At 68.1% G+C, this 55,263-nt stretch carries 55 protein-coding genes (2 of these 55 running past the window's edge); 25 read left to right on the top strand and 30 right to left on the bottom strand.

Annotated elements, in window-relative coordinates; all coding sequences use genetic code 11:
- Positions 1-951, bottom strand: partial view of a p-hydroxyphenylacetate 3-hydroxylase oxygenase component gene (locus tag PcP3B5_RS21030; protein ID WP_009621689.1) — the 5' portion only. It extends 219 nt beyond the left edge of the window; only the first 951 of its 1,170 coding nucleotides appear in the window; the start codon lies at positions 949-951; its stop codon lies beyond the left edge, outside the window.
- 301 nt (positions 952-1,252) lie between these two features.
- Between PcP3B5_RS21030 and PcP3B5_RS21035 the strand changes: the two genes are divergently transcribed.
- Entirely contained in the window at positions 1,253-2,482 is a 1,230-nt protein-coding gene (locus PcP3B5_RS21035; RefSeq protein ID WP_061562315.1) for an MFS transporter, read from the top strand.
- A gap of 1 nt (position 2,483) precedes the next feature.
- Here PcP3B5_RS21035 and PcP3B5_RS21040 read toward each other — a convergent pair whose 3' ends face one another.
- The 3 genes from PcP3B5_RS21040 to hpaR all read right to left on the bottom strand — a co-directional run bounded on the left by PcP3B5_RS21040 (position 2,484) and on the right by hpaR (position 5,471).
- Positions 2,484-3,689: a Bcr/CflA family multidrug efflux MFS transporter gene (locus PcP3B5_RS21040; RefSeq protein WP_061562316.1), complete on the bottom strand. Its 1,206-nt coding sequence runs from the start codon at positions 3,687-3,689 to the stop codon at positions 2,484-2,486.
- A 408-nt stretch (positions 3,690-4,097) separates the two neighbouring features.
- Entirely contained in the window at positions 4,098-5,012 is a 915-nt protein-coding gene (gene hpaA, locus PcP3B5_RS21045; protein ID WP_009621686.1) for a 4-hydroxyphenylacetate catabolism regulatory protein HpaA, read from the bottom strand.
- A 36-nt stretch (positions 5,013-5,048) separates the two neighbouring features.
- Positions 5,049-5,471 (bottom strand): homoprotocatechuate degradation operon regulator HpaR, encoded by a 423-nt coding sequence (hpaR, locus tag PcP3B5_RS21050; RefSeq protein ID WP_043270783.1) that lies wholly within the window; start codon positions 5,469-5,471, stop codon positions 5,049-5,051.
- Positions 5,472-5,746: 275 nt separating this feature from the next.
- Between hpaR and PcP3B5_RS21055 the strand changes: the two genes are divergently transcribed.
- The 20 genes from PcP3B5_RS21055 (at position 5,747) to PcP3B5_RS21150 (ending at position 23,969) form a co-directional block, all read left to right on the top strand.
- On the top strand, positions 5,747-6,412 hold the full coding sequence (locus tag PcP3B5_RS21055) for a fumarylacetoacetate hydrolase family protein (RefSeq protein WP_061562317.1): 666 nt from the start codon (positions 5,747-5,749) through the stop codon (positions 6,410-6,412).
- 1 nt (position 6,413) lies between these two features.
- The gene (locus tag PcP3B5_RS21060; protein WP_061562318.1) at positions 6,414-7,184 is read left to right on the top strand and encodes a fumarylacetoacetate hydrolase family protein; all 771 of its coding nucleotides are present in this window, start codon (positions 6,414-6,416) and stop codon (positions 7,182-7,184) included.
- A gap of 19 nt (positions 7,185-7,203) precedes the next feature.
- Positions 7,204-8,664, top strand: a complete 1,461-nt coding sequence (hpaE, locus tag PcP3B5_RS21065; RefSeq protein ID WP_009621678.1) for a 5-carboxymethyl-2-hydroxymuconate semialdehyde dehydrogenase — start codon at positions 7,204-7,206, stop codon at positions 8,662-8,664.
- 112 nt (positions 8,665-8,776) lie between these two features.
- Positions 8,777-9,700 carry a 3,4-dihydroxyphenylacetate 2,3-dioxygenase gene (gene hpaD / locus PcP3B5_RS21070; protein WP_043270787.1) on the top strand — a complete coding sequence of 308 codons (924 nt, stop codon included), beginning with the start codon at positions 8,777-8,779 and terminating at the stop codon, positions 9,698-9,700.
- Between the two features lie 10 nt (positions 9,701-9,710).
- A complete protein-coding gene (locus PcP3B5_RS21075) occupies positions 9,711-10,103 on the top strand; it encodes a 5-carboxymethyl-2-hydroxymuconate Delta-isomerase (protein ID WP_009621675.1) in 393 nt (130 codons plus the stop codon).
- A gap of 43 nt (positions 10,104-10,146) precedes the next feature.
- Positions 10,147-11,466 (top strand): MFS transporter, encoded by a 1,320-nt coding sequence (locus PcP3B5_RS21080; protein ID WP_061562319.1) that lies wholly within the window; start codon positions 10,147-10,149, stop codon positions 11,464-11,466.
- A 12-nt stretch (positions 11,467-11,478) separates the two neighbouring features.
- A complete protein-coding gene (gene hpaH, locus PcP3B5_RS21085) occupies positions 11,479-12,282 on the top strand; it encodes a 2-oxo-hept-4-ene-1,7-dioate hydratase (RefSeq protein WP_043314765.1) in 804 nt (267 codons plus the stop codon).
- Positions 12,283-12,512: 230 nt separating this feature from the next.
- Complete coding sequence (gene hpaI / locus PcP3B5_RS21090; RefSeq protein WP_043270793.1) at positions 12,513-13,319, top strand: 4-hydroxy-2-oxoheptanedioate aldolase; 807 nt, start codon at positions 12,513-12,515, stop codon at positions 13,317-13,319.
- 141 nt (positions 13,320-13,460) lie between these two features.
- Complete coding sequence (locus tag PcP3B5_RS21095; RefSeq protein ID WP_043314767.1) at positions 13,461-13,901, top strand: GlcG/HbpS family heme-binding protein; 441 nt, start codon at positions 13,461-13,463, stop codon at positions 13,899-13,901.
- Positions 13,902-14,031: 130 nt separating this feature from the next.
- A complete protein-coding gene (locus PcP3B5_RS21100) occupies positions 14,032-15,330 on the top strand; it encodes an NAD(P)/FAD-dependent oxidoreductase (RefSeq protein WP_009621664.1) in 1,299 nt (432 codons plus the stop codon).
- Between the two features lie 34 nt (positions 15,331-15,364).
- The gene (locus PcP3B5_RS21105; protein WP_043314768.1) at positions 15,365-15,730 is read left to right on the top strand and encodes a cupin domain-containing protein; all 366 of its coding nucleotides are present in this window, start codon (positions 15,365-15,367) and stop codon (positions 15,728-15,730) included.
- Positions 15,731-15,980: 250 nt separating this feature from the next.
- A complete protein-coding gene (locus tag PcP3B5_RS21110; protein ID WP_043314769.1) occupies positions 15,981-16,649 on the top strand; it encodes a helix-turn-helix transcriptional regulator in 669 nt (222 codons plus the stop codon).
- Positions 16,650-16,707: 58 nt separating this feature from the next.
- Positions 16,708-17,523: a molybdenum cofactor biosynthesis F family protein gene (locus PcP3B5_RS21115; protein WP_043314770.1), complete on the top strand. Its 816-nt coding sequence runs from the start codon at positions 16,708-16,710 to the stop codon at positions 17,521-17,523.
- A complete protein-coding gene (locus PcP3B5_RS21120; RefSeq protein WP_043314771.1) occupies positions 17,520-18,314 on the top strand; it encodes an SDR family NAD(P)-dependent oxidoreductase in 795 nt (264 codons plus the stop codon). Before PcP3B5_RS21115 ends, PcP3B5_RS21120 begins: the two co-directional genes overlap by 4 nt.
- Complete coding sequence (locus PcP3B5_RS21125; protein WP_043314773.1) at positions 18,311-19,078, top strand: SDR family oxidoreductase; 768 nt, start codon at positions 18,311-18,313, stop codon at positions 19,076-19,078. Before PcP3B5_RS21120 ends, PcP3B5_RS21125 begins: the two co-directional genes overlap by 4 nt.
- Positions 19,079-19,222: 144 nt before the next feature.
- The gene (locus PcP3B5_RS21130) at positions 19,223-20,209 is read left to right on the top strand and encodes a response regulator transcription factor (protein ID WP_061562320.1); all 987 of its coding nucleotides are present in this window, start codon (positions 19,223-19,225) and stop codon (positions 20,207-20,209) included.
- 104 nt (positions 20,210-20,313) lie between these two features.
- Entirely contained in the window at positions 20,314-21,183 is an 870-nt protein-coding gene (locus tag PcP3B5_RS21135) for a transporter (RefSeq protein WP_043314775.1), read from the top strand.
- 10 nt (positions 21,184-21,193) lie between these two features.
- Positions 21,194-22,348: an MFS transporter gene (locus PcP3B5_RS21140; protein WP_043314776.1), complete on the top strand. Its 1,155-nt coding sequence runs from the start codon at positions 21,194-21,196 to the stop codon at positions 22,346-22,348.
- A 32-nt stretch (positions 22,349-22,380) separates the two neighbouring features.
- Positions 22,381-23,493 carry a class II histone deacetylase gene (locus tag PcP3B5_RS21145; RefSeq protein WP_043314778.1) on the top strand — a complete coding sequence of 371 codons (1,113 nt, stop codon included), beginning with the start codon at positions 22,381-22,383 and terminating at the stop codon, positions 23,491-23,493.
- Positions 23,494-23,630: 137 nt separating this feature from the next.
- Positions 23,631-23,969, top strand: coding sequence for a hypothetical protein (locus tag PcP3B5_RS21150; RefSeq protein WP_009621654.1), 339 nt, complete (start codon positions 23,631-23,633; stop codon positions 23,967-23,969).
- A gap of 1 nt (position 23,970) precedes the next feature.
- Here the strand turns inward: PcP3B5_RS21150 and feaR are convergent, their stop codons facing one another.
- The 3 genes from feaR to PcP3B5_RS21165 all read right to left on the bottom strand — a co-directional run bounded on the left by feaR (position 23,971) and on the right by PcP3B5_RS21165 (position 27,112).
- Positions 23,971-24,912: a transcriptional regulator FeaR gene (gene feaR / locus PcP3B5_RS21155; RefSeq protein ID WP_043314779.1), complete on the bottom strand. Its 942-nt coding sequence runs from the start codon at positions 24,910-24,912 to the stop codon at positions 23,971-23,973.
- 141 nt (positions 24,913-25,053) lie between these two features.
- Positions 25,054-25,632 carry a DUF3156 family protein gene (locus tag PcP3B5_RS21160; protein ID WP_043314780.1) on the bottom strand — a complete coding sequence of 193 codons (579 nt, stop codon included), beginning with the start codon at positions 25,630-25,632 and terminating at the stop codon, positions 25,054-25,056.
- Positions 25,613-27,112 carry an APC family permease gene (locus PcP3B5_RS21165; protein WP_043314781.1) on the bottom strand — a complete coding sequence of 500 codons (1,500 nt, stop codon included), beginning with the start codon at positions 27,110-27,112 and terminating at the stop codon, positions 25,613-25,615. The genes PcP3B5_RS21160 and PcP3B5_RS21165 overlap by 20 nt, the downstream gene beginning before the upstream one ends.
- Before the next feature lie 241 nt (positions 27,113-27,353).
- Here PcP3B5_RS21165 and PcP3B5_RS21170 point away from each other — a divergent pair, with 241 nt between their 5' ends.
- Positions 27,354-28,850, top strand: coding sequence for an aldehyde dehydrogenase family protein (locus PcP3B5_RS21170; protein ID WP_061562321.1), 1,497 nt, complete (start codon positions 27,354-27,356; stop codon positions 28,848-28,850).
- A gap of 368 nt (positions 28,851-29,218) precedes the next feature.
- On the opposite strand, the gene PcP3B5_RS21175 is transcribed toward PcP3B5_RS21170, so the two are convergent.
- Genes PcP3B5_RS21175 through PcP3B5_RS21185 form a run of 3 tightly spaced genes read right to left on the bottom strand, consistent with a single transcriptional unit; the run spans position 29,219 to position 32,118 of the window.
- Complete coding sequence (locus PcP3B5_RS21175; RefSeq protein ID WP_061562322.1) at positions 29,219-30,541, bottom strand: TRAP transporter large permease; 1,323 nt, start codon at positions 30,539-30,541, stop codon at positions 29,219-29,221.
- The gene (locus tag PcP3B5_RS21180; protein ID WP_061562323.1) at positions 30,538-31,074 is read right to left on the bottom strand and encodes a TRAP transporter small permease; all 537 of its coding nucleotides are present in this window, start codon (positions 31,072-31,074) and stop codon (positions 30,538-30,540) included. The genes PcP3B5_RS21175 and PcP3B5_RS21180 overlap by 4 nt, the downstream gene beginning before the upstream one ends.
- A 12-nt stretch (positions 31,075-31,086) precedes the next feature.
- Positions 31,087-32,118: a TRAP transporter substrate-binding protein gene (locus PcP3B5_RS21185; protein WP_061562324.1), complete on the bottom strand. Its 1,032-nt coding sequence runs from the start codon at positions 32,116-32,118 to the stop codon at positions 31,087-31,089.
- 361 nt (positions 32,119-32,479) lie between these two features.
- On the opposite strand from PcP3B5_RS21185, the gene PcP3B5_RS21190 reads away from it, so the two are divergent.
- Positions 32,480-33,739: an OprD family porin gene (locus PcP3B5_RS21190; RefSeq protein ID WP_061562325.1), complete on the top strand. Its 1,260-nt coding sequence runs from the start codon at positions 32,480-32,482 to the stop codon at positions 33,737-33,739.
- A 3-nt stretch (positions 33,740-33,742) separates the two neighbouring features.
- Here the strand turns inward: PcP3B5_RS21190 and PcP3B5_RS21195 are convergent, their stop codons facing one another.
- From PcP3B5_RS21195 to PcP3B5_RS21255, 13 genes are all read right to left on the bottom strand, one after another.
- Positions 33,743-34,564 carry a hypothetical protein gene (locus tag PcP3B5_RS21195; protein WP_043270824.1) on the bottom strand — a complete coding sequence of 274 codons (822 nt, stop codon included), beginning with the start codon at positions 34,562-34,564 and terminating at the stop codon, positions 33,743-33,745.
- A 124-nt stretch (positions 34,565-34,688) separates the two neighbouring features.
- Entirely contained in the window at positions 34,689-35,825 is a 1,137-nt protein-coding gene (gene flhB, locus PcP3B5_RS21200; RefSeq protein WP_061562326.1) for a flagellar biosynthesis protein FlhB, read from the bottom strand.
- The gene (gene fliR / locus PcP3B5_RS21205) at positions 35,825-36,601 is read right to left on the bottom strand and encodes a flagellar biosynthetic protein FliR (protein ID WP_061562327.1); all 777 of its coding nucleotides are present in this window, start codon (positions 36,599-36,601) and stop codon (positions 35,825-35,827) included. The genes flhB and fliR overlap by 1 nt, the downstream gene beginning before the upstream one ends.
- Complete coding sequence (fliQ, locus tag PcP3B5_RS21210) at positions 36,601-36,870, bottom strand: flagellar biosynthesis protein FliQ (protein ID WP_009621633.1); 270 nt, start codon at positions 36,868-36,870, stop codon at positions 36,601-36,603. The genes fliR and fliQ overlap by 1 nt, the downstream gene beginning before the upstream one ends.
- A 19-nt stretch (positions 36,871-36,889) precedes the next feature.
- A complete protein-coding gene (gene fliP / locus PcP3B5_RS21215; RefSeq protein WP_061562328.1) occupies positions 36,890-37,669 on the bottom strand; it encodes a flagellar type III secretion system pore protein FliP in 780 nt (259 codons plus the stop codon).
- On the bottom strand, positions 37,666-38,151 hold the full coding sequence (gene fliO / locus PcP3B5_RS21220) for a flagellar biosynthetic protein FliO (RefSeq protein WP_082816384.1): 486 nt from the start codon (positions 38,149-38,151) through the stop codon (positions 37,666-37,668). Before fliO ends, fliP begins: the two co-directional genes overlap by 4 nt.
- Positions 38,151-38,618 (bottom strand): flagellar motor switch protein FliN, encoded by a 468-nt coding sequence (fliN, locus tag PcP3B5_RS21225; protein ID WP_009621630.1) that lies wholly within the window; start codon positions 38,616-38,618, stop codon positions 38,151-38,153. The genes fliO and fliN overlap by 1 nt, the downstream gene beginning before the upstream one ends.
- Positions 38,619-38,643: 25 nt before the next feature.
- Positions 38,644-39,615: a flagellar motor switch protein FliM gene (gene fliM / locus PcP3B5_RS21230; protein ID WP_009621629.1), complete on the bottom strand. Its 972-nt coding sequence runs from the start codon at positions 39,613-39,615 to the stop codon at positions 38,644-38,646.
- Between the two features lie 10 nt (positions 39,616-39,625).
- Positions 39,626-40,138 carry a flagellar basal body-associated protein FliL gene (gene fliL, locus PcP3B5_RS21235; RefSeq protein WP_009621628.1) on the bottom strand — a complete coding sequence of 171 codons (513 nt, stop codon included), beginning with the start codon at positions 40,136-40,138 and terminating at the stop codon, positions 39,626-39,628.
- A gap of 284 nt (positions 40,139-40,422) precedes the next feature.
- The gene (locus PcP3B5_RS21240) at positions 40,423-41,700 is read right to left on the bottom strand and encodes a flagellar hook-length control protein FliK (protein WP_061562329.1); all 1,278 of its coding nucleotides are present in this window, start codon (positions 41,698-41,700) and stop codon (positions 40,423-40,425) included.
- Positions 41,701-41,773: 73 nt separating this feature from the next.
- The gene (locus tag PcP3B5_RS21245; protein WP_009621625.1) at positions 41,774-42,124 is read right to left on the bottom strand and encodes an Hpt domain-containing protein; all 351 of its coding nucleotides are present in this window, start codon (positions 42,122-42,124) and stop codon (positions 41,774-41,776) included.
- A gap of 53 nt (positions 42,125-42,177) precedes the next feature.
- Positions 42,178-43,878 carry an ATP-binding SpoIIE family protein phosphatase gene (locus PcP3B5_RS21250; RefSeq protein ID WP_082816385.1) on the bottom strand — a complete coding sequence of 567 codons (1,701 nt, stop codon included), beginning with the start codon at positions 43,876-43,878 and terminating at the stop codon, positions 42,178-42,180.
- Between the two features lie 12 nt (positions 43,879-43,890).
- Positions 43,891-44,196, bottom strand: a complete 306-nt coding sequence (locus tag PcP3B5_RS21255; protein WP_009621621.1) for an STAS domain-containing protein — start codon at positions 44,194-44,196, stop codon at positions 43,891-43,893.
- A gap of 214 nt (positions 44,197-44,410) precedes the next feature.
- Between PcP3B5_RS21255 and PcP3B5_RS21260 the strand changes: the two genes are divergently transcribed.
- A complete protein-coding gene (locus PcP3B5_RS21260) occupies positions 44,411-45,124 on the top strand; it encodes a TorF family putative porin (protein ID WP_061562330.1) in 714 nt (237 codons plus the stop codon).
- Between the two features lie 348 nt (positions 45,125-45,472).
- Here the strand turns inward: PcP3B5_RS21260 and PcP3B5_RS21265 are convergent, their stop codons facing one another.
- Complete coding sequence (locus tag PcP3B5_RS21265) at positions 45,473-46,471, bottom strand: AraC family transcriptional regulator (protein WP_061562331.1); 999 nt, start codon at positions 46,469-46,471, stop codon at positions 45,473-45,475.
- A gap of 129 nt (positions 46,472-46,600) precedes the next feature.
- On the opposite strand from PcP3B5_RS21265, the gene PcP3B5_RS21270 reads away from it, so the two are divergent.
- The gene (locus PcP3B5_RS21270; RefSeq protein WP_061562332.1) at positions 46,601-46,918 is read left to right on the top strand and encodes an Mpo1-like protein; all 318 of its coding nucleotides are present in this window, start codon (positions 46,601-46,603) and stop codon (positions 46,916-46,918) included.
- Positions 46,919-47,011: 93 nt separating this feature from the next.
- Here the strand turns inward: PcP3B5_RS21270 and PcP3B5_RS31580 are convergent, their stop codons facing one another.
- The 6 genes from PcP3B5_RS31580 to PcP3B5_RS21285 all read right to left on the bottom strand — a co-directional run.
- Positions 47,012-47,239 carry an Imm32 family immunity protein gene (locus tag PcP3B5_RS31580; RefSeq protein ID WP_134163402.1) on the bottom strand — a complete coding sequence of 76 codons (228 nt, stop codon included), beginning with the start codon at positions 47,237-47,239 and terminating at the stop codon, positions 47,012-47,014.
- A 218-nt stretch (positions 47,240-47,457) separates the two neighbouring features.
- Positions 47,458-47,853: a hypothetical protein gene (locus PcP3B5_RS31585; protein ID WP_145923933.1), complete on the bottom strand. Its 396-nt coding sequence runs from the start codon at positions 47,851-47,853 to the stop codon at positions 47,458-47,460.
- A gap of 917 nt (positions 47,854-48,770) precedes the next feature.
- Positions 48,771-48,953 carry a hypothetical protein gene (locus tag PcP3B5_RS31595; protein ID WP_134163399.1) on the bottom strand — a complete coding sequence of 61 codons (183 nt, stop codon included), beginning with the start codon at positions 48,951-48,953 and terminating at the stop codon, positions 48,771-48,773.
- Positions 48,954-49,178: 225 nt separating this feature from the next.
- The gene (locus PcP3B5_RS21275) at positions 49,179-51,848 is read right to left on the bottom strand and encodes an RHS repeat-associated core domain-containing protein (protein ID WP_082816386.1); all 2,670 of its coding nucleotides are present in this window, start codon (positions 51,846-51,848) and stop codon (positions 49,179-49,181) included.
- A 14-nt stretch (positions 51,849-51,862) separates the two neighbouring features.
- Positions 51,863-53,326: a DUF6531 domain-containing protein gene (locus PcP3B5_RS21280; RefSeq protein WP_061562333.1), complete on the bottom strand. Its 1,464-nt coding sequence runs from the start codon at positions 53,324-53,326 to the stop codon at positions 51,863-51,865.
- Positions 53,327-53,525: 199 nt separating this feature from the next.
- Positions 53,526-55,263: the 3' portion of a DEAD/DEAH box helicase gene (locus tag PcP3B5_RS21285; protein WP_145923934.1), read on the bottom strand. 2,594 nt of this gene lie beyond the right edge of the window; the window shows 1,738 of its 4,332 coding nt (coding positions 2,595-4,332); its start codon lies off the right edge, out of view; the stop codon is at positions 53,526-53,528.

A 55,263-nucleotide genomic window follows, 5' to 3' on the forward strand; every position in this document is an offset into this window, starting at 1 on the left:
CCAGAAGGCCAGGGTCTCGCGGCTGGGGTATTCGTGGCGCTCGCCGTGCTCGGCGTGGTCCTGCCAGGTCTTCTCGAGGAAGGCGCGGGCGGCGGCCACCTGGTGGGTGGACTCGGCCAGGCGCATCAGCGCCGGGGTGGCGGTGCCGACGCTGGCGCCGGTGTAGGCGCGCACGCGGTTGCGCGTCTTCTCCTTGAAGGCTTCCAGCATGCGCTCGGCGATGCCCAGGCCGATGGAGGCGAAGCCGCTGGCGAAGTACGGGCGGTACGGGGTGTAGAAGATCTTGCTGTAGGGGTACAGGCCGAAGCCGGCGGAGCGGCCTTCCATCATGTCCTTGGCCGCCTGGATGCGGTGGTTCGGCACGAAGGCGTCCTTCACCACCAGGGTCTTGGTGCCGCTGCCCTTCATGCCGGCGGCGTACCAGTCGTCGCGGATCTCGTAGTCGCTGCGCGGCAGCACGGCGAAGCAGTAGACCTGCTCGCCCTCGGCGTTCTGCCGGCGGCAGCCGAGGATGGCCCATTCGGCATGGTCGCTGCCGCTGCTCCAGCCCATCTCGCCGTTGAACAGGATGCCGCCCTCGACCTCCTGGATGCGCCCGAACGGCGCGATGCTGCTGCTGGCGGTGGCATCGGGGTTCTCGCCCCAGACCTCGTCCTGCAGTTGCTTGGAGAACATCGCCAACTGGTGGCTGTGGGTGCACAGCAGGCTGAAGGCCCAGGCGGTGCTGGCGCAGGCGCCGGCCAGGGCGACCACGCAGTCGGCGAACTCGGGCAGGGAGATTTCCATGCCGCCATAGCACTTGGGCTGGAAGGCGCGGTGCATGCCGATGCCCTTGAGCAGGGCGATGTTCTCGGCGGGCGCGGTGCGCGCCTGTTCGGCCTTGGCGGCGTTGGCGGCAATGGCGGGCAGGACGGATTTCAGGTCTTCGAGCAGGGGGTTTGGCTTTTTCATCTTGGCGGCCCTTGATTGTTATTGGAGGCGCGCCGCCGTCGCGAAGTGCTTGGCGACGGGCGGCAGGGCTCTCGTGGCGAGAGTGGCAGGGCCGATTATGGGAGCCGCCCAGCGGCGTCTTGAATGCAACTTCCGCGGACTCGATTGCACTTTTCATGGGATTTCCCGGCCCCTGGAACCAGCGAAACCGGCGCCGGGCCAGGCGCCGCGCGGCTTTCGTTAACATCTGAACGTTCTGACGGAATTTTTCCGTTATCATGACGCCCTTCCCTCATCCGCCCTCCGCCCGAGCGAGCCGCCGATGTCCGCTTCCCGTTCCTGGCCGAACAGCCTGCGCGCGCTGCGCCACCGCAACTTCCGCCTGTACTTCGCCGGCCATGCGGTCTCCACCCTGGGCACCTGGGTCCAGCAGGTGGCGCTGGCCTGGCTGGTCTACCGGCTGACCGGCTCGGCGGCGCTGCTGGGCATCACCAGTTGCGTGGCGCTGCTGCCGCAGTTGTTCATCGGCCCCCTGGCCGGGGCCTGGATCGACCACCACGACAAGCGCCGCCTGCTGCTCGCCAGCCAGAGCCTGATGGCCCTGCAGGCCGCGGCCCTGGCCGGGCTGACCGCCGGCGGGCTGATCACCCCGGCGCTGATCGTCGGCATGTCGGCGCTGCTCGGCGTGCTCAGCGCCTTCGACACGCCGCTGCGGCAGTCGCTGCTCAGCCGCTTCGTCGACGACCGCGCCGACCTGCCCAACGCCCTGGCGCTGAACGCCTCGCTGTTCACCTGCTCGCGCTTCGTCGGCCCGCCGCTGGCCGGGCTGCTGCTGGGGCTGACCAGCGAAAGCCTGTGCTTCGCCCTCAACGCCCTGTCCTACCTGGCGCTGGTGGCCGGCCTGCTGCGGGTGCGCCTGGCGCCGGGGGTGCGCGCCAGCGGCAGCATGGGCAGCGTGTTCCGCGAGGGCCTGGACTACGCCCTGCGCACCCCGAGCGTGCGCCGGCTGATGCTCGGCGTGTTGCTGGTCAACCTCACCGCCTCCAGCTACGCGGCGCTGCTGCCGGTGTTCGCCCGCGACGTCTTCACCGGCGATGCGCGCACCCTCGGCTGGCTGTGGGGCGCGGCCGGCTTCGGCTCGCTGCTGTCGAGCCTGTTCCTGGCCCAGCACCAGGACCCGGCGCGGCTGCCGCGGATAATCCTGCTCTCCGCCCTGGCCAGCGCCGGCGCGCTGCTGGCGTTCGCCCTCAGCCGCGATCTGCCGCTGTCGCTGGCGGCCATGGCGGTGCTGGGTTTCGGCGTCACGGTGAACAACGTCGGCACCAACATCGTCATCCAGAGCAGCGCGCCGGAAGCGCTGCGCGGCCGCGTGGTGTCGATCTACACCGCCACCCGCTTCGGCTTCGACGCCATCGGCGGCCTGCTCGCCGGGCTGCTGGCGGCGCGCTACGGCGGGCCCTGGGCAATGGCCGCGGCCGGCGCCCTGCTGCTGGCCTACTGCGCCTGGCAGGGCCTGCGCCGCACGGCGCGGACGGAACAGCAGCCGGCCTAGCTCAGGCCGCTTCCGCCAAGGGTTGCGGAGCGTGCCGGCGGGCCAGGAGGAAGGCCAGCAGGCAGCCGATGCCGGCGCCGCCGACCACCAGGCACATCGGCCAGGGGCTGCCATCGGAAAGCGCGCCGACCAGCGCGCTGCACGCCGTGCCCAGGGCGAACTGCCCGGTCACCGCCAGCCCGGCGGCGGCCCCGGCCTCGCGCGGGAACAGCGCCAGCAGGCTGGCCACGCAGTTGGCGCCGAGCAGGCCGGTGACGCTGACGTAGAGCAGCACGCCCAGCACCAGCGCCGGCAACCCGCCCCAGCCGGTGAAGCCGCAGACCAATAGGAGCGTCCCCGCCAACGCGGCCATGGCAGCGCCGCAGGCGAGCATCCGCTGCGGCCCGAGCCGCCCCACCAGGCGCGCATTGAGGCTGGTGGCCAGGATGATGCCGGCGATGTTCAGGCTGAACAGCCAGGCATAGGCCTGCGGGGACACGCCGAAATGCTCGATGTAGACGAAGGGCGAAGCGGTGATGAAGGCGAACATGCCGCCGAACGACAAGCCCATGCACAGCATGTAGCCCAGCGCCCTGGACTGCAGGAGGATGCGCCCGTAGGCGCGGAACACCTGCGCCACCGACTGCCCGCGATGCGCCGCCGGCAGGCTCTCGGGAATCCGCCACAGCACCGTGAGCAGGCACAGCACGGCGAAGGCGAAGAGCACGGCGAACACCGCGCGCCAGCCGGCGGCCTGGGCCAGCAGGCTGCCCAGCAGCGGCGCCACCAGGGTGGCGAGCATGGTCACCAGGTGCATCAGCGAAAGCACCCGCGCCGACTGCTGCAGGGGGAACAGGTCGCGCACTATGGCCCGCGCCAGCACCGAGGCCGCCGCCCCGCCCAGGGCCTGGAAGAAACGCCAGGCGATCAGCGCCGAAGCCGTGCCGGCGAACAGGCAGCCGAGGGTGGCCAGCAGGTACAGGCAGATGCCGCCCAGCAGCAGGCGCCGGCGGCCGAAGCGGTCCGACAGCGGCCCGTAGAACAGCATGCCCAGGCACAGGCCGGCGAGGAACAGGCTGATGGTCAACTGCACCTCGGCGGCGCCGGCGGCCAGATCGGCGGCGATCAGCGGCAGGCTGGGGAGGTAGGTGTCGATGGACAGGGGCGCGAAGGCGACCAGCGCGGCCAGGGGCAGGATCAGGCGCTGGGGGTGGGCTGGGGTGGCCATGGGAGGGTCCGGGTGGGGGCGGAGCATAAAGTTAACAAGTTAACCAAAAGACCGGAAGCCACGGGTTTCTGTCGGGGCAACGGGATGCTTTTCGTAGGAGCGAGCTTGCTCGCGAACGGGGTTCGTCGGTGGCTATGGGGGTTGGGTTTGAGAGCGCCCTCTCCCTAACCCTCTCCCTGAAGGGAGAGGGGACCGTTGGGCAGACGCTGCTGCTCTGGAGTCAGCCGGCTAGCACTGGGATCGCCGGCTGACTCCAGGCCTCCTCTCGGCACGGACAAGCCCCCTCTCCCTTCAGGGAGAGGGCTGGGGAGAGGGTTACGGACTTCGATTACGCTCCGTTGCCGAACCTGACACCGCTGTTCGCGAGCAAGCTCGCTCCTACGAAAAGCCAGCAGCAGCAGCACCCACCTACCGCCAGGCTTCTTCCTTGTCACCCGCCCTACGCTGCCGGTACTCCCCCGGCGCCATCCCGGCGTTGCGGGCGAAGAAGCGGCTGAAGTAGGCCGGGTCCTTGAACCCCAGCTGGTAGCAGATCTCGTTCACCGAGCTGCCGCTGAACAGCAGCAGGCGCCGCGCCTCCTGCATCAGCCGTTCGTGGACCAGGCGCTTGGACGGCAGCCCGGCGACGCGCCGGCAGATGTCGTTCAGCCGCGCCTCGGTCACGCCGATGCGTTCGGCGTAGGCCGTCAGCGGCCAGTGCTCGGGGTAGTGCTGCTCGATCAGCTGGTTGAAGCGCTGGAACAGGCGCAGGTCCTCGCGGCGCATGGGCTGCGCCTTGAGCGAACGCGCCGACAGGCGCAGCAGGCTGACGAAGATCAGCCGCACCAGGTCGGCCAGGGCCAGCTCGCGGCCGGGGCGCTCGCCACGGAATTCCTCGCGCAGCAGCTCGAACAGACCATCCACCCGTGCCACCTCGCCGGCGAAGGTCTCGTCCAGCTGGTCGAAGGCCACGCACACCGGGCCGATGTCCGGCCCGGCGGCCAGGCCCTGCTCCGGCGCCAGCAGCGGCCAGAGCAGTTGCTGGCGCACGGTCAGCACGTGGCCGTCGGCGTCGTTCTCGGTGACGAAGGCGTGGGGGATGGTCGGCGGGGTGAGGAAGAACAGCGGGCCCTGGCGGTGGTAGAGCTGCTCGTCGAGGTACACGCGCACCGAGCCGCTTTTGACGTAGTGCACCTGGAAGAAGCGGTCGTGGCGGTGCACCGGCATGTTGCGGCCGAAGAAGTCGGCCAGCTTGCCCAGCTCCTCGTAGTGCACCTCGGAATCGCTGTAGCGCAGGTCGTAGACTTGGCCGATGTCGATGTTGGGGATGGGGGCGCGGGCCATGGCGTTACCTACCTGTATGCCGGCAGGAGCGCGGAATCAGGGCTTGATCTTCTTCAGCTCGTCCAGCAGCCCCAGCAGTTGCTGCAGCTTGTCCTCGCCGAACTGTTCGAGGATACGCCGGTAGTTGTTCTCCATGTCGCCGCTCATGGCCACGAAGCACTGCTGGCCCTTTTCGCTCAGGCACACCAGCACGCGGCGCTGGTCGTGCTCGGACTTCCAGCGGCGCACCAGGCCGTCGCGCTCCATGCGCGCCAGCACGCCGGTCATGCTCGGCTTGAGGATGCAGGCCTGCTGCGCCAGCTGGTAGATCTCCATCTCGCCCTGCTGGCGGAGGATGCGCACGATGCGCCATTGCTGCTCGGTCAGGTCGTGCTGGTTGAGCGAGGGGCGGAAGAAAGCCATGGCGGCCTCGCGGGCCTGCAGCAGGGTGAGGGTCAGGGACGGACGCGGCGTGGACATGTAGATGGGCTACTCGACTGAAAATAGGAAAGATTTTAACCAGCATAGCCCCTGCATAGGCAAACCCTGCGACGACCCGAGCGACGCCCTGGCAGCGTGGGTCAAGGCCATGGCAGCGCCGGACAATCCCGGCGCCGGCACGCCTGCTCCAATGCCCGTAGCGAAACCAGGCCCCGATGGACGAGGCTTGACCATAGTTAACATATTAACTATAACGCTAACATGTTAACGATACCCGGGTATCCACGGCCCGGGTGAAGCAGGAGAACGAAGCCATGCGTCGCGCTATCAGCGAAGCCGCAACGGGCACCCTGTTCGGCGTCGCGCTGAACTACCAGGGCCTGTTGCACAGCCGGCTGGAGGAATTCCAGCAGCCGCCCTACCAGAAGCCGCCGGTCAAGCCGGTGCTGTTCATCAAGACGCCGAACACCCGTAACGGCGACGGCCAGGCGGTGGTCTTCCCCGCCGGCATCGAGCGCCTGCAGCCGGGCCCGGCCCTGGGCGTGGTGCTCGGCCGCGACGCCAGCCGCGTCAGCGAGGACGAGGCCATGGCCTACGTGGCCGGCTACGTCATCGTCAACGAATTCAGCCTGCCGGAAGACAGCTACTACCGCCCGGCGGTCAAGGCCAAGTGCCGCGACGGCTTCTGCCCGCTGGGCAGCGAAGTGGTCGACCGCGACGAGATCGCCGACCCGCACGCCCTGCCGCTGCGCCTGCTGGTCAACGGTGAAGTGCGCCAGCAGAACAGCACCGCCAACCTGGTGCGCAGCATTCCCAAACTGATCGCCGAGATCAGCGAGTTCATGACCCTGCACGCCGGCGACGTGCTCATCACCGGCACCCCCGAGGGCCGCGTCGACGTGCAGCCGGGCGACGAAGTGGTGGTGGAGATCGAAGGTCTCGGCCGCCTGGTCAATCACGTCGTGGCGGAGGAAGCCTGAGATGAAACACGCACGCATCCGCTACCGGGGCGAAGTCCACGCAGTGACCGTGGAAGCCGACAACGCCGTGCGCCTGGCCGATGGCCGCCTGCTCGGCGAGCACGAGGTGCAGTGGCTGCCGCCGGCCGAAGGGAGCATGTTCGCCCTCGGCCTGAACTACGCCGACCACGCCGCCGAACTGGCCTTCAAGGCGCCCACCGAGCCGCTGGCGTTCATCAAGTCCAAAGGCACCTACACCGGCCACAACCAGGTCACCTGGCGCCCGGACGACGTCGCCTACATGCACTACGAGTGCGAGCTGGTGGCGGTGATCGGCAAGCCGGCGCGCAACGTCAGGCGCGAGGACGCCCTCGCCTACCTGGCCGGCTACACCGTCTGCAACGACTACGCCATCCGCGACTACCTGGAGAACTACTACCGCCCCAACCTGCGGGTGAAGAACCGCGACGCCACCACCCCGGTCGGCCCGTGGATAGTCGACGCCGCCGACGTGGCCGATCCGTCGAAGCTGAAGCTGCGCACCTGGGTCAACGGCGAGCTGAAGCAGGAAGGCACCACCGCGGACATGATCTTCGACATCCCCTACCTGATCGAATACTTCTCCAGCTTCATGACCCTGCAGCCGGGCGACATGATCGCCACCGGCACGCCGGAAGGCCTGGCCGACGTGGTGCCGGGCGATGAAGTGGTGGTGGAAGTGGAAGGCGTCGGCCGCCTGGTCAACCGCATCGTCAGCGAGGCCGAGTTCTTCGCGAACCGCGCCCGTCCCTAATCGAGATAGAGATACAAGCATGATCAAGCACTGGATCAACGGCCGCGAGGTCGAGAGCAAAGAAGTCTTCCAGACCATCAACCCGGCCACCACCGAGGTGATAGCCGAAGTCGCCAGCGGCGGCGCCGAGGAAATCGCCATGGCCGTGGCCGCGGCCAAGGAAGCCTTCCCGAAATGGGCCAACACCCCGGCCAGGGAACGCGCCAAGCTGATGCGCAAGCTGGGCGAGCTGATCGATGCGAACGTGCCCAACCTCGCCGAGCTGGAAACCCTCGACACCGGCCTGCCGATCCACCAGACGCGCAACGTGCTGATCCCCCGCGCCTCGCACAACTTCGAGTTCTTCGCCGAGGTCTGCACGCGCATGGACGGCCACAGCTACCCGGTGGACGACCAGATGCTCAACTACACCCTGTACCAGCCGGTGGGAGTGTGCGGCCTGGTCTCGCCGTGGAACGTGCCGTTCATGACCGCCACCTGGAAGACCGCGCCCTGCCTGGCCCTGGGCAACACCGCGGTGCTGAAGATGAGCGAGCTGTCGCCCTTGACCGCCAACGAGCTGGGCCGCCTGGCCCTGGAAGCCGGCATCCCGCCGGGCGTGCTCAACGTGGTGCAGGGCTATGGCGCCACCGCCGGCGACGCCCTGGTGCGCCACCCCGACGTGCGCGCCATCTCCTTCACCGGCGGCACCGCCACCGGCCGGAAGATCATGCAGACCGCCGGCCTGAAGAAGTACTCCATGGAGCTGGGCGGCAAGTCGCCGGTGCTGATCTTCGACGACGCCGACCTGGACCGCGCCCTGGACGCCGCGCTCTTCACCATCTTCTCGCTGAACGGCGAGCGCTGCACCGCCGGCAGCCGTATCTTCATCCAGGAGAGCGTGTACGAGCGTTTCGTCGAAGAGTTCGCCGCCCGCGCCAAGCGCCTGATCGTCGGCGACCCGCAGGATGCGAAGACCCAGGTCGGCTCGATGATCACCCAGCAGCACTACGACAAGGTCACCGGCTACATCCGTATCGGCATGGAAGAAGGCGCGCGCCTGGTCGCCGGCGGCCTGGAACGCCCGGCCAACCTGCCGGCGCACCTGGCCCGCGGGCAGTTCGTGCAGCCCACGGTGTTCGCCGACGTGGACAACCGCATGCGCATCGCCCAGGAAGAAATCTTCGGCCCGGTGGTCTGCCTGCTGAAGTTCAAGGACGAGGCCGAGGCCCTGCGCCTGGCCAACGACACCGAATACGGCCTGGCCTCCTACATCTGGACCCAGGACATCGGCAAGGCCCACCGCCTGGCGCGCGGCATCGAGGCCGGCATGGTATTCATCAACAGCCAGAACGTGCGCGACCTGCGCCAGCCGTTCGGCGGGGTGAAGGGCTCGGGCACCGGCCGCGAGGGCGGCGAGTACAGCTTCGAGGTGTTCGCCGAGATCAAGAACGTGTGCATTTCCATGGGCAGCCACCACATCCCCCGCTGGGGCGTGTAAAAAGGCGGCCCGATGAGAGCGGCCGCCCAGGCCGCCTGCATCGCCGGCGTGCAGCCACAATCACAAGAATCCGGGCGCCCCAGCGCAGGCGCCCCGCACCAGGAGAACCACCATGGGCAAACTCGCTCTGGCTGCCAAGATCACCCACGTTCCCTCGCTGTACCTCTCCGAACTGCCCGGCCCGCGCCAGGGTTGCCGCCAGGCGGCGATCGACGGCCACAAGGAGATCGGCCGCCGCTGCCGTGAGCTGGGGGTGGACACCATCGTGGTGTTCGACACCCACTGGCTGGTCAACGCCGGCTACCACATCAACTGCGCGCCGCACTTCCAGGGACTGTACACCAGCAACGAGCTGCCGCACTTCATCGCCAACATGGAGTACGAGTTCCCCGGCAACCCCGAGCTGGGGCGCATCCTCGCCGAGGGCTGCAACGCCATGGGCGTGGACGTGCTGGCCCACGACGCCACCACCCTCGGCCCGGAGTACGGCACCCTGGTGCCGATGCGCTACATGAACGCCGACCAGCACTTCAAGGTGGTCTCGGTCTCGGCGCTGTGCACCGTGCACTACCTCAACGACAGCGCGCGCCTGGGCTGGGCCATGCGCAAGGCGGTGGAAGAGCACTACGACGGCACCGTGGCCTTCCTCGCCAGCGGCTCGCTGACCCACCGCTTCGCCCAGAACGGCCAGGCCCCGGAATTCGCCGACAAGGTCTGGAGCCCCTTCCTGGAAACCCTTGACCACGAGGTGGTGCGGATGTGGCAGCGCGGCGACTGGCAGGCCTTCTGCGGCATGCTCCCGGAGTACGCGGCCAAGGGCCACGGCGAAGGCTTCATGCACGACACCGCCATGCTCCTCGGCGCGCTGGGCTGGTCGGACTACGACGGCAAGGCCGAGGTGGTCACGCCCTACTTCGGCTCCTCCGGCACCGGGCAGATCAACGCCCTGTTCCCGGTCACCCCGCAGGACGGTTCGGCGATCCCCGCCGCCCAGGCCTCCAACCCCGCCGGCAACCCGTCCGCCAGCCGCCTCTGAGGAGCCCGCCATGCCGCACTTCATCGCCGAGTACACGCACAACATCGAAACCGAGGCCGACCTGCCCGGCCTGTTCGAGAAGGTCCACGCCTGCCTCGGCGCGAGCGGGGTGTTCCCGCTCGGCGGCATCCGCAGCCGCGCCGTGCGCCTGGACACCTGGCGCATGGCCGACGGCGCGCACGACTACGCCTTCGTCCACATGAGCCTGAAGGTGGGCGCCGGGCGCGACCTGGCCACCCGCAGGCAGGTCGCCGACGCACTGTTCGAGGTGATCAAGGCGCACTTCGCCGACCTCCAGGCGCGCCGGTTGCTGGCGTTGTCCTTCGAGATGAGCGAGCTGAACGCCGAGCTCAACTACAAGCAGAACAACGTCCACGCCTTCCTCAACGGCCAGGCGGGCTGAAGCCCGCCGCGCCCCCGGCCACTCGCAGAACAAAGACAAGACCATGAGCACCGCCACCCTGCCCTCCGCCGCACAGCCCTCCGCCGCCCTGCCCGCCGGCAGCGACGCCACCCACGCCCGCGTGGTCTGGCGCCTGATGCCGCTGCTGCTGATCTGCTACGTCTTCGCCCACCTGGACCGCATCAACATCGGCTTCGCCAAGCTGCAGATGAGCGCCGACCTGCACTTCAGCGACACCGTCTACGGCCTGGGCGCCGGGCTGTTCTTCGTCGCCTACGCGCTGTTCGGCGTACCCAGCAACCTGATGCTGGAGCGCGTCGGCCCGCGCCGCTGGATCGCCTTCCTGATGGTCACCTGGGGCCTGCTGTCCACCGCCATGCTGCTGGTGCAGAGCGCGGCCGGCTTCTACAGCCTGCGCCTGCTGCTGGGGGTGGCCGAGGCCGGCTTCTTCCCCGGCATACTGGTGTACATCAACCGCTGGTTCCCGGCGCGCCGCCGCGCCGGCGTCACCGCGCTGTTCGCCATCGCCGTGCCCATGGCCGGGGTGATCGGCGGGCCGCTGTCCGGCGGCATCCTCGAGGGCTTCCACGACTTCCTCGGGCTGCGCGGCTGGCAGTGGATGTTCCTCGCCGAGGGCCTGCCGGTGGTGCTGCTCGGCCTGCTGGTCTGGCGCCGCCTGCCGGAGAGCTTCGAACGCGTTGCCTGGCTCAGCGACGAGCAGAAGGCCGGCCTGCGCGCGGAGATGCAGGGCGAGGAACGACGCAAGCAGATCACCTCCCTCGCCGGCATCTTCCACGATCGCCAGGTCTGGCTGCTGGTGGCCATCTACTTCGCGGTGATGCTGGCGGTGAACACCCTGGCGTTCTGGATGCCCAGCCTGATCCACGGCGCCGGCATCGGCTCCGACGGCCGCGTCGGCCTGCTCAGCGCCCTGCCGTACCTCGCCGGCTGCGTGTTCATGATCGCCCTGGGGCGCTCCTCCGACCGCCGCCGCGAACGCCGCTGGCACCTCGCCGTGCCGCTGCTGCTGGCCGCCGCCGGCCTGGCCCTGACCGGCCTCGCGCCGAGCAGCGCCTGGCTGGTGCTGGCCGGGCTGGTGCTCGCCGGCATGGGCGCCAGCGCCGCGCTGCCGATGTTCTGGCAACTGCCGCCGGCCTTCCTCGCCGACCGCGCCCAGGCCGCCGGCATCGCCCTGATCAGCTCCTTCGGCAGCATCGCCGCCTTCGCCGCGCCCTACTTCATCGGCTGGATGCGCGACACCACCCACAGCTCCAGCCTGGCCCTGTACCTGCTGGCCATCCTCATCGCCCTCGGCGCCGCCCTGGTCCTGCGCACCCCGGCCGCCGTGGTCAACCCCCGCTAAAGAGATATCGCCATGCTCGACTCCAGCCTCATCCAGGAAGCCGCCGCCCGCCTCGACGCCGCCGAGCGTTCGCGCCAGCAGGTGCGGCAGTTCTCCCTCGACTACCCGGACATCGCCATCGAGGACGCCTACGCCATCCAGCGCGCCTGGGTGCAGAAAAAGATCGCCGATGGCCGCGTGCTGAAAGGCCACAAGATCGGCCTGACCTCCCGCGCCATGCAGGTCTCGTCGAACATCACCGAGCCGGACTACGGCGCCCTGCTCGACGACATGTTCTTCGACGAAGGCAGCGACATCCCCTTCGAGCGCTTCATCGTGCCGCGGGTGGAAGTGGAGCTGGCGTTCATCCTCGGCAAGCCGCTGAAGGGCCCGAACGTCACCCTGTTCGACGTGCTGGAGGCCACCGAGTGGGTGATCCCGGCGCTGGAGATCATCGACGCGCGCATCCAGCAGGTGGACCCGCAGACCAAGGTCACGCGCAAGGTCTTCGACACCATCTCCGACAACGCCGCCAACGCCGGCGTGGTCATGGGCGGCCGCGCGGTGCGCCCGACCGAGATCGACCTGCGCCGCGTGCCGGCGATCCTCTACCGCAACGGCGTGATCGAGGAATCCGGCGTTTCCGCCGCGGTGCTCAACCACCCAGCCAAGGGCGTGGCCTGGCTGGCCAACAAGCTGGCCCCCTACGACGTCACCCTGGAACCCGGCCAGGTAATCCTCGGCGGCTCCTTCACCCGCCCGGTGGCGGCGGCGCCCGGCGATACCTTCCACGTCGATTACGATCAGCTCGGCAGCATCTCTTGCCGGTTTGGATGAGTTTGAGCTGGAAGCCTGAAGCTGGAAGTCAGAGCGGCTCCGGCTTCTAGCTTCTAGCTTCTAGCTTCTAGCTTCTAGCTTCTAGCTTCTAGCTTCTAGCTTCTAGCTTCTAGCTTCTAGCTTCTAGCTTCTAGCTTCTAGCTTCTAGCTTCTAGCTTCTAGCTTCTAGCTTCTAGCTTCCAGCTTCCAGCTTCCAGCTTCCAGCTTCAGCCTTCCACCAAGGACCTCCCATGCCCCCCCCCTTCAATACCTTCAAACAACGCCTGCAATCCGGCGAAGCCCAGATCGGCCTCTGGCTCGGCCTGGCCGATCCCTACTGCGCCGAGCTGGCGGCCAACGCCGGCTTCGACTGGCTGCTGATCGACGGCGAGCACGCGCCCAACGACCTGCGCAGCCTGCTCGGCCAGCTGCAGGCGGTGGCGCCCTACCCGGTGCAGCCGATCATCCGCCCGGTGCTCGGCGACACGGCGCTGATCAAGCAACTGCTCGACATAGGCGCGCAGACGCTGCTGGTGCCCATGGTGGATTCCGCCGAGCAGGCCCGTGAGCTGGTGCGCGCCATGCGCTACCCGCCGTTCGGCGTGCGCGGCGTGGGCAGCGCCCTGGCCCGCGCCTCGCGCTGGAACAGCATCCCCGGCTACCTCGACGAAGCCGACGCGCAGATGTGCCTGCTGGTGCAGGTGGAAAACCTCGAAGGCCTGGCCAACCTCGACGCCATCGCCGCGGTGGACGGCGTCGACGGCGTGTTCATCGGCCCGGCCGACCTCAGCGCGGCCATGGGCCAGCGCGGCAACCCCGGGCACCCGGAAGTGCAGGCCGCCATCGAAGACGCCATCGCCCGCATCCAGCGCGCCGGCAAGGCCGCCGGCATCCTCAGCGCCGACGAGAAGCTGGCGCGGCGCTACCTGGAGCTGGGCGCGAAGTTCGTCGCCGTGGGCGTGGACACCAGCCTGCTGATGCGCTCGCTGCGCGAGCTGGCCGGCAAGTTCAAGGGCGGCGCCCAGCCCCAGGCCCCGTCCGCCCCCTCGGTGTACTGAAGCCCCCGCCGCCCGCCAGGCCCGCGCGGGAAGGCGCGGCTGGCGGGCGGCGCCCAGGCAAGGATTTTCCTGGCCCTTGCAAAGCCCCGCCCCCTTTCGGTCATGATCCGCCCCGCCACCTTCCCACTCGGAGTCCCCTCGATGACCGCACTCGTCCGCCAGCAGGCACACCTCACCCTGAACCTCGCCCAGCAGGCGCTGCAGGCCGCGCTCGCGCGCGCCGAGGAACTGGGCCTGCGGCTCAGCATCGCGCTGGTCGACGCCAGCGGCCTGCCGGTGCTCACCGCGCACATGGATGGCGCCGCGCAGCCGTGCCGCGAAATCGCCCTGAAGAAAGCCGGCACCGCCGCCGCCTTCGACAAACCCACCGGCGACTGGCAGGCCTACCTGGAACAGAGCGCGCCCACCGTGCGCCAGGGCCTGCCGCTGCAGACCGGGCTGGTGCTGTTCGGCGGCGGCGAGCCGCTGCGCCTGGGCGAGGTGGTCATAGGCGCGGTCGGCGTCTCCGGCGCCTCCGAGGCGCAGGACATGCTCTGCGCCCGCGCCGCCGTCGAGCGCGTGGAGCAACTGCTGGCCGGCTGAGCCGCCGCTGTCAGTCCCGGACAAGTGGCCGGGCAGCCAGGGTCAAGACAGGAATGGGCGCCGCGGCCCCTAATAGGGCCATCCGCGCGGCAGCGGCCGCGCCCTTTTCCCTCGGTTCCAGGCTGCAGTCATGATCAACATCGAGACCCCCACCTACTACACCGCGACCAAGAAATACGACCTGTCCTTCCCCTCCCTGGAGGCGGACCTGGAGGCCGACGTCGTCGTGATCGGCGGCGGCTTCTCCGGCATCAACACCGCCCTGGAGCTGGCCGAGAAGGGCATCGCCAACATCGTCGTGCTGGAGGCGCGCTACCTCGGCTTCGGCGGCACCGGGCGCAACGGCGGGCAGATCATGGCCGGCATCGGCCACGACCTGGAGAAGATCAGGAAGGACGTCGGCGAGGACGGCCTGCGGCAGATCTTCGAGATCAGCGACCTGGGCGCCGACATCATCAAGGGCCGCATCCAGAAGTACGGCATCGACGCCGACTTCTGCCACGGCTACGGCTACATGGGCTTCAACGCCCGCCAGGCGAAGACCCTGCGGGCCTGGGAGAAGGAGTTCAAGTCGCTGAACTCCACCCATGAGATCCGCTACCTGGACGGCTCCGAGGTGCGCCAGATCATCGGCTCCGACGCCTACTCCAGCGCCCTGCTGCACATGGGCGGCGGCCACGTGCACTCGCTCAACCTGCTGCTCGGCGAGGCCAAGGCCCTGGCCAGCCACGGGGTGAAGATCTTCGAATACAGCCCGGCGCTGGACGTGACCTACGGCGAGCGCATCACCGTGCGCACCGCCAAGGGCTCGGTGAAGGCCGGCAAGCTGCTCTGGGCCTGCGACAGCTTCCTCAACAAGCTGGAGCCGGAGCTGCACAAGAGCACCATCAACACCTACGCCTTCCAGATGATGACCGAGCCGCTGTCGGACGAGCTCATCCAGCGCATCAGCCCGATCCGCGGCGCCTACAGCGACATCCGCCCGGTCATCGACTACTACCGCGTGACCCGCGAGAACCGCCTGCTGTTCGGCGCCGCCACGCCCTTCATCGAGCACATCCCGCGCGACCTCAAGGCCTGGAACCGGGCGCTGATGCTGAAGATCTTCCCCTACCTGGAGAACGTGAAGATCGACCTCGCCTGGGGCGGCCCTATGGCCTGCAGCCCCAACCTGTTCCCGCAGATCGGCGCCCTGCCCGGCCGCCCCAACGCCTTCTTCGTGCAGGGCTACTCCGGCTTCGGCGTCACCCCCAGCCACATCATCTGCAAGGTGCTGGCCGAGGGCATGAGCGAAGGCTCGGCGCGCTACGACCTGATCAGCTCGGTGCGGCGCATCCGCGTCCACGGCAAGGACCAGTTCCGCCCGCTGCTGCTCAGCGCCGGCAAGACCTGGCACCAGGTGTCCGGCTACTGGTCCGGGCGCCGCTGAACCCTCTTTCCTTCACTTGCACAGGAGCAAGCACATGGCACTCACCCCCATCAAGCAAGGCATCACCCTCGACCAACTGGACGCCTGGGGCACCGTGGCCGACCTCGGCTCGGAAATCCTCGAAGGCGAGGTCCGCGCCTTCGGCAAGATGACCGCCGGCGCCCCCACCGACCCGGTCAGCGCCGCCTACTTCGGCACCACCGGCGGCAAGTTCCGCATGACCTATCCCTTCAACGAACAGGCCATTGTGGTCAGCGGCGAGGTGCGGCTGACCGACGAGGCCACCGGGCAGAGCCAGTTGTACAAGACCGGGGACAGCTGGTTCGTGACCAAGGGCACGCAGGTGCTTTGGGAGGTGTTGGGGGAGGGGTTCGTGAAGCATTACTACGCGGTGGTTTGAGGGCTGGTTCGGGAGCCTGAAGAGCCCCTCTCCCCAGCCCTCGGCTGCGCGCCCCGCCCTGAAGGGAGAGGGAGCTAGCCCGTGCCGAGAGGAGGCCTGGTTTCAGCCGGAAGCATTTGGCGTTGCCGGCTGACGCCAGAACATCCAACCCTGCCCAACGGTCCCCTCTCCCTTCAGGGAGAGGGTTAGGGAGAGGGAAAAACAAGCTACCCTCAGGCACCTCACCCCACCCCCACGCAGGACCCAGCCCATGCCCACCCCCGAACAGATCGGCCAACGCTGCCTGCACAGCTTCCACCAGTTGGTCCCCGCCACCCGCGCCGCCTTCTACCGCATCGACGCCGACCTGCAGGCCTGCGACTTCCAACTGCTCGGCATGGGCCGGCAGATGCACGCCGACTACCTCGACCACTACCACCGCCTCGACCCACTGCGCCCCGGCGCCTGCCTGGCCACCGGCCTGCCGGTGGTGCCGCTGGCGGTGGGCATGGCGCAGCAGCCCGGCGACCAGCGCGAGCGCTACCACGGCTTCCTGCGCCGGAACGGGGTGATCGACGTGGTGGAAGTCATCGCCGCCGACCGCGGCCGCCCCCTGGCCGGGCTTTCGCTGCTACGGCGCGTTGGCGAAGCGCCCTTCTCCAGCGACGAACTCGACCGCCTGCGGGCCTTGCAGGGGCTGCTGGAGCTGGCCGCCCAGGCCCTGTCCCGCAGCCACGACGCCCTCGCCCAGCTCACCCCGCGCGAACGCGAGATCGCCCTGCTGCTGCGCGACGGCGCCAGCAACAAGGACCTGGCGCGCCAGCTCGGCCTGGGCCTGGCCACGGTGAAGACGCACCTCATCCACCTGTTCCGCAAGGCCGGCGTGGCCAGCCGCACCGAGCTACTGGTGCGGCTGTTCCTGGATCAACCATCCGGTTGATGTTCCCCGCGCGCCCCGCCGCGCAGCATGGGGTCTCCATCAACACAGGAGTCCCCCCATGACCGCTTCTTCCGACTGGATCACCGTCGGCGCCCTCGCCGAGGGTTTCGCCCCCGAGGCCTTCATCCTGCCGCGCCTGGCCGACCTCGCCGGGCAGCGCCTGGAGCTGCACTTCGCCAACGGCTGGCGCATCGAGCACCGGTTCGACGCCGAGACCACCCGCTGGCGCGCCGCCGACGGCCACTCCGCGGGCGAGGCGGCCTACCGCGCCACCTCGGTGCGCCCCGGCATCGTCCTGGTCGACTTCATCAAGCGCGAGGATGGCCAGGCCTGGTCGGTCAGCCTGGTGCTGGACCGCCACAGCCAGTCCTTCACCGCCGTGCTGGGCCAGTTGCCCGACGCCGCCGAGACCGGCGAAGGCCTCTACGCCCGCGCCCTGGCCGGCAAGGAACTGACCGGCGTGCAAGTGCAGATCCTCCACGGCAGCCTCGACCGCCCCTGGCAGCAAGGCGCCTGCCCGCACACGCCGAGCAGCGAACTGGTGGGCCTGCGCAACCGCTACCGCTACAGCCCCACCGAGGTCTACGAGCACATCTACCTGAACGACGGCTTCTACACCTGGCAGTGCCTGGCCGGCGTCGAGGCCGGGCTGTGCGACACCGACCGCTGCCACTACTACAAGGTCGCCGAGCAGCTGTACCTGTTCGTCTGGCGCGAGAAGATCGTCCCCACCCTCGGCCTGGTGATGATCGACCTGCAGCAGCACCGCAGCGACGGCAAGATCTTCGGCTACGCCGGCAGCGGCTTCGACGACCTGTCCAACTTCCCGGTCGCCTCCTACTGCGACGAACTCAACCGCACGGTGTACCCGTGAGCGGCCGCGTCGTCGTCATCACCGGCGCCGGCACCGGCATAGGCGCTGCCTGCGCGCGGCGCTTCGCCGAAGCGGGCGACAAGGTGGTGCTGATCGGCCGCCGCCGCGAGGCCCTGGAGCAGGTCGCCGCCCGGTGCGGCGGCCTGGTGCTGGCCGGCGACGCCGCCGACGGCGAAACCTGGCAGGGCTTCGTGCAGCGCATCGAAGCGGCCTTCGGCGGCATCGACGTGCTGGTCGCCTGCGCCGGCGGCCACGGCCTGGGCGCGGCCGGCGAGACCAGCGACCAGGCCTGGCGCGACGCCCTGCGCGGCAACCTCGACAGCGCCTTCGCCAGCGCCCGCGCCTGCCTGCCATCGCTGCTGGAACGGCGCGGCAACATGGTGCTGGTGGGCTCCATCGCTTCCCTGGTGGCCGGGCCCGGCGTGTGCGGCTACACCGTCGCCAAGCACGCGCTGCTCGGGCTGATGCGCTCCCTGGCGCGTGACTACGGCCCGCGTGGCGTGCGCGTCAACGCCCTGTGCCCCGGCTGGGTGCGCACGCCCATGGCCGACGCCGAGATGCAGCCGCTGATGCAGCACCATGGCGAAAGCCTGGACGCCGCCTACGCGCGGGTCACCGCCGAGGTGCCGCTGCGCCGCCCGGCCACGGCGGACGAGATCGCCGGGCTGTGCCAGTTCCTCGCCAGCGAGGCGGCGGCCATCGTCACCGGCGCCTGCCTGGTGGCCGACGGCGGCGCCAGCGTGGTGGACCTGCCCACCCTCGCCTTCGAACGCATGGAGAACCAGCCATGACGCGCTTCGACTTCAGCGGCCGGCGCGTGCTGGTCACCGGCGCGGCCCAGGGCATCGGCCACCGCATCGCCGAGGGCTTCGCCACAGCCGGCGCCTCGCTGCTGCTGCTCGACCGCCAGGAGCAGGCCGTCGCAGCCCTGGCCAGCGAACTGCGCAGCCAGGGCCACGAGGCACGGGCGCTGGCGGTGGACCTGGCCGATCCACCGGCCATCGCCACCGCCCTCGCCGGGCTCGATGGCCTGGACGTGCTGGTGCACAACGCCGCCTACTTCCCGCTGACCGACTTCGCCGCCATCACCCCGCAGCTGCTGCAGCGCACCCTGGCGGTGAACCTGGGCGCGCTGTTCTGGCTGACCCAGGCCGCCCTGCCGCTGTTCGCCGCGCGCGGCGGCGGCTGCGTGCTGGCCACCTCCTCGGTCACCGGCAACCGGGTGGCCTACCCGGGGCTGAGCCACTACGCGGCGTCCAAGGCCGGGGTCAACGGCTTCATCCGCAATGCCGCGCTGGAACTGGCGCCACGCAACATCCGCGTCAACGGCGTGGAGCCGGGGATGATCCACACCCCGGCCATGGCCAACCTGGGCGACGCAGCACTGGAAGCGCGCATCGCCGCCGGCATCCCCCTGGGCCGCCTCGGCCAGCCGGCGGACATCGCCAACGCCATGCTCTTCCTCGCCTCCGACGCCGCCGCCTACATCACCGGCCAGACACTGGTGGTGGACGGCGGCGCCACCCTGCCGGAAAGCAGTGCCGCGCTGGCCTGAACCACCCGCCCATCCTGCATCTGCAGGATGGTGCGCGCGCGCCGCGATGCGGATACTCAGCCCCAGGCCCTGCCCTGTCGTCCCGACACCCGGCCGCTCACTGATGACTGACAACAACAACTAAAGTCGCAGCAGGGGAACCCCATGAGCAGCACCCTCGACCTGTCCTTCGGCGCCCAGCGCTTCAGCGAATTCAACGCCCTGGTCCTGGACCTCCAGCGCCTGGCCCAGGAATGCGCGCTGCCCGGCTTCCACGCCGCCGCCATGGGCCGCCTGCAGCAGTTGCTGGACTTCGACATGGCCTGGTGGGGCCGCGCGGCCCTGGTCGACGGCCTGCCGCTGGAGCACAGCAGCCACCTCTACCGGCTGCCGGACAGCTACCTGGAGGACTGGCAGGCGATCCGCCACCAGGACATCACCGTCAAGCGCGTCTACGCCACGCCCGGCCACTCGGTGCGCATCGACACCCACGCCGCCGACTGCACCCCCGGCCTGCGCTGGCTGGCCGAGCGCCACGGCTTCGGCGAATTCCTCTGCATCATCCACATCGACCCGCGCACCCAGCTCAGCCTGCACCTGAGCCTGTACCGCCGCGCCGGCGCGCGCCCCTTCGACGCCAGCGAGCGCTTCCTGGTGGACCAGATGATGCCGCACCTGGTGGCCGCCGAAGGGGCCAACCAGATCCGCGCCCTGGTGGCTCTGCGCGAGCGCCTGGACGCGCCCAACCCGCTGGCCCTGGCGGTGTGCGACCGGCATGGCCTGCTGCACTGTGCCGAGCGCGGCTTCGTCGAGTTGCTGCTGCGCGAATGGCCGCGCTGGACCGGCCCGCGCCTGCCGGCAGAGGTCGACCCGGCCGCCGGCTACAGCGGCCAGCACCTGCAACTGCAGGCCACCGCCGTGCACGACCTGCTGCTGCTCAGCGCCCGCCTGTGCCCGGCCATGGCCCGCCTGAGCACCCGCGAGGCCGAGGTGGCGCAGCGCTTCGGCCTGGGCAGCACCTACAAGGAAATCGCCCGCGACCTGGGCCTGGCGCCGAACACCGTGCGCCACCACATCCGCAGCATCTACAGCAAGCTCGGCGTCAACGGCAAGGCCGGCATCGCCCAGCTGCTGCACCACCCGCCCGGCTGATAGCCGGCCGCATTTCCCCAACGCCTCCACATCCCGACGCCGCGCCCGCGCGCGGCGCCAGGGGAGGCTTTCGCCCGCCTCACCGACAGAAGAAGAAAACCACCATGAAGCTGCACCGAAGCCTTTCGCTCTGCGCCCTTGGCGCGCTGTACCTCGGCCCGGCCCAGGCCGCCGACCTCAACGCCCGCGACTTCTTTTCCGCCCCCGTGGGCACCAGCCTGGGGGTGACCTACCTGCCGCTGACGCGCTCCGACGACTACCACGGCGCGGCGGACAGCAGCGGCAAGGCCGACCTCAAGGTGAACGCCCTGGCCTACCGCCAGCTGTGGTTCAGCGACATCTGCGGGCGCCTGTGCACGCCGCAGTTCATCGTGCCCTACGCCGACATCGAGGCGCGCGGCCCCGGCGCCGCCGAACGCAGCCGCGAACGCGGGGTGGGCGACCCACAGGTGGGCGGCACGCTGCTCTTCATCGACGAGCCGCAGACGCGCACCTACAGCGGCCTGCTGGCCCTGGTCAGCCTGCCCCTGGGCGAATACCACGCCAAGGACCCGGGCGTGTCGCCCGGCGCCAACCGCTGGGCGCTGCACCTGAACTACAACTACACCCGCGGCGTGGGCGAGAACTGGGTGCTGGAGGCCAACCTGGAAGCCCAGCTCTACGGCAACAACGACGACTACCTCGGCGCCACCCTCGAACAGAAGCCGCTGTACCGCCTGCAGGCCTTCGCCTCCTACGACTTCACCCCCGCCACCTACGCCGCGCTGCGCCTGATCGCCGCCGACGGCGGCGCCCTGCGCCTGGGCGGCCACGACATAGACGACAGCCACCAGCGCTACACCCAGGCCGGTTTCGAGGTCGGCCACTGGCTGGACAAGCGCAACCAGGTGCTGCTCGGCCTCACCCGCAATGTCTCCACCGCCAACGCGTATGCCCAGGACAACCTGCTGCTGCGCTTCGTCCATGCCTTCTGAGGTCGCCGCCATGACTGTTCCGCGCATTCCCTCGCCGGCCCTGCTGGCGGCCGTGGTGCTGTTCGCCGCCATCACCCCCGCGGTGCTGCTCACCGCCCCGGCCATCGCCAGCCAACTGGCCGCGCAACTGCACCTGGAGCCGGCGCGCATCGGCGACCTGTTCGCCGTCGAACTGGGCGCCATGAGCCTGGCCACCCTGCCCTCGCTGTTCTGGCTCAGGCGCGTGGACTGGCGCCTGGCCGGGCTGCTGGCGGCGCTGGGCTTCATCCTCGCCAACCTGGCCTCGGCGAACGCCGGCGGCTACCAGGCGCTGCTCGTGCTGCGCGCCCTCAGCGCCTTCTGCGGCGGCTCGCTGATGATCCTCTGCCTGTCCTGCGCCGCCGGCATGCCCAACCCCAGCCGCGCCTACGGCATCTGGGTGCTGGGCCAACTGGTGCTCGGCGCCGTCGGCCTGGCCGTGCTGCCGCGCCTGTACCAGGCCTACGGCCTGGGCGCCGGCTACCTGTCCCTGGCCGCGCTGATGCTGCTGGCGCTGCCGCTGGTGCGCGCCCTGCCGAGCGGCGCCATGACCGCCGCCGGCCCGCGCAGGACCGTCGAGGCGCCGCGCTGGAAGATCGCCGCCGCCATCCTCGGCCTGCTGGGTTTCTACGTCGCCCTGAGCGCGGTCTGGACCTTCGTCGGCGCCATCGGCGAGCGCGCCGGGCTGGCCGCCACCCTGGGCGGCGAGGTGCTGGCCGTGGCCACCCTGGCCGGCATCGCCGGCGCCACCTGCGCCAGCCTGGCGGGCGAGCGCTGGCGCCGCGAGGGCCAGCTGGCCGCCGGCTTCGCGCTGATGGCCCTGGCCATCCTCCTGCTGCTCGGCGCTCCGGGCCTGGCGCGCTTCGCCCTGGCCGCGCTGCTGTTCAAGTTCACCTGGACCTATGCCCTGCCCTTCATCCTCGCCTGCCTCGCCGAGCTGGACGCCAGCGGCCGGCTGATGAGCCTGAGCAACCTGGTGATAGGCGCCGGCCTGGCCCTGGGCCCGGCCCTCGGCGGGCGGCTGATCGGCGCCGACGGCGGCTTCCACGGCCTGCTGCTGGGCGCCGCCGCGCTCACCGCGCTGTCCCTGCCCCTGATCCTCGGCAGCCGCCCGCGCGCGGCGGCCGCCACTGCGCAACCCCTGTGAATCCCTGTGAATCCCCGTGAATGGAGCCTTCCATGACCCGACGCACCGCGTTCTTCTTCGATGAACTGAGCCTCTGGCACAGCGCCAGCCAGCATGCCCTGTTCCTGCCCGTGGGCGGCTGGGTGCAGCCGCCGGCCGGCGGCGGCCATGCCGAGTCGCCGGAAAGCAAACGGCGCCTGAAGAACCTGATGGACGTTTCCGGCCTCACCCGCCAGCTGGACCTGCGCAGCGCCGAGCCGGCCAGCGAGCAGGACCTGCTGCGCGTCCACCCGGAGCACTACCTGCAGCGCTTCAAGGCCCTGAGCGACGCCGGCGGCGGCGAGCTGGGCGACCACGCGCCCATCGGCCCGGGCAGCTACGAGATCGCCCGGCTCTCCGCCGGCCTGGCCATGGCCGCGGTGGACTGCGTGCTGCGCGGCGAGGCGGACAACGCCTACTCGCTGTCGCGCCCGCCGGGCCACCACTGCCTGGCCGACCAGGCCATGGGCTTCTGCATGCTGGCCAACATCCCCATCGCCATCGAGGCGGCCAGGGCGCGGCACGGCATCGAGCGGGTGGCGGTGGTGGACTGGGACGTGCACCACGGCAACGGCACCCAGGCCATCTACGAGGAGCGCGGCGACGTGCTGAGCGTCTCGCTGCACCAGGAGAACTGCTTCCCGCCCGGCTACGGCGGCGTCGCCGATCGCGGCCGCGGCGCCGGCCTGGGCGCCAACCTGAACGTCCCGCTGCCCGCCGGCAGCGGCCACGACGCCTACCTGCAGGCGCTGGACGAAATCGTCCTGCCGGCCCTGCGGCGCTTCCGCCCGCAACTGATCATCGTCGCCTGCGGCTACGACGCCAACGCCGTGGACCCGCTGGCGCGCATGCTGCTGCACAGCGGCTCGTTCCGCGCCATGACCGCGCGCCTGCGCGAAGCCACCGAGCAGCTCTGCGACGGGCGCCTGGTGCTGGTCCACGAGGGCGGCTACGCCGAAGCCTACGTACCCTTCTGCGGCCTGGCGGTGCTGGAGGAACTGAGCGGTATCCGCACCGCGGTGGAAGACCCGCTGCTGGAATTCCTCGGCCTGCAGCAACCGGGCAGCGAGGTGGCGGCCTTCCTCCACCAGCGCGTGCGGGACCTGGCGCGGCAACTGGCGGCCTGAGCCATCGGCGGCCGGCGCACCCGCGGCGGCCGCCGATCCGTTTGTCCAGGCGTGGAAGAAAGCCCGGCGAACCCGTGGTCCAATCCAGGAGAAGGCCGGGCATCCGTGCCGGCCGACGAAGAACTGGAGGCCACGCCATGAGCACCCTGACCATCGAAGGTTGGTACAAGCCCGACCCCGACGCCAAGTCCATGCCCATCGAGGACATCCACTTCTACCTCAGCGGCACCGACCGCCGGCACCTGGAAGACGCCGAGGAGGAACTGCAGCGCACCCACGAGCGCGAGGCCTGGGTGGACGTCGACATGAGCACCCTGGAACTGGACCTGCCCGAGGGCTACGGCCCGCTGTCCGACTGCCGGATGCGCGTCTACCTGGACCAGGAGGAACGCGGCCACTTCCACCTGGTGGGCCACCGCGCCAGCGACGGCAGCCTGATCTACAGCAACGCCGTGCTCATCGACCAGCTGCTCTGACTCAGGCCACGCTCAGGGCGCTGGCGCGGTAGTCCTTGGGCGAGCGCTCGAAGTGCTTCTTGAAGGCGCGGCTGAAGTGCGCCGAGTCGGTGAAGCCCCATTTGTAGGCGATGGTGGTGATCGACTCGCCGCGCAGGATGGGGTTGGCCAGGTCGTCGGCGCTGCGCTGCAGGCGCGCGCGCTGGATGTAGCGGCAGACGCTGTCGCCCTGTTCCTCGAACAGGCGGTACAGGTGGCGCACCGAGATGTTCAGGCGCTGCGCCAGACCCTGGGGGTTCAGGCCCGGCTGGGTGAGGGATTCGTCGATGACCTTCTGCACGTAGCTGCGCAGGTTGCCGCCCTGCAGCGCCTCGCTGCCGGGCGTCTCGCCGTGGCTGCCGAGGGCCGTGGGCAGGAGCGCGATGAAGGCGTTCTCCAGGGCCTCGCGTTCGGCGCCGGCGGGGTTCGAGCCGGACTCGCGGCACAGCTGGTCCACCAGCAGGTGCAACATGCGCCCGCTGGCGCAGGCGGCGGAGACCTTGCCGAACTTGCTGCGCCCGGGCAGCACCTTGTCCAGCGCCGCGCGCGGCAGGTGCAGGGAGGCGTGCTCGATGAGGCCGAAGGGGGTGATCTCGCAGCTGCCCACCGAATCCATCAGCAGCAGCTCGCCGGGGGCCAGTTGGATGTCCACGCCGTTCTGGCTGACCTGGGAGAAGCCGCTGCGCTGGCTGATCAGGAAGCAGTGGCGGTCGTCGTCCTGGTCCGCATTGAGGCGCTTGCGGGCGATCAGCCCGGCATTGGTGCGCAGGTGCGCCATGGTCAGGCCGGAGTGCGATTGCGCGTGGATCTCGCCGATGAACAGCGAACGACTGAAGGCCAGCTGCGTCTCGAACTGACCGCAGATGGAGCGCAGCGCCGCGCTCCAGCCTTCCAGCCCGACCTGGGCGGCATGATGGGCTTGCATACGCACCTCCGTGGGGTGGCGTTGTTGTTGTCGCGAAACAGTTAACATGTTATCGAAATGCCCGCAACGAATTTCTGACAGCCGTTTCCTATGCAGCTGGCATGCCAGGGGACGTGGATAACCTGTAAACGAACGCCGCGCTCAGAGCTCGCCGAGCAGGCGCCCCAGGTGGAACAGCGCGCGCAGCAGGTGGTCGCGCTGTTCGCGCTCCAGGCGCAGGTAGCGGCGGAAGCTGGGCAGGCGGTTGACCACCTCGCTGGCGGCCATATGTTCCAGGCGGATGCGCCAGCGCCCGGCGCCGAACTCCAGTTCCAGGCGCTTGAAGTCCAGCGGCGGCAGCGCCCGTTGCAGGTGCTCGTCGGCCGCCAGGCGCTCGGCCAGGCGCGTGCCCAGCGCCGGGTCGCCGGCACGCTGGCGGCATTCCACGCCCTGGCGCCGCAGCACACCCTGGTGGCGCAGTTCGAAGCGCGCCTCGCCGGAGTATGCCGCCGGCCCTTCGACGACGAACTCGGTGAGCACCAGGTGCATGAGGAACTGCGCCTGGGGCCGCTCGCGCAGCTCGAACACCAACCCGCCGTCCACCGTGCTGAAGCGCCCGGCGCCGGGCTCCAGCGCTTCGAAGGCCAGGCCGCCGAGGTTGCGCCGGGCCTGCTCCAGGGTCACCCCCGGGCGGTAGCCCGAGGGCGGCCGGCGCAGCCAGTCAGACAGCCTTGGAAGCATGGCCGTAGAACTCGCTGGAATGGATGCCGGGTTCGGCGCGGAACTCCTTCTCCAGCACCTCTTCCACCGGCACCGGGCGGAACGGGTTGACCTTCTGCACCAGCAGGGTCCAGACCAGCGCGTAGGCGGCGGTGAGGCCGAGCATCACGGCGAAGGGCACGTAGATGTCGGCGGGGTTCATTCCCGGCGGGGTGATGTACCACATGCCGATGAGGATGCCGACGCTGGAGACGATCTGCGGCAGCGGGAACAGCGGCGAGCGGTAGGCCCGCGGCAGGTCCGGGCGGCGGATGCGCAGCAGCACCACGGAGAGGGTCACCAGCAGGTAGGCGGTGCTCCAGGCGCAGACCGCGGCCAGCACCAGGTTCATGATGTGGTCGGTGTTGCCGCGCAGCCACAGGGCGTGCAGGCAGGGGATCAGCACCGCCACCAGGATGCACAGCACCGGCGTCTTGAAGCGCGGCTGCAGGTAGGCGAAGCACTTGGGCAGCGCGCCATCCACGGCCATGCCGTACATGATGCGCGGCACGCCGGCCATCAGGGTGTTGATGGTGGCTGCGCCGGCGAACAGGAAGCCCACGCCCAGCCACAGCGGGCCGACCTGGCCCATCACCTGCTCGGCGAAGCGCGGGATGGCCATGGGCGTGTCCAGCAGGTGCACGCCGGCGGCCGGGTCGAGCAGCACGTTCTCCACCTGGCGCTTCATCGCCGCGCCGTAGATGAACATGCACGAGGCCACGCCGAACAGGCCCAGGGCCATGGCCCGCGGCATCACCTTGGCGGAGTTGCGCAAATCCGGCGCCAGCGGGGTGACGAACTCGCAGCCGACGAACATGAACATGGCCATGCCCACCAGCGAGAGGATGGTCTGCAGGTCGGTGCCCACCAGCGAGGCGCCGAACCAGCCGTCCAGCTGTACCGCCGGGGCGGCCAGCAGGCCGAGCACGCCGAACACCATCAGGGTGCTCCACATGCCGAAGGTCAGCACCACCTCGGCGCGGCCGAAGGCGTTGACGCCGAACACGTTGAGGATGCCGAACACCACCACGAAGCCCACGCCTAGCAGCCAGGAGCCGCCGGCGGACTCGGCCAGGGTGTTGAGGTGCTCGAAGTTCACCAGCGCCATCACCCCGGAAAGGATGGTCTCGGCGGTGCCGGCGAAGACGTGGACGATCAGGTAGGCGGCGATGGTCCCGGTGATGGCGAAGAAGCGCCCCATGCCGCAGGAGATGTAGTCGTACACCGAGCCGCTGGTGGGCAGGATCGAGGCCGCCTCGGCGAAGGTGGTGGACTGCGCCAGCATCATCAGCACGGCGATCACCATGGCCGCGGCGAAGGCGCTGCCGCCGATGCCGAAGCCCATGGTGGCGGTGAGGATGACCGGGCTGGCCATGATCAGGCCGATGGTGCTGGCCAGGGCGGTGGGAAAACCGACAGTGCCGCGCTTGAGGTGCGCGTCGAGCTGCTGCTGGATGGACATGGTGGTGGGCCTCTAAGCAGATGTTCTGGTTTGTTGTGGCTTAGGCAGGGGCGGCACGATGGGGCCTGGCCGACACTCTGCGCCCGGCGCCTGCTGGCGTCTTGCCCAGGCTTGCCGGCGGACTTGTCCATGGCTGCCAGGCGGGCAGCCGCGGTCATGCCCGCCTGGCAGGCTCGGACAAGCCGCCGGCGCGCGCCGCGGCTAGCCTGGGCCATCGACCATCGCAGCCCAGGAGTTGCCCATGTCCAGCCCGCTGATCCCGATCCTCCCGGAGGTGCAGGCCTATCTCGCCCGCGCCCACGCCTCCTTCATCGACGGCGAACAGCGCACGCCGCGCGGCGACGCCCGCCGCACCCTGCGCAACCCCGCCGACGACAGCCCCCTGGCCGAAGTGCGCCTGGCCGACCTGGAGCAGGTGGACGCCTGCGTGCAGTCGGCCCACCGCGCCTTCCGCTCCGGCATCTGGAGCGGCCTGGCGCCGAGCGAGCGGGAGCGCCTGCTGCTGCGCTTTGCCGAACTGGTGGAGCGCCACACCGAGGAACTGGCGCAGCTGGAAAGCCTGGAGCAGGGCAAGTCGATCCACATCGCCCGGGCCATCGAGGTCGGCGCCGCCCTCGGCTACATGCGCTACATGGCCGGCTGGGCCACCAAGATCGAGGGGCAGACGCTGGACGTGTCCATCCCGATGCCGGCCGGCGCGCGCTTTTCCGCCTACACCCGGCGCGAACCGGTGGGCGTGGTGGCCGGCATAGTGCCGTGGAACTTCCCGCTGATGATCGCCCTGTGGAAGGTCATGCCGGCCCTGGCCTGCGGCTGCGCCATCGTCATCAAGCCGGCCGACGAGACGCCGCTGACCGCACTGCGGGTGGCCGAGCTGGCCATCGAGGCGGGCATCCCCGCCGGCGTCTTCAACGTCCTGCTCGGCGGCGCCGAGGCCGGCGCGGCGCTGGTGGCGCACCCGCTGCTGAACAAGGTGTCCTTCACCGGCTCCACCGCGGTGGGCAAGCTGGTGGGCGGCGCGGCCCTGCAGAACATGACGCGCTTCACCCTCGAACTGGGCGGCAAGAACCCCATGCTGGTGCTGCCCGACGCCGACCTGGACAAGGCCATCGCCGGCGCCATCGGCGGCGGCCTGCTGAACCAGGGCCAGGTCTGCGCGGCGGCCTCGCGGCTGTTCGTCCACGCCAGCCGCCACGCCGAGTTCGTCGAGCGCCTGGGCGAACAGGTGGGCAAGCTGAGCATCGGCCCGGGCCTGGACCCGCAGGCCCAGGTCAACCCGCTGGTCTCGCGCCGCCAGCAGGACAGCGTGCTGCGCCACCTGGCCCTGGCCCGCGAACAGGGCGCGCAATTCGTCTGCGGCGGAGGCCGCCCGGACCTGCCCGGCTACTACGTCGAACCGACGGTGCTGGCCGGGGTGAACGCCGGCATGACCTGCGCCCGCGAGGAAATCTTCGGCCCGGTGCTCTCGGTGCTGAGCTACGACGACCTCGACGCCGCCGTGGCGCAGATCAACGACAACCCCTACGGCCTGGCGGCAAGCATCTGGAGCAACGACCTGGGCCGGGTGATGGACCTGATCCCGCGGATCGAGGCGGGCACGGTGTGGGTCAACAACCACGTGCCGGTGGACCCCAACCTGCCGTTCGGCGGCTACAAGCAGTCGGGGCTGGGACGGGAGTTCGGACGGGCGGCGATCGAGGGGTTCACGGAGGGGAAGTCGGTTTGTATTGCGTATTGAGGTGAGGGTGGGGGAGTTTGCCGGGGGCGCGGGTGCTGGGTTTGAGAGCGCCCTCTCCCCAGCCCTCTCCCTGAAGGGAGAGGGGGCTTGTCCGTGCCGAGAGGAGGAATGGTTTCAGCCGGTAGATTTCGGTATTGCCGGCTAACTCCAGAGCACCAGCGCCTGCCCAACGGTCCCCTCTCCCTTCAGGGAGAGGGTTAGGGAGAGGGAGCGGAGTCAACCCCAAACACCGATACCCCCGGCACCCCCCCATTCGCGAGCAAGCTCGCTCCTACAATGGAATGTCATACCCACCCCACGTAGGAGCGCGCCCTGCGCGCGAATCGCGGGCAGAGCCCGCTCCTACAGGTGCGGAACGAACGCTCGGCTCAGAAACTCAACAACCACAGCGACAACCCCGGCACCAGCACCAGCAGCACGATGCGCAGCAGGTCGGAGGCGAGGAACGGCAGCACGCCCCTGGCGGTTTCCATGTAGGGCACGTCCTTGGCCAGCTTGTTGACGATGAACAGGTTCATCCCCAATGGCGGGTGGATCAGGCCGATCTCCACCACCATCAGCGCCAGGATGCCGAACCAGATGGACTTCTCCCCCGCCGTCAGGTCGAAGAACTCCAGGCCCATGATCATCGGGTAGAAGATCGGGATGGTCAGCAGGATCATCGCCAGCGAGTCCATCACGCAGCCCAGCAGCAGGTAGATCAGCAGGATCACCGCCAGCACCAGCAGCGGCGCCAGGCCGCTGTCGCGGACCCAGGTGGCCAGTTCCACCGGCATCTGCGTCAGCGCCAGGCCGGAGTTGAGCAGGTCGGCGCCCAGCAGCACCAGGAAGATCATGGCGCTGGCCTCGGCGGTGCCGGTCAGGCTCTTGCCCAGGCCGTCCCAGCGCATGCCGCCGCGCAGCGCCGCCAGCAGGCCGCAGGCCGCGGCGCCGATGGAGGCCGCCTCGGTGGGGTTGGCCCAGCCGCCGTAGATGCCGACGATCACCACCAGGAAGATCGCCAGGATCGGCAGGATCTGCACGAAGGCCGCCAGCCTTTCGCGGCCGCTGGCCTTGGGCGCCGGCTGGCAGGCGTCGGGGTCGCGGGCGACCTGGATGCGGATCACCAGCATGTAGCCGATCACCGCGACCAGCGCCGGCAGCATGGCGGCGACGAACAGCTTGGCGATGGATTCCTGGGTCAGCACCGCGTAGATGATCAGCGGCACCGACGGCGGGATGAGGATGCCCAGGGTGCCGCCGGCCGCCACCGAGGCCGTGGCCAGGCGCCCGGAGTACTTGTGCCGCGCCAGTTCCGGCAGGGCCACCTGGCCCATGGTCGCCGCGGTGGCCAGGGACGAGCCGCAGATCGCCCCGAAGCCGGCGCAGGCGCCCACCGCCGACAGCGCCAGGCCGCCGCGCCAGTGGCCGATGAAGGCCGAGGCGCAGCGGAACAGCGCCTTCGACAGACCGCCGTGGGTGGCGAACTGGCCCATCAGCACGAACAGCGGGATCACCGCCAGGTCGTAGTTGGACAGGCGCGCGTAGGCGAGGTTGTTGAGGGTATAGAGCAAGGCGCCGAGGTCGCCCTGGTTGATCACCAGGAAGCACAGCGCGCCGGCCAGGAACATCGCCACGCCGACCTGCACGCGCAACACCAGCATCGCCAGCAGGCCGGCGAACATCCACAGGCCCAGGGCCATTGCGCTCATCGTCCGGCTCCTTCTTCCAGCAGCGCCAGCAGGCTGCGGCACAGGGCACACAGGCACAGCAGCGCCAGGCTCGGCACCACCAGCGCCAGGGGGATCCAGTGCGGCACCGCCAGCAGGGTGCTGCTGTCCTCGTGGGCGTGGGCCTCCAGCACCTGCAGGCCGGTGCGCCAGGCCAGCACCGCGGCGACCGCGGCGAACAGCAGGTGCGCCACGGCATCGAGCCCGCGGCGCACGGCCAGGGGCATCCAGTTGGAGAACATCTCCACGCGGATGTGGCTGTTGCGCATCTCGCACAGCGGCAGGAAGGCGGCGATGGCCACCGCCGCGCCCATTTCCAGCAGCTCCATGTCGCCGGTGACCGGCGTCGACCACAGCTTGCGGCCGACGATGGACACCAGGGACATACCCACCAGGGCCAGCAGCAGGGCGCCGCCGGCATAGGCGAAGCCCTGCGCCACGGATTCCAGCAGGCGCACCGGCAGGCCCTTGCCGCGGGCCGGCACGGCGCCTTCGAGGGACAGCATCTCGCTCATCGCGGCCACCCCTTACAGCTCGACGCCGGCGGCCCGGGACAGCTCGCGCAGGCGGTCGGCCAGTTGCCCGCCCGCCAGGCCCTTGCCCTCGGCGTCGGCCACCCACTCGGCGGTGACCTTGTCGCCGGCCTCGCGCAGGTTCTGGTAGGCCGCCGGCTCGAAGCTGGCCACGCTGTCCCTGGCGACCATGTCGCGGGCCCGCGCCAGTTCGTTCTCCCAGGCTTCGCCGAAGCGCTGCACCAGGGCGTCGCCGCTGTTGCGGTCGAGGATCGCCTTGAGGTCGTCGGGCATGCGCTCGTAGCTGCGCGGGTTCATCAGCATGCCCAGCAGGGTGATGGAGAAGGTCGGGCGGCCTTCCGGCACGTCGGTATGGTGCTGCGTCACCTCGTCGAGCTTCAGCGCCGGGATCAGTTCCCAGCTGGCCAGGGCGCCGTCGATCACGCCCTTGGACAGCGACTCGGTGAGCTGCGCCGCCGGCATGCTCACCGGCGCCGCGCCCAGGCCGGTGGCCAGGCGTGCGCTCATGCGCGAGGAGGCGCGCAGCTTCAGGCCCTTGAAGTCTTCCAGGCTGCGCACGGCCTTGCCGGTGGTGTGCAGCTGCATGCCGCCGTCGCTGTGCAGGGCCAGCACGCGGTAGCCCTTGTAATCCTCCTGCAGGGCCTGCTGGTAGAACTGCCAGATGATCTTCGAGGCCTGCACGCCGTTGGCCGGCAGCATGAACGGCAGCTCCACCGCCTCGCTGCGCGGGAAGCGCCCGGGCGAGTAGCCGGGAGCGGTCCAGACGATGTCCACCACGCCGTTGCGCACCTGGTCCGGCAGTTGCCCCGGGGTGCCGCCGAGCTGCATGGAGGGGTAGATCTGGCACTGGATGCGCTGCTCCGACTCGCGGGCCAGGGTGTCGCACCAGGGCTGGATGACGTGCTGCTGGGCATTGGAGCTGGCCGGGAGGAAGTGCGCGATCTTCAGCGTCACGCGCTCGGCCGCCACGGCCGGGGCCAGGCTGCCACAGGCGAGCAGCAGGGCCAGGAAAGAGGATTTCTTCATGCCGTTACCTCGGTGTTGTTCTTATCGTCGGGTGGACACCTGGCGGCGCCCGGGGGCTAGATTCAGGCACATAGTTAATATTTTAACAATACGCCCAACGAATCAGGCGGCGGATTGCCATCCACACAAATGTGACAAAATGTTAATGGATATCCAGGAAAGGCCTGTAGACGCGGGATTCAAGGCTTTCTCAAGCAGGCAACGGCGCGCATTCCGCGGAAAACGGCCGATCCGCAGGAGGAAAGTTCCGGGTTGCTCCGGCATATCGTTAACAAATTAATTATGTGGTACAACCTCTCCCCGCTCGCTCCCGCCGAGGAGCGAAGAACAAGAACAAAACAAGAACAACAAGGGGAAGAGCATGTCCGCCACACACATTCAGAAGCGCATTCCGTTCCGCCTCGGCCTGTTGGCCACCGGCCTGCTGCCGCTGGCCGCCCAGGCCGATTTCATCGACGACAGCAGCGGCCGCCTGGACCTGCGCAACTTCTACCAGCTGCGCGACTACCGCCAGGACAACGCCGCGCAATCCCAGGCCGGCAACTGGTCCCAGGCCTTCGTCCTGCGCCTGCAGTCGGGCTTCACCGAAGGCCCCATCGGCTTCGGCCTGGACGCCACCGGGCTGCTCGGCGTCAAGCTCGATTCCGGGCGCGGGCGCAGCGGCGACGGCACCCTGCCCTTCGGGCCGAACTCCCGCGAGCCGGTGGACGACTACAGCCACGCCGGGCTGACCGCCAAGCTGCGCTATTCGAAGACGCAGTTGAATATCGGCCTGCTGGAGCCGCAGCTGCCGGTGGTGTTCCGCGACGACGTGCGCCTGATGCCGCAGACCTTCGACGGCGCCCTGCTGACCTCCAACGAGATCGACAAGCTGACGCTCACCGCCGGCCAGCTGTGGAAGTCGCGCACCCGCGAGTCGGCGGGCAACGACGACATGTACATCATGGGCCGCAGCAAGGCCTTCGCCAGCGACGAGTTCAACCTCGCCGGCGCCAGCTACGCCTTCACCCCGAACCTGACCGCCAGCTACTTCTACGGCCAGCTCAAGGACATCTACCAGCAGCACTACTACGGCCTGGTGCACACCCTGCCGCTGGCCGAGGGCCTGTCGCTGCGCAGCGACCTGCGCTACTTCGACAGCGACGACGACGGCAAGGCCATCTCCGGCCCGGTGGACAACCGCAACCTGAGCATGATGTTCACCCTGCGCGCCGGCGCCCACGCCATCGGCGTGGCCTACCAGAAAATGATCGGCGACGACGGCTTCCCCACCCTCAACGGCTACACCCCGCCCTACTCGCACAACCTGATGACCATCCAGACCTTCACCCAGCCGGGGGAGAAGTCCTGGCAGCTGCGCTACGACTACGACTTCGCCTCCCTCGGCGTTCCCGGCCTGAGCTTCATGACCCGCTACACCCGCGGCGACGACATCCGCCGTGGCGCGGGCCTGGGGGACGGCCACGAGTACGAGCGCGACAGCGACCTGGCCTACACCCTGCAGGACGGGCCGCTCAAGGGGCTGTCGCTGCGCTGGCGCAACGTGACCGCGCGCAGCAGCCATGGCGCGGACATGGACGAGAACCGCCTGATCGCCAACTACAGCATCCCCATCTGGTGAGCCTCAGGCGGCCGCCCGCCGCCGCGCGCGCGGATCGCCCGGCAGGTAGGCGCCGGTGACCAGGCGCCAGGCCTCGGAAGTGCGCTTGCCGGGCACCCCGTCGATCTTGACGAAGACGCCCGGGAAGCTGTTCAGCCAGGTCTGCAGTTCCTCCACCCGGCGCACCTCGGCGGCGTCCTCGGAGAGGCTCATGGAGTAGTTCACCAGCAGCGGCTGGGCCGCGCTCGGCTTGGGCTGGTCGACGAACTCCAGCAGGCCGCGCTCGGCCATGCGCCGCAGCAGCACCGCGGCGCCGCACTGCCTGGATTGGGCGCTATCGGACCAGGTGCCGTCCTGCACGTACTTGCCGCTCTGGTAGTGGTTGCAATAGCTCCACAGGTAGGGCGAGAGCACGTGGGGGTGGTACAGCCGGTAGCCGAAGCCGTTGTAGGCCTCCAGCTGGTAGAGGGTGCCGGCCAGGCTCCAGTCGGTGGCGGCGCCCAGGCGCTTCAGGCGCAGGGCGTCCTCGGCGCTTTCCTCCCAGGTGAACGGCGGCTTGCCCTCCTTCGGCCGCCCCGCCGGCACCTGCACGGTGCGCGCCGTCAGCGGGTCGCCGTTGTGCAGGTGGCGGTCGAAGCGCAAGCCGCTTTCCATGCAGTGCACCACGCCGATGAAGCCCCAGGGGATGCCCAGGGCCTTGCCGACCTCGGCGTAGCGCGGCTGGTTGTCCTCGATGCGCTCGACCAGCGCCTCCACCTCGGCGGCGCGCGCCGGGCGGATCTGGCAGCTGTTGAAGAGTTGTTCGTATTCGCCGCGCAGCGCGGCGGTCAGCAATACCTTGGCCATGGCAGCAATCCCGTGTTGTGGTCCGACTCCGTTCAGGTCGTACCACGGCACGCGCCACCGGCCCTCAAGTGAAAGTGAAGGCCGCCAGCGGCAGCCGTCAATGGCGGGCGACGAACGCGGTGCCTCACTCGTCGCGGCGCAGGTCCGGCGGGATGGGCACGTCGGGCATCGGCCCCGGGCGCTTGCCCTTGCCGGCGCGGAACTGCCTGAGCTGGTAGACGTAGGCCAGCACCTGGGCCACCGCCAGGTAGAGGCCGGCGGGAATCTCCTGGTCCAGCTCGGTGGAGTAGTAGACCGCACGGGCCAGGGCCGGCGACTCCAGCACCGTGACCTTGTGCTCCTGGGCCACCTCGCGGATCTTCAGGGCGAGGAAGTCGTTGCCCTTGGCCAGCAGGCGCGGCGCGCCGCCGGCCGCGGCGTCGTACTTCAGGGCCACGGCGAAGTGCGTCGGGTTGGTGATCACCACGTCGGCATCGGGCACCGCCTGCATCATGCGCCGCTGCGCCATCTCGCGCTGCAGGCGGCGGACCTTGGCCTTGACCTCGGGCTTGCCCTCGGAGTCCTTGTACTCGTCGCGCACTTCCTGCTTGGTCATCAGCAGCTTCTGGCGGTTGTCCCAGAGCTGGTAGGGCACGTCCACGGCGGCGATCAGCAGCAGGCTGCAGGCCATCCAGAAGGAGCTCCAGCCCACCACCTTGACGCTTTCCACGATGGCCGTCTGCAGCGGCTGGTGCAGCAGCGCCAGCAGGGCTTCCTTGTCCGAGCGCAGCACCAGCACCGCCACCGCCAGCACCACGACGAACTTGATCAGCGCCTTGAACAGCTCCAGCACCGACTTGGCGGAGAACATCCGCTTGATCCCTTCCAGCGGGTTCATGCGGCTGAACTTGGGCGCCAGGGCCTCGCCGGAGAACAGCCAGCCGCCCAGGGAGATGGGCCCGATCAGCGCGGCGCAGAGCAGCACCAGCAGGATCGGCCAGAGCCCCTCGGCGGCCCCGCGCGCGGCGGTGCCCAGCAATTGCAGCATGCTCTCGCTGCGCATCGCCGTCTCGCGGGACATCTCGAAGCTGTTGCGCATCACTCCCATCAGCACCTCGGCCAGGTGCGCGCCATAGACCAGCAGCGCGCCGGCCCCGGCCATCAGCACGGAGAGGGTGTTGAGCTCGCGGGAACGCGGCAGCTGGCCTTTCTTGCGGGCCTCGCGGCGACGTTTCTCCGTGGGTTCCTCTGTCTTGTCCTGGCCGCTCTCGCTTTCCGCCATCAGCTCGCTCCCACCAGTTCACGGAGCAGCGCCAGGGCCTCGCGGACGAGGTCCTGGTACTGCGAGAGGATTTCGGCGGTGCCGATCCAGACGATGATGAAGCCCATCACCAGGGTCAGCGGGAAGCCGATGGAGAAGATGTTCAGTTGCGGCGCGGCGCGGGTCATGGCGCCGAAGGCTAGGTTCACCACCAGCAGCGCGGTGACCGCCGGCAGGGCGATCAGCAGGCCGCCGCCGAGCACCCAGCCGAGCTTGCCGGCCACGGTGTACAGGTGCTCGCCCGACAGGCCCTGGCCCACCGGCAGGGTGACGAAGCTCTCGGCGATCACCTCCAGCACCACCAGGTGGCCGTTCATGGCCAGGAACAGCAGGGTCACCAGCAGGCTGAAGAACTGCCCCATCACCGGCACCGAGATGCCGTTGGCCGGGTCCACGGTGGAGGCGAAGCCCAGGCCCATCTGCATCGACAGCAACTGCCCGGCGACCACGAAGACATGGAAGAACAGCTGCAGGGTGAAGCCAAGCATGGCGCCGATCAGCACCTGCTCGCCCACCAGCAGCATGGCGCGCAGGTTCAGGGCGTCGACCTGGGGCATCGGCGGCAGCGTCGGCACCAGCACCACGGCGATGGCCAGCGACAGGTACAGGCGCACCCGCGCCGGGACCATCTGGTTGCTGAAGATCGGCATGGTCATCAGCAGCGCGGCGATGCGGAACAGCGGCAGCACGAAGCTGCCGACCCAGGCGCCGATCTGCGCGTTGGTGAGTTCCAGCATCAGCCGATCAGCGTGGGGATACTGGTGATCAGGCCCTGGGTGTACTCCATCAGCTCGCGCACCAGCCAGGGGCCGAGGACGATCAGGGTGCCGAGGGTCACCAGCAGGCGCGGCAGGAAGCTCAGGGTCTGCTCGTTGATCTGCGTGGCGGCCTGGAACATGGCCACCACCAGGCCCACCAGCAGGCTCGGCAGCACCAGGATGGCGACCATCATGGCGGTCAGCCAGAGTGCCTGGCGGAACAGGTCGACGGCGACTTCCGGGGTCATGGCGCGCCCTCCTCTCTAGTCAAACGGTGCCGAAGCTGCCGGCCAGGGTGCCGATGATCAGCGCCCAGCCGTCCACCAGGACGAACAGCATGATCTTGAACGGCAGCGAGATGATCAGCGGCGACAGCATCATCATGCCCATCGCCATGAGCACGCTGGCCACCACCAGGTCGATGATCAGGAACGGGATGAAGATCATGAAGCCGATCTGGAACGCGGTCTTCAGCTCCGAGGTGACGAAGGCCGGGACCAGGATGGTCAGCGGCGTGGCGTCGGCGTTGGCGATGTCGGTGCGCTTGGACAGGCGCACGAACAGGTCCAGGTCCGACTGCCGCGTCTGCGCCAGCATGAACGACTTCAGCGGCACCTCGGCGCGGCTCAGCGCCTCCGGGGCCTGGATCTGCTCGTTCAGGTAGGGCTGCAGCGCGGTGCTGTTGACCTTGTCGAACACCGGCGCCATGACGAACAGGGTGAGGAACAGCGCAAGGCCGACGAGGATCTGGTTCGACGGCGTGGTCTGCAGGCCCAGCGCCTGGCGCAGGATGGCGAAGACGATGATGATCCGGGTGAAGCTGGTCATCAGCATGACGAACGCCGGGATGAAGCTCAGCGCCGTCATGATCAGCAGGATCTGCAGGCTGACCGAGTATTCCTGCTGGCCCTGCGGGTTGGTGGTCACGGTGATCGCCGAGACCTGCAGCGGGTCGGCGGCGAAGGCCTGGGGCGCGAGCAGCGCCAGCAGCACGGCCAGCAGCGGCAGGCAGCGGCGCAGTGCCTGGGCGAAGGCGGGGAAGCTCATTGCGGGCGGCCCTTGTCCTTGTTCAGCAGCTCCAGCAGGCGCTGGGCGAATTCCGGCGGCGCCGGCTGCTCGCCGGCCTCGACGCCGCGCACCGGCTCCTTGAGCACGTGCAGCGGGGTGATGCGCCCGGGGGTCAGGCCGAGGAGGATCTGCTCCTCGCCCACCTGCACCAGCAGCAGGCGGTCGCGCGGGCTCAGGGCCTGGCTGGCCACCAGCTTGATCGCCTGGTTGCCGCGCGGGCCGATCTGCTGCACCCGGCGCACCAGCCAGGCGAGCAGGAAGATCAGCGCCACCACCAGCACCAGGCCGAACAGCAGCTGCAGCAGCTGGGCCCCGGCGCTGCCGGTGATCAGGCTCGGCGAGGCGCTGGCGTGGACGATGGCCGGCGCCGGCGCGGCGGCCGGCTCCTCGGCGGCCCGGGCCAGGGGCAGCAGCCCCGCCAGCGGCAGGGCGCAGAACAGCGCGAACAGGCGGGCCATCATCAGCGCAGCTTCTTGATGCGTTCGCTGGGGCTGATCACGTCGGTCAGGCGGATGCCGAACTTCTCGTTCACCACCACCACCTCGCCGTGGGCGATCAGGGTGCCGTTGACCAGCACGTCCAGCGGCTCGCCGGCCAGGCGGTCGAGCTCGATCACCGAGCCCTGGTTGAGCTGCAGCAGGTTGCGGATGGTGATGTCGGTATGGCCGACCTCCATGGAGATGGTCACCGGGATGTCGAGGATGACGTCCAGGTTCGGCCCCTCCAGGCCGGCGATGGTCGGCGCCCGCGGCGCCATGCCGAACTCTTCCATGGGCGCGCGCGGCGCCACCGGGGCGGCCGGCGCGGCGTTGCCGGCCATCATCGCGTCGATGTCGTCCTGGCTGGCGTCGCCCGCCTCGGACAGGGCCGCGGCCCATTCGTCCGCCAGGGCCTGCTCCTCGGGGGTCACTTTGTCTTCATCTGCCATTGTCGGGTCCTCTGGGGGGATGCGCTCAGCGCGGGCGCTCGAGCGGATCGAGAATCTGGAAGGCCAGGTTGCCCTTGTGCGAACCCAGCTTGACCTTGAAGGAAGGCACGCCGTTGGCGCGCATCACCATGAATTCGGGCATCTCCACCGGGATCACGTCGCCCGGCTGCATGTGCAGGATGTCGCGCAGGCGCAGCTGACGGCGCACCACGGTGGCGTCCACCGGCACGTTGACGTCGAGGATGTCCTCGCGCAGGGCGTTCTGCCAGCGCTCGTCCTGGTCGTCGACGTCGGACTGGAAGCCGGCGTCGAGCATCTCGCGGATCGGCTCGATCATCGCGTAGGGCACAGTGATGTGCAGGTCGCCGCCGCCGCCGTCCAGCTCGATGTGGAAGGTGGAGACCACCACCACCTCGCTGGGGCTGACGATGTTGGCCATGGCCGGGTTCACTTCCGAGTTGACGTACTCGAAGGTGATCGGCAGCACCGCGCTCCAGGCCTCGGCCAGGTCGACGAAGGCCTGCTCGATGACCATGCGCACCACCCGCAGCTCGGTGGGGGTGAACTCGCGGCCCTCGATCTTGGCGTGGCGGCCGTCGCCACCGAAGAAGTTGTCCACCAGCTTGAACACCAGCTTGGCATCGAGGATGAACAGCGCGGTGCCGCGCAGCGGCTTCATCTTCACCAGGTTGAGGCTGGTGGGCACGTAGAGCGAATGCACGTACTCGCCGAACTTCATCACCTGTACGCCGCCCACGGCGACGTCGGCCGAGCGGCGCAGCAGGTTGAACATGCTGATGCGGGTGTAGCGGGCGAAGCGCTCGTTGATCATCTCCAGGGTCGGCATGCGACCGCGGACGATGCGGTCCTGGCTGGTCAGGTCGTAGGACTTGACCGCCGTGGGGTCGGAATCGACTTCGGTTTCCACCAGGCCGTCGTCGACGCCGTGCAGCAGCGCGTCGATTTCGTCCTGGGAGAGCAGATCTTGCACAGCCATGGCGGCTTACCTACTGGAGTACGAAATTGGTGAAAAGCACCTGTTCCACGGTCAACTGACCGGTGGCCTTCTTGGCCAGTTCCTGGATGCTGGCGGTCGCCTGCTGTCGCAGCATCTCCTTGCCCACCGGGGTGGTCAAGGCGTCGAAATTCTGGCTGGAGAACAGCATCACCAGTTGGTTGCGCACCAGCGGCATCTGTTCGCGCAGGGCGTCCAGCTGGGCCTGGTCGCGGCCCATCAGGGCCACGGCGACCTGCAGGTAGCGCTGCCGCCCGCCCTGGTTGAAGTTGACCACGAAGGACGGCGCCAGCACCTCGTAGAGCGCCGGTTTCTTGCCGCTGCCGGCCTCCGCGGCCGGCGCCTCGGCCGGCTTGGCGCCGCGGCTGAGGAAGAACCAGGTGCCGCCCACCGACGCCCCGACCGCCAGCAGGAAGGCCAGGCCCAGGATGATGATGAGCTTGAGCCGGCCCTTGCCGGCGCCGCCCTCGGCGGGTGGAGTGGTCTGCTGATCGTTCTTAGCCATGCCAGAAATCCGTCACTTGCGCGGTCCGTTGCCTGTCCATAAGGATAGGAGCAAGGGCTGTGCCAGGTCATGCCCGGCCGCCGCGGCGGATATTACAGGCTGCCGATGAGCGGAGCGAGGGGCGGCGTGCGGGATGGCGGAAGTGCGGGGCTTTGCGTTTGCGATGCCCATGCGACCGTGGCGATGGGTATCGCTTCGCTCAACGCCATCCTACGAGGGTGCTCCGCCGGCTCGCTCCTACGAAAGCGCTGCCAACCGGTGGTGTGGGAACGGCAGGGCCGGCGTCAGGCGTAATAATCCACCATCCCCAACCCACCCAGCTGCGGCCGCGCGCGGATCTCGCTGACGCCGCTGAGCACCGGCTCGTCGTCGCCTTCCGCGCCCGCCGTGGCCGCGCCGCCGCGGGCGTTGCCCTGCTGCTGGCCCTGGCCTTGCCAGCCGCGGGCCAGGGACTGGTCGGAGACGTTGACGTTGACCTGGTTCATGCCCTGCTGACCGAGCATCTCGCGCAGGCGGTGCTGCTGGCTGTCCAGGGCCTCGCGCACGCCGGCGCTGGCGCTGGCGAAGGTCACCTGGGTCTGGTCGCCGGTCATGTGGATGCGCACTTCCAGGCGCCCGAGGTCGGCCGGCTCCATCTGGATGTCGGCGGACTTCAGGTTCTGGCTGGACATCCACATCACCCGGTCCACCACCTGGTCGGTCCAGCCGTTCTGCTGCATGGCCACCGGCTGGCCGGGCACCTGCGGGTTGACCGGGCGGCTGGTGAGCGCCTGCTGGGTGCCGTTGAGCGCCTGGGTCATGGCCTCCAGGCGATGGGCGAAGCTCTCGTTGCGCGTCTCGGTCTTGGGCTGTGCCACGTCGTCGGCCAACTGCCCGGCCAGTTCGCCGGCGGCATCGGTGGTCTTGGCCTCGGTCGAACCCTGGGCGTCCTTGAGGCCGGCCAGCAGGCTGGTCATGTCCAGCTTGGCGTCGCCCTTGCCCTGGTCGTCGGTCAGCTTGAGGTTGATTTCACCCTTGCCGGCGGTGGGCAGTTGCAGGGCCTGGGTCACCTCCTCGGCGCCCGCTTCCGGCAACAGGGCCACGCCCTGGGCCTGGTTGAGCTTCTGCAGGTCGCCATCGCTGTTGGCGGCGTTGAGCTGGGCCTGGCCGAGCTGCGCGGCGCTGTCCTGCACCGGCGGCTGCGCGCCCATGGCCAGCGCCAGCAGCGGGTCGAGGCTGGGGTCGGGCGGCTGCTGGCCGCCGTCGTCGGTCGACGCCTGTTCCTGGGCCGGCAAGGGCTTGCCGCCATCGGCAACCTTTGGCTGCTCGCTGCCGGCTTCCGGCGCCTTGGCGCTGTCCTTGGCCGGCGCGTCGTCCTGCCCGCGCGGCTTGTCGCGGCTGGCCTTGGTTTGGGCCTGCGGGCGCTCCTTGGCGGCCGGCCGGCTCTCCTGGGCGTAGACGTCGGCGAAGCTGGAACCCTTGTCGTTGCTGGTGTTGGCCGAATCCTGCGCGGCCCTGGACGGGGATGTCCGGGGGCTCGCTGGCGCGGTCGGCGAAAGTAGGATGTCCGGGGCGACAGCCATCGGCGATCTCCGTTCTCGTTTGCGTCGATGACACGGAGATAGCAAGGGCCGGGCCAGTTTCCCGGATCGCTCGTCAGGAACGCTGCAGGCGCTGCTGGCGCAACAGGATGCGGACGATGGCGAACTCGCGTTCGACCTGCTCGATCAGCCCGGCGGCCTTGGCCATGTCGCCCTGCCGGGCGGCGTCTTCCAGGCGCTTGCACAGCGCGGCCAGGGCCGGCGCGCCCATGTTCCCGCAGCTGCCCTTGAAGCTGTGCGCGGCGTGGCGCAGGGCCTGGCCGTCGAGTTCCGCCAGGGCCTCGTGGAGGTTGCGCAGGCGCTCCTCGGAATCCGCGACGAAGGTGTCCAGCAACAGCGGAAACTCTTCCGCCATCACCTCCCGCAAAGCCTTCAGTACGGCATCGTCGAGATGCACATCGGACATTCGCTCGCTCCCTGGCTACCCGTGGCCAGGGCCGGCGCACGGGAAGTGCCGGATTATGCCTGAGCGGACCAGAAAAACTCCACGGACACCGACTTGCCGTCCGCCGACCACTGGCAGCGGTCGGCCAGGCTGCGCACCAGGGTCAGGCCGCGGCCGCTGAAGGAACCCGGCGCGCACTGCGCCTGGGCCTGCAGCACGGCATTGACGTCGAAGCCGTTGCCGCTGTCCTCCACCCGCACCAGCAGGCGGCCGCCGTCGCCATGGGGGGCGAGGTCGATGTGGAAGCGCACGAAGCCGTGATCGAGGCTTTCCAGGCGCCTGCGGCGTTCCTCGTAGTAGCGGGCGAAGCCCTGGGCGTCGCACTTCAGGCGCGACTCCAGGCCCATCACGCCGTGCTCCAGGGCATTGGAATAGAGCTCGGCGAGCACCGTGTACAGCGCCCCGCCGCGGGGGCGCAGGTCATGCACCTCCATCAGCAGCTGCAGCAGGAACGGCAGGGGGTTGAAGTGGCGCAGCGTGGGCGCGCGGAACTCGAAACTGCAGGACCAGTCCTGGGTGCCGCCCAGCCCGCTCTCGGAAAACGCCAGCGGCGGCCGCTGCAGGCTGGCGTCGGGCACCAGGGCCACTTCCAGCATGCTCAGATCGTCCTGGGCCTCGCCGCGGAAGCGCACCAGCGCCGCCTTCACCCCGTCGAACAGTTGCGAAGCATCGCGCTGTTCCTCGAACACCTGGCGCAGGCGCTGCTCGCCGAACATCTCGCCCTGCGGGTTGCTCGCCTCCAGCACGCCGTCGGAGAACAGCAGCACGCGGTCGCCGTCCTCCATGGGGAAGACTTCGCAGCGCTCGTCGAAGGCCGCCGGCTCCAGAATGCCCAGCGGCAGGTGGCGCGACACCAGAGGCTGGAGCTCTCGGCCCTGGCGGAACAGGTAGCCGTCGGGCAGGCCGCCGTTCCACACCTCCAGCAGGCCGCGCTGGAAGCTCAGGTTGAGCATGCTGGCGCAGCAGAACACCCCCACCGGCAGGATGCGCTTCAGCTTGGCGTTCATCTCGCGGAGGATGTCGGCGATCGGGTAGCCCTTGGCGGTCATGCCGTAGAACACCTCGGCCAGCGGCATGGCGCCGATGGCCGCCGGCAGGCCGTGGCCGGTGAAGTCGCCGAGCAGCACGTGCATGCCGCCGGAGGGCTTGTAGGCGGCCAGCAGCAGGTCGCCGTTGAACAGCGCGAAGGGCGACTGCAGGTAGCGGATGTTCGGCGCGTTCAGGCAGCCAGAATGCGCCACCTTGTCGAACACCGCCTTGGCCACCCGCTGCTCGTTGAGCAGGTGCTCGTTGTGCCGGGCGATCAGGTCGCGCTGCGCCAGCACCTCGCGCTGCAGGTGGTGCAGGCGGCCCATGGCGCGGATCTTGGCTTCGAGTATCACCCGGTTGTAGGGCTTGGAGAGGAAGTCGTCGCCGCCGGCCTCCAGGCTCTGCACCAGGGCCTCGGTCTCGCTCAGCGAGGTGAGGAAGATGATCGGCACCAGCTCCTCGCCGGCCTGGCGGCGGATCCGCCGGGCCGCCTCGAAGCCGTCCATCACCGGCATCAGGGCGTCCATCAGCACCAGTTGCGGGCGCTCCTGCTCGAACAGCGCCAGGGCTTCCAGGCCGTTGGCGGCGGTCAGCACGCGGTGGCCCTGGCGGCTGACGATGGTGGACAGCAGCAGGCGGTCGGCGGCGTTGTCGTCGGCGATCAGGACCGTGAGGAAGTTGGCCATGACCGCCACGGCTCAGGAGATGCGGAACAGTTGTTCGAAATTGGAGATGGAGAGGATCTTGCGCACGTCCGGGCTGCAGTGCACCAGGCTGATCTGCGCATGTTCGCCGCCGGCGTGGTCGCGCAGCAGCAGGAGCATGCCCAGCGCCGAGCTGTCCAGGTAGGTGGCGCCCTTGAGGTCGACGACGTAGCGCCGCGGGGTGGTCTCGACGCGCTCGTAGGCGTCGCGGAATTCCTGGTGCGCACCGAAGTCGAAGCGGCCCTGGACGACGATGGTCAGTTCCTGGCCGTCGGCCGAAGGTACGGATGTGATGGCCATGGAGGCCTCCCTACTGAATGGACTGCGCATGCTGGGGAAGATTTAGCAGCTAGTCCGCGGCCCGGCAACCTCGGCGAACGCCGGTACGCAAAGGTTCGCTCCGGCCGACAAATGGACCGCCGGTCATTGCCCGGTCAAGGAATGGCTTTACCCTGTAAAGGTGCGGAGGGGACCGCACCTGCCAAGGAGCATTTCGAAGATCTAGGGGGGAGCCATGATCATCCACCGTCTGCTGCTGGGCGCCACGCTGTGCGCCAGCCTGGCCGCCAATGCCCAGGTCATGCAGCGCCAACTCGGCGACTTCGACCTCAAGTTCGCCACCTCGCCGGCCCGCAGCATGGCCCAGGGCCTGGTCCAGCCCGGCGGCCTGGACAGCCTGCACGGCGGGCTCGACGCCAGCCACGACTCGGGCTGGTACTTCGGCGGCTGGGCCGCCAACCTGGAGCCGGACAAGCCCACCGAAGTCGATTCCTACGCCGGCTTCAAGCGCCCGCTGGGCAATGGCCGCCTCGGCTACGAGCTAGGCAGCATCCGCTACGTGCACCCGCAGCGGCCGGACCTGGACACCCAGGACGTCTACGGCGGCCTGTCGATCTTCGGCAGCCGCCTGGGCGCCGCCTACAGCAACAGCGCCGGGCGCAGCAGCGCCACCCTGTTCGCCGACCTGGGCCTGACGCCGCCGCTGGGCTTCGACCTGACGCTGAAGTACGCCAGCTACAGCCTGGAGAACCCGGTGAGCGTGACCAATGGCTACGTCAGCGGCTTCAACGACTGGTCAGTGAACCTCAGCCGCCCCTGGCTGGGCCTGGACCTGAACTTCTCCTACAGCGGCAGCAGCCTGAGCGGGACGGACTGCACCGCCTATTCCGGCCACAACGCCTATTGCGACAGCGCCGTGACCTTCAAGGCGTCGCGGTCGTTCTTCTGAGCCTGCGCGGATAATCGCGGACGGAGTCCGCTCCTACGGTTCCAGGAGACACGGGCGTAGGAGCAACCGTCTTGCCGGCTGCACCGAGATGCGCCTCAACGGATGGGTTGAGCCTTGGCGAAACCCATGCGGTTGCGGTGATGGGTATCGCTTCGCTCAACACCATCCTACGAAAAGCCATGCTCGCTCATGCGGTAGGACCTTGTCCGCGATGGCCGGAGGTATCGGCGCGATTCGCGGATGAGATCCGCTCCTGCGGGTTGCCCCATACGCCACAGCCATGTAGGAGCGCGCCCTGCGCGCGATTTGCGGGCAGGGCCCGCTCCTACAGTCAGCGCCCGCGACCGCCTACAACCGCTCCCGGTACTCCCCCGGCGTCACCCCGAACCAGCGGCGGAAGGCGCGGAAGAAGTTGCTAGGCTCGGAGAACCCCAGCAGGTAGGCGATCTCCAGCAGCGTCATGTGCGGCGTCGCCAGGTACTGCTGGGCCAGCTCGCGGCGGGTGTCGTCGAGCAGTTGCTGGTAGCTGCTGCCCTCCTCCTGCAGGCGCCGCTGCAGGGTGCGCTCGGACAGGTGGAGGATTTCCGCCACCACCTCGCGCCGCGGCTCGCCCTGGGGCAGCAGGCGGCACAGCACCTGGCGCGTCTGGTGGCTGAAGCGGCTGCTGCCGAAGCGCGCCAGGTACTCGCCGGCGAAACGGTCGTGCAGGCGCGCCAGTTCGGCGTTGGCCGTGGGCAGCGGCGCGTTCATGTCCTCGTGGGAAAACAACATGGCGCACTGCCCGTGGCCATGGCTGAGCGGCGCCTGGAACAGCGCCTGGTAGGGCGCCAGGTCGACCGGCGGTTCGCCCGCCAGGCGGACCTCCAGCGGGCGGATGTCGCGCCCGGTGATCCAGCGCACCAGGGCGATCATGCTGGCCAGCGAACTTTCCGCGCTCTGCCGTGGCGGCAACAGGCGGTCGCCATGCACCTGCACGCTGAACAGGCAGCCCTCGGGCAGGCGGCGGAAACTCACGTCCGCCCCCTCGGCGATGATCCGCTGGTAACGCTCCAGGCGCTCGAAGGCCTCGGCCAGGGTGCGGCTGGACATCATCGAATACCCCAGCACCGGAAACGCCGGGGTGTGCACGCGGGCGAAATTGAGGGCGATGGCCGGATTGCCGCTGCGCTGCACGGCCAGCTGCCACAGGCGCGTCATGTCGTCCTGGGGGAAACGCGCGTCCGGGTCGGCGAGGACGGCAAGGTCCAGGCCCAGCTCGGCGAACAGCTCGCGGCTGTCCAGCCCCTCCAGCTCGATGGCAAGGAGGATCCCACGAACCCAACTGGACAGGGTGGTACGCTCAGGCATCTCGGTTCTTCTTGTTGTCAGCGCGCGCAAGGAATGGCGGGGTTGGATACTAAACTGGCTGCAGGGGTCATCTGCAAGTCATCGGCCGCCTTCGTAGACTGCGGCCATCACAACAACAGGAGGTGCGCCATGACCACCCACACCGCCGAGCGTTTCCACAGCTTCGCCGAGTTCTACCCCTTCTACCTGCAGGAACACAGCAACCCCACCTGCCGCCGCCTGCACTACGTGGGCAGCCTGCTGGTGCTGGCGATCCTCGCCTACGCCATCGTCAGCGGCAACCTGCTGTGGCTCATCGCCCTGCCCTTCGCCGGCTACGGCTTCGCCTGGGTCGGCCACTTCGTCTTCGAAAAGAACCGCCCGGCCACCTTCAAGTACCCGCTGTGGTCGTTCATGGGCGACTGGGTGATGCTCAAGGATGCTTTTACGGGGCGGATTCGGTTCTGAGGTTGCTCTGCTGTAACAGATTGCCCTTAAAAATTAGCGCTATTGCAAAGCAATAGCGCTTCGGGGTCTCTCTAATACGCAGCTTCAGAATTCCTATGAAACCACCGTCATGACGACAATATCAGCAGAGTCGGAATCCAAACCGCCCACAAAATCACTGAAGTGAATGTGATCAGACATACACTCTGCCAGACCTTCTATCCTCTTAGCCGCTAAAACGAGCATATCAGCCAAGCTTCGAAGTTCTGACGATGTGGCAACGATAGAAACCTCTTGAAGCTCTTTCAGCACATCAGAGCCCTCGTACCCATATAATTTCACGCAAATCTCCTATGCACACCGACCGAATTGCTCACAAGGAATTATCCACAACCCTGCCGACCAAACTTACACTCAACCCAAGAACATTTAAAATTTCTTGAAAACCAATACAACAGTATGACTCCATTGAAAGTAGAGTTTAGAGCCATGCGGAGCAAAACTATAGACAAGGCGCCACGATCCGTTCTCGAGTCGCAGCAACCCTGTCACATACACACTTATATAGCCTCTACAGCCAGACTTATTTTCAATTCAGACAACTCCGAAATCAACGAACCATCAAACTCAAACCCCATTCCTCCTGAGAGACTTACGTAATACTCAATACGTCCTCCTGTAGTCACAACCTCTCTGATTAATTCACCAGATCGCTGGAGCTCTTCATTTGCAGAGCTTAATACAAAAGAAAGGTCTTGAGAGGCATTATCGATCAAATCAAAACAACAGTAAGTCTCCTTATACACTCCGCTAAGCGGGGTGCCTTTCGGAGTAGCACGCGACTCTCCACAACTCCACTGCCTCACTAGCTCCAAGTTTATACTAGGGTATATACCCTGAGCTGGAATGGTAGGATGCCATATTCTAAGGGATGTCTTTAGATGCTTCTTACTCATGGCAAGTAATCCTCAAATGGCCCATGATTTTCAGCTTCACCTTCGTGATCCCCGGTAATGGCATCTCCATCAGGCGTTACCCCTGTCCAATCTTTAGGCCCCGCAATTCATTATCTGACACCCTGAACCGGATAGCCTGAACACCCTGCTGGGAAAATTGATGCAGCAGTTCGCTAACTTTCAGGATCGATGTAAAGCTCTAACTGGCTCTCAGCCACTTCCGTTGAAGCGCCGCCCTCAAACTCGACTACATATACAACTCCTTCCGGGAAGGACCTCAAAAACTCGCCTCTCCGAGTTTCAAATACCCCAACAACCCAAGCCTTATTTCCTGGGCGCGCATTTAAAGGAGCTGTGTTGTTAGCTGTAACGATGTCGTCGTAGTTAAACTTAGGCATAGTTAATATATCGGTAGATGAGGATTGCCATCAGGAGTTGTCACTCCTAGCCTGTGTCCATGAGGTCCCTGAGCACGAGGGTCAGATTGATTCCGATGCCCTCCTCGACCCAGTCGGTCTCCCGTTGGTTTACCGTCTGCACCCACGACTTGTTAGTAGTCGCCATTCGGTGAACTGTTAACACTCTGCCCAGGCTCAACGGGGATTGCGTTTCCGTTCCCATCAACAACGATTACCGGTTCATCGATGGGACCTACATACGGGTTAGTGTTACCTTCGCCATCGCTTGCATCATCACCGCCAGCTACTTCGTTCCATACGTTGCTACAGGCTTCCGCAAACCGCTGGCAGGTACCAGTGACATAGCAGCCCAGCGATACCTGCCCCGGCAGCTGTTGCACCATATCCAACCCAGCCAACACTGGGGATAAAACACAACCCAGCGGCGGCAGGCGTCAAGCCTTTAGGATCTGAGTACTTCAGCGGATTTGCGAAGCCTTCTTCAAGGTGTCCCTAACTTCACTCCTTATCATGGAAAATTTTTTTCAATACATAATCAGAAACCCCAGCCAAGATAAAAAACACTACAACCTGCACCCATCTAGCGCTAGAATAAAAAATAGCATCAAGAACTGGCCTACATGCATAAACCAAAAACGCAATCACCACAAAAACCAAAGCATAAACGACTCTAATCTTCATCACACCACCAAAATGCTAAAAAACTTCATATACAAAAACTTACCATATTTAATACTGCTTTTCTTTGGAGCACTATTACTGACAAACGAATCCGAATTAAATATATCCATACACAGCAGAATACTAGAGAGAAATGATCATGAAGCCCTAAAAATAGAAGGTCAGTACATCCTGGGACTACTGACCTTATTTTTCTCAATTTACAAAATCCTAAGGAATCGATAATCAGCCATCAAGTGGGCAAGATTTTCTTTCCTCCAGGCTCTCACACTCGAAGGAGCACAGAGAGGACTGATAAGCAAACTCACACCCCTGAGAGGCTGCCAAACCTATTTTTTCCTTTCTTGTAAGAGCTGCAATTCCTGCGCCAGGCACAAGACAAACGGCCGAAACATTTGCTGGTGCATCTCCTCTCGCCATACAGGAGGAGTAACACTGATTATATCGCTCGTTGTTAAAACTCACTGTCCTCCAACTATTATCACCCGTACTCCAAGAAGGAGCATAAGGACTCCCGCTATCGCAAACATACTGTGTATCTCCCCATTCGGACTTGAAAGCTGTACATTTCAACCCCATCGGATCAAACAGCGTTAAAGGATTTCCTTCAACGTAGCTGTAAGTATTCAACCCACCCTCAAGCCCAATCGGATCACTCTCCACATACCGCCCGGTCTGCGGGTCGTAGTCCCTGAAGTAGTTGTAGTGCAGGCCGCTCTCGGCGTCGTAGTACTGCCCAGGGAAGCGCAGGTTCACCACGGTGTTGTCCGGGCTGCTGGGCTGGCCGTTGCCGAAGGCGTCGGATTGCCATTGCCAGGCCAGGCGCTGGTCGTCGTCGCTGGCCAGCCGCGGGGTGTCGAGGTGGTCGCTGTGCAGGTAGAGCACGCGAGGGTTGCCGGGGTGGCCCTGGTCGTCGTAGGCCGTGCTCAGGGTGGCCAGGGGCAGGCGGTCGAGCCACAGGTAGTACTGTTCGCGGCGGGGCTGGCCATTCCGATCGTAGGCGGCTTCGCCGAGCAGTTGGCCGTCGGGGCCGTAGAGGTAGGTGGTGAAGCCTTGCGCGGTCAGCTTGGCGATGCGCTGGCCATGGGCGTTGTAGCGGTACTGGGCGACTTCCTGGCCGTCGATCCGCACGTTCGCCAGGCGGCCCTGGGCGTCATAGCCGAGCAGGCGGCTGGCGCGGTCCTGGAGCAGGTTGCCGGCGGCATCGCTGGTCACCGTGTGGCCATTGAGGGCGGTGAGGCGGTTGCTGTCGCTGGCGTAGCGGTAGCTGTCCTGCAGGGATTCGCCGTCGGCCAGGCGCGTGGCGCTCTTCTCGGTGCGGTTGCCCACGGCGTCGTAGCCGTAGCGGCGCTCGGCCTGGCTGCTGCGTTCCGTGGTCAGGCGGTCCAGGGGGTCGTACTGGTAGTCCAGCGTGCCCCAGAGGCTGTGGGCCAGTTGGGTGATGTTGCCGTTGGCGTCGTGCCGGTAGTCGCTCTGCCAGGGGCCGATGCGCTGGCGGATCAGTTGGTAGTCCTGGTCGTACTCGCGGGCCAGGCTGATGCCGTTGGCCCAGCTCAGGCGTTGCAGGGGGCCGAAGGGCAGATAGGCGATATCGCTGGCCAGGACGAGGGGCGCCTGGCTGCCTACGCCCAGGGTGACGCTGCTCACCTGGCCGCCGGCATTGCGCGGGTAGCCGAGGGTGTAGCCGGACGGATAGCCGATGCCAACCAGGCGGTCGGCGGCGTCGTACTGGAAGCTCAGGGACTCTTCCAGTACCTGGCCGTTGACGCTCAGGCTGCGCGCCTGCTGCACCAGGTTGCCGCGCGCGTCATAGCGATAGGCGAGACGGCCGCTGCCATCCTCGATGGCCGTCAGGCGGCCGATGCCGTGGTTGCCGTCGGCACTGCCGTCGTACTGGTAGCGCACGTCGAAGGCCGGGGTGGCCGGGTAGCGGCGTTCGCTCAGGCGGTTCAGGGCGTCGTAGCTGAACTCCACCACCACGCCACGCGCATCGGTCTGGCGGATGACGTTGCCGGCTGCGTCGTACTCGAAGTGGGTGGTGCCGCTGTCGGGGCTGATGCGCTGGGTGAGGTTGCCCAGGCCGTCATACACATAACGCGTCGTGACGCCGCGGGGATCGCGGACCTGGGTGAGGTTGTCCTGGGCGTCGTAGGTCAGCTGGGTGACGCCATCGAGCGCGTCGGTATGGCTGACCAGGCGATCGAGGGCGTCGAACGCCTGGGTGCTGGCGTACTGGCGCGGGTTGGTCCGGCCGGTGGGGTTGTCGTTGAGATCGTACCGGTAGCGGTGGGTCTGGCCGGCGGCGCCGACCGAGCGCAGCAGCCGGCCGAGTTCGTCGTACACCCACTGCTGCTGTCGCACCAGGCTGCCGCTGGCGTCCTTCAGCCGCTGCGCCGTGCGGTTGCCCTGGGCGTCGACGTCGTATTCCAGGCGCTCGCCGAGGTTGTTGGCGATGGCCACCAGGCGCCGCGCGTCGTCGTAGGTGTAGGCCAGCCAGCTGCCGTCGCCACGGGTCAGGCGGGTGATCTGCCCGACCGCGTCGTATTCGAAGCGGGTGGTGCTGCCGGCGCTGCCGATGGACGCCAGACGCGCGTCGATGCCGCTGTAGGTCAGGGTGCTGACCACGCCGTTGGCGTCGGTGAGGGTGCCGGGGTTGCCGCGCTCGTCGTGGTCGGCCAGGCGAGTGACGTGGCCAAGGGCGTTGGTCACGGCGGTGAGGTTGCCCTTGGCGTCGTAGCTGTAGCGGGTGATGTCCTGCACGTCGGTGCGCGGGCCGTCGGCGCTCTCGATCAGGCCCAGGTCGTTGTAGCTGTAGGACCAGCTGCGCTCGGCGGCCTGGGCGGGATGCCCAAGCAATATCGCCAGGGACAGGGCGCCGAATAATTTCGTTTTCATGTCAGCCTCCTTGCTCAAAGCGCTTCGGTGGTTTGCGCAATGACGCGACCACGGTTGTCGTACTGGTAGCGGGTGACCTGCCCCGGCTCGGTGACGCTCAACGGCAGCGCGAAGGTCGGATGCCAGGTGGTGGTGATGGTGCGTGCCTGCGGCGTGCCGGCCGCTTCGGTGCGCGAGACTTCCAGGCCGCGCTCGTCGTACTGGTGGGTGGTCAGGTTGCCGTTCCAGTCGGTTCGGCTGGCCGGCAGCCCATTGGCCAGGTAGGTGACCTGCTGGCTGGCGGCCGGGCAGTGGGCGCTGGCTTCGCCGTCCCGGCGGGTGACCAGGCGGCGCTGGTCGAAGGTCTGGTAGTGGTAGAGCGTCGACTTGCCCAGCGGGTTGGTGATCCGCACGCGGTTGGCATCGAGATAGGCGAATTGCACGGTGCCGGCCTCGCCGGCATGGCTGCTGGAGGTGGCGCGCCCCTGGCCGTCATAGGTCCAGGTGGCGAAGCGCAGGCCGCGGGCGTCGGTGATTCCCGTGAGCAGGTGCGGGCGCTCGGCGACTTCGTAGTGGTAGTGCTGTTCTTCGTCGCCACGCAGGACGCTGGCGAGGCGGCCGTGCTCGTCGTAGCGGTAGCTGATGCTCCAGTTGCCGAACTGCAGGTTCGCCAGCCGTTCACCGGCGTAGCCGAGGGTGATCTGGCGGCCGCCCGCATCGCTGATCCGGACCAGCCGGCCAGCCGCATCCCGGGCAAAATGCAGGCTGCTGCCGAGCACCGGATCGAGGCGTTTCAACTGCCCGAGCGCATCGTAGGTTTCGACGCTGGCGTCGGCGCCGGTGAGGCTCCAACCGCCATGGTCGGGCAGTTCGACCAGCGTGAGTCGCTCGTCGGCGGAAGCCGTCCACTTGCCCGCCACGCGGGTGAAGGCCACTGCCCGGCCATCGTCGCGATAGGCCTTGAGCCGGTCGGCCGTGAGCTTGGCGATACGCTGGTTCCAGCCATGGCTCCAGCCGACGCCGAGGTCGCCGGCCTGGTTGCGGCTGCTCCAGTAGTTGCGGCTGAACCCCAGCCGCGAACCGGGCACGCTCAGGTCGACCTCGATCTGCACCTTCTGCCCGGTGGCGCCAAGGATGGGATTGCTGTCATTGCATTCGTTGCTCTGGCATTGCGCGCAGCACTGGCCGCTGCCATCCAGCACGCCGCTGGGGCACAGGTCCGGCCCGCCGGAAAGGTAGACGGAGGAGAAGTGGTAGGTGTCGGGAAGCCAGCGACCGAACAATTTGCGTTCGACCGTGAAGCGGCAGAAGGCTTCGCCACCGATGTCGGTGAGCGAATAGTTGTTGATGCGCCATTGCTGGCGGGGATTCTGCTCACGCTTCTGGAGCAGCAGGCGGATGCCCTCGCCCTGTTCGCAGGCCGCTTCGGCCGAGGGCCAGGCGGTCCTCGTCGCGTCGTGCCACTGGTATTGCGCCAGGCTGGCCTGGCTGGCTAACAAGGCTCCCAACCCTGGGAGCAGGCAATGCAGAACTAGACGGGGGCGCATGCTTGGGTCCTCCATGAACAGTGGAGGCCCCAGTCAAGCGATGGCGGCAGGCGAAGAACGTTAACGCCTAGCCACTCCTGAAATCAGAAGAACATCCCACGCCGATCGAGGACACTGCCTACGCGCAGAACACCCTCTCTGACAGATGCATCTAGAGGCGCCGGATCAGTAGCTCCCGCGCCTTCGCCATTTCCTCCGCCGGCAGTTCCGCCCAGAGCACCGGCTTGCCGGCGATGAGCGCGCCCAGGGCGGCGCCGTCGCGGTAGAGCACGCGGTTGCCGGCGACTGCCGCTACCTTGCTGCCCGGCAGCAGGGTGCCGGCGAGGTTGAGTGGGTCCACCGCCGAGAGCACCAGGTATTCGCCGTCCTTTTCGCGCCGGCGCACCTCGCGCAGCAGGCCGACGGCCTCGGGCAGGGCGAACTGTTCGCCGGTGAGGCCGGCGACGAAGCGCCCGCCGCGGATTTCCCCGCGGGCTTCCAGGCGATGGTAGACGCGCAGCAGGTCGCGCCAGGGCGGCAGCCAGTCGGCCTCGCGCTCCAGCACGCGCCAGCAGACCACGCCGTAGCGGCGCAGCAGGGTCATGGCCACGTGCTCCAGCACTTCCGCCTGCAGGCGTGGCGGCTGGCCTTCGATCAGCTCGTTGCGCGGGCGGCGCAGCAGCGCCCAGCGGCCGGCGTCGGCCATGCCGAATAGTGGGGCGCACGCCCGGCGCTCCTGGCGGCTGCGCTTGGCCGCCGGCAGCAGCAGCGCGCGCAGGCCGGCAAAACTGTCGGCGTTCACCCGGCCCACCGCCACCAGTTCGCCCAGGGCCACTTCCAGTTCGCTGCGCAGCAGGTGCGCCTCGCTGGTGAGCTCGTCGAAGAACAGCGCGCCCTGCTCCTGCAACGCTTGCAACACCTTCTGCGCCTTCGAGGACAGCTCGGGCTCCGGCGCATCGGCGCAGAGCGCGCCCCACAGCGGCAACTGGCGGCGCGGCAGCAGGACGATGGGCGTGCTGCGCAGCGGGCCGGCGCCGCTGCGCCCGCGCGCCGTGCCGCGGCTGGGCAGGCGCGCCCAGACCAGGCGGCCGGCGCGGCACAGGTCGTCCAGCCAGTTGATGCCGTAGTCGGCCACCCGCGCCGGCAGCAGGTCGCTTTCCCAGGCCCCGGCGGCGGCCTGGAAGCCTTCCAGCTGGCTGAGCACGCCGGCCAGGGCCTCGGCGCCGCGCGCCCGGGTGGTTCTGGAGACGCGCTGCCAGTCGAACAGGAAGCGCATGAAGTCGGCGCGCTCCACCGGCTCGATCTCGCGGCGCAGGCGGCGCACCGTGTAGCGGTGGATGCGTGCCAGCAGGTGGCGCTCGCACCACTCCTCGTCGTCGATGCCGGGGCTGAAGCGGCCGCGCAGCACGTAGCCCTCGCGCTCAAGGCCGGCCAGGGCGAAGGCGATGTCGGCGGGCGGCAGGTCGAGGTCCATGGCCAGTTGCGCCTCGGTGCGCGGGCCGAAGCCGGTCAGGCGCGCGCGCAGCAGTTCCAGGCGTGCATCCTCGGCGGACCAGCCTTCCTGCAACGCCAGCGGCAGGTCCAGCTCGGGCGCCAGCCGTGGCTGTGGATAGACCGCCCGCAACTGGCTGAGGCGTTCGGCGGCCACCCAGAGGTCGGCCGCGCCGCTGCGCAGGCGCGTCGCCCGCCCGGCCTTGGCCAGGCGCCCGAGCAGCAGTTCCCAGCCCAGGTTGGCGCGGGCTTCCTCGGCGAGGATGCAGCCCAGGCCGGTCAGCGCCTCGTGCATCTCGTCGGCGTCGCGGGCCTCGGGCCAGGCTTCGGCGCGCACCGCGGCGATGGCCTCGGGGTCGAGGGCGCCGAGGTCGTCGGCGGATTCCGGGTCGCTCCAGCGCCGGCTCAGCACGGCCTGG

The sequence above is a fragment of the Pseudomonas citronellolis genome (assembly GCF_001586155.1).
GTDB classification, from domain to species: domain Bacteria; phylum Pseudomonadota; class Gammaproteobacteria; order Pseudomonadales; family Pseudomonadaceae; genus Pseudomonas; species Pseudomonas citronellolis.

Coding starts and splice junctions, on each gene's coding strand:
- PcP3B5_RS21075 (WP_009621675.1), top strand. CDS start 9,711: ATGCCGCACTTCATCGCCGAGTACACGCACAACATCGAAACCGAGGCC.
- PcP3B5_RS21035 (WP_061562315.1), top strand. CDS start 1,253: ATGTCCGCTTCCCGTTCCTGGCCGAACAGCCTGCGCGCGCTGCGCCAC.
- PcP3B5_RS21095 (WP_043314767.1), top strand. CDS start 13,461: ATGACCGCACTCGTCCGCCAGCAGGCACACCTCACCCTGAACCTCGCC.
- hpaA (WP_009621686.1), bottom strand. CDS start 5,012: ATGGCCCGCGCCCCCATCCCCAACATCGACATCGGCCAAGTCTACGAC.
- PcP3B5_RS21165 (WP_043314781.1), bottom strand. CDS start 27,112: ATGTCCATCCAGCAGCAGCTCGACGCGCACCTCAAGCGCGGCACTGTC.
- PcP3B5_RS21275 (WP_082816386.1), bottom strand. CDS start 51,848: ATGAAAACGAAATTATTCGGCGCCCTGTCCCTGGCGATATTGCTTGGG.
- fliM (WP_009621629.1), bottom strand. CDS start 39,615: ATGGCTGTGCAAGATCTGCTCTCCCAGGACGAAATCGACGCGCTGCTG.
- PcP3B5_RS21100 (WP_009621664.1), top strand. CDS start 14,032: ATGATCAACATCGAGACCCCCACCTACTACACCGCGACCAAGAAATAC.
- hpaD (WP_043270787.1), top strand. CDS start 8,777: ATGGGCAAACTCGCTCTGGCTGCCAAGATCACCCACGTTCCCTCGCTG.
- PcP3B5_RS21195 (WP_043270824.1), bottom strand. CDS start 34,564: ATGGCCAAGGTATTGCTGACCGCCGCGCTGCGCGGCGAATACGAACAA.
- PcP3B5_RS21270 (WP_061562332.1), top strand. CDS start 46,601: ATGACCACCCACACCGCCGAGCGTTTCCACAGCTTCGCCGAGTTCTAC.
- fliP (WP_061562328.1), bottom strand. CDS start 37,669: ATGAGCTTCCCCGCCTTCGCCCAGGCACTGCGCCGCTGCCTGCCGCTG.
- PcP3B5_RS21060 (WP_061562318.1), top strand. CDS start 6,414: ATGAAACACGCACGCATCCGCTACCGGGGCGAAGTCCACGCAGTGACC.
- PcP3B5_RS21105 (WP_043314768.1), top strand. CDS start 15,365: ATGGCACTCACCCCCATCAAGCAAGGCATCACCCTCGACCAACTGGAC.
- PcP3B5_RS21040 (WP_061562316.1), bottom strand. CDS start 3,689: ATGGCCACCCCAGCCCACCCCCAGCGCCTGATCCTGCCCCTGGCCGCG.
- PcP3B5_RS21115 (WP_043314770.1), top strand. CDS start 16,708: ATGACCGCTTCTTCCGACTGGATCACCGTCGGCGCCCTCGCCGAGGGT.
- PcP3B5_RS21245 (WP_009621625.1), bottom strand. CDS start 42,124: ATGTCCGATGTGCATCTCGACGATGCCGTACTGAAGGCTTTGCGGGAG.
- PcP3B5_RS21240 (WP_061562329.1), bottom strand. CDS start 41,700: ATGGCTGTCGCCCCGGACATCCTACTTTCGCCGACCGCGCCAGCGAGC.
- PcP3B5_RS21150 (WP_009621654.1), top strand. CDS start 23,631: ATGAGCACCCTGACCATCGAAGGTTGGTACAAGCCCGACCCCGACGCC.
- feaR (WP_043314779.1), bottom strand. CDS start 24,912: ATGCAAGCCCATCATGCCGCCCAGGTCGGGCTGGAAGGCTGGAGCGCG.
- PcP3B5_RS31585 (WP_145923933.1), bottom strand. CDS start 47,853: ATGAGTAAGAAGCATCTAAAGACATCCCTTAGAATATGGCATCCTACC.
- PcP3B5_RS21125 (WP_043314773.1), top strand. CDS start 18,311: ATGACGCGCTTCGACTTCAGCGGCCGGCGCGTGCTGGTCACCGGCGCG.
- PcP3B5_RS21145 (WP_043314778.1), top strand. CDS start 22,381: ATGACCCGACGCACCGCGTTCTTCTTCGATGAACTGAGCCTCTGGCAC.
- PcP3B5_RS21175 (WP_061562322.1), bottom strand. CDS start 30,541: ATGAGCGCAATGGCCCTGGGCCTGTGGATGTTCGCCGGCCTGCTGGCG.
- PcP3B5_RS21180 (WP_061562323.1), bottom strand. CDS start 31,074: ATGAGCGAGATGCTGTCCCTCGAAGGCGCCGTGCCGGCCCGCGGCAAG.
- PcP3B5_RS21190 (WP_061562325.1), top strand. CDS start 32,480: ATGTCCGCCACACACATTCAGAAGCGCATTCCGTTCCGCCTCGGCCTG.
- PcP3B5_RS21135 (WP_043314775.1), top strand. CDS start 20,314: ATGAAGCTGCACCGAAGCCTTTCGCTCTGCGCCCTTGGCGCGCTGTAC.
- fliL (WP_009621628.1), bottom strand. CDS start 40,138: ATGGCTAAGAACGATCAGCAGACCACTCCACCCGCCGAGGGCGGCGCC.
- hpaI (WP_043270793.1), top strand. CDS start 12,513: ATGCCCCCCCCCTTCAATACCTTCAAACAACGCCTGCAATCCGGCGAA.
- PcP3B5_RS21140 (WP_043314776.1), top strand. CDS start 21,194: ATGACTGTTCCGCGCATTCCCTCGCCGGCCCTGCTGGCGGCCGTGGTG.
- fliQ (WP_009621633.1), bottom strand. CDS start 36,870: ATGACCCCGGAAGTCGCCGTCGACCTGTTCCGCCAGGCACTCTGGCTG.
- PcP3B5_RS21170 (WP_061562321.1), top strand. CDS start 27,354: ATGTCCAGCCCGCTGATCCCGATCCTCCCGGAGGTGCAGGCCTATCTC.
- fliN (WP_009621630.1), bottom strand. CDS start 38,618: ATGGCAGATGAAGACAAAGTGACCCCCGAGGAGCAGGCCCTGGCGGAC.
- PcP3B5_RS21055 (WP_061562317.1), top strand. CDS start 5,747: ATGCGTCGCGCTATCAGCGAAGCCGCAACGGGCACCCTGTTCGGCGTC.
- hpaE (WP_009621678.1), top strand. CDS start 7,204: ATGATCAAGCACTGGATCAACGGCCGCGAGGTCGAGAGCAAAGAAGTC.
- PcP3B5_RS21110 (WP_043314769.1), top strand. CDS start 15,981: ATGCCCACCCCCGAACAGATCGGCCAACGCTGCCTGCACAGCTTCCAC.
- PcP3B5_RS21130 (WP_061562320.1), top strand. CDS start 19,223: ATGAGCAGCACCCTCGACCTGTCCTTCGGCGCCCAGCGCTTCAGCGAA.
- PcP3B5_RS21265 (WP_061562331.1), bottom strand. CDS start 46,471: ATGCCTGAGCGTACCACCCTGTCCAGTTGGGTTCGTGGGATCCTCCTT.
- PcP3B5_RS21250 (WP_082816385.1), bottom strand. CDS start 43,878: ATGGCCAACTTCCTCACGGTCCTGATCGCCGACGACAACGCCGCCGAC.
- hpaH (WP_043314765.1), top strand. CDS start 11,479: ATGCTCGACTCCAGCCTCATCCAGGAAGCCGCCGCCCGCCTCGACGCC.
- PcP3B5_RS21160 (WP_043314780.1), bottom strand. CDS start 25,632: ATGCTTCCAAGGCTGTCTGACTGGCTGCGCCGGCCGCCCTCGGGCTAC.
- hpaR (WP_043270783.1), bottom strand. CDS start 5,471: ATGTCCACGCCGCGTCCGTCCCTGACCCTCACCCTGCTGCAGGCCCGC.
- PcP3B5_RS21260 (WP_061562330.1), top strand. CDS start 44,411: ATGATCATCCACCGTCTGCTGCTGGGCGCCACGCTGTGCGCCAGCCTG.
- fliO (WP_082816384.1), bottom strand. CDS start 38,151: ATGATGGCCCGCCTGTTCGCGCTGTTCTGCGCCCTGCCGCTGGCGGGG.
- PcP3B5_RS31595 (WP_134163399.1), bottom strand. CDS start 48,953: ATGAAGATTAGAGTCGTTTATGCTTTGGTTTTTGTGGTGATTGCGTTT.
- fliR (WP_061562327.1), bottom strand. CDS start 36,601: ATGCTGGAACTCACCAACGCGCAGATCGGCGCCTGGGTCGGCAGCTTC.
- PcP3B5_RS21185 (WP_061562324.1), bottom strand. CDS start 32,118: ATGAAGAAATCCTCTTTCCTGGCCCTGCTGCTCGCCTGTGGCAGCCTG.
- PcP3B5_RS21255 (WP_009621621.1), bottom strand. CDS start 44,196: ATGGCCATCACATCCGTACCTTCGGCCGACGGCCAGGAACTGACCATC.
- PcP3B5_RS21080 (WP_061562319.1), top strand. CDS start 10,147: ATGAGCACCGCCACCCTGCCCTCCGCCGCACAGCCCTCCGCCGCCCTG.
- flhB (WP_061562326.1), bottom strand. CDS start 35,825: ATGGCGGAAAGCGAGAGCGGCCAGGACAAGACAGAGGAACCCACGGAG.